At 39.2% G+C, this 57,671-nt stretch carries 48 protein-coding genes and 1 pseudogene (2 of these 49 cut by a window edge); 35 read left to right on the forward strand and 14 right to left on the reverse strand.

The features are described 5' to 3' along the window. The 8 genes and pseudogenes from B1C82_RS00970 to B1C82_RS01000 all read left to right on the forward strand — a co-directional run. A protein-coding gene (locus B1C82_RS00970) for a DUF58 domain-containing protein (protein WP_086445747.1) crosses the window boundary here: on the forward strand, positions 1–708 show its 3' portion. It extends 117 nt beyond the left edge of the window; only the last 708 of its 825 coding nucleotides appear in the window; its start codon lies off the left edge, out of view; the stop codon is at positions 706–708. Next, complete coding sequence (locus tag B1C82_RS00975) at positions 705–1,607, forward strand: LB_053 family protein (protein ID WP_086445748.1); 903 nt, start codon at positions 705–707, stop codon at positions 1,605–1,607. The genes B1C82_RS00970 and B1C82_RS00975 overlap by 4 nt, the downstream gene beginning before the upstream one ends. Beyond that, a complete protein-coding gene (gene batA, locus B1C82_RS00980; RefSeq protein WP_086445749.1) occupies positions 1,604–2,548 on the forward strand; it encodes a VWA domain-containing protein BatA in 945 nt (314 codons plus the stop codon). The genes B1C82_RS00975 and batA overlap by 4 nt, the downstream gene beginning before the upstream one ends. After that, positions 2,545–3,543, forward strand: a pseudogene (gene batB, locus B1C82_RS20890) (VWA domain-containing protein BatB); the annotation flags it as partial. The gene batA and the pseudogene batB, both read left to right, overlap by 4 nt. Positions 3,544–3,588: 45 nt before the next feature. Further along, positions 3,589–4,254 (forward strand): TPR repeat-containing protein BatC, encoded by a 666-nt coding sequence (batC, locus tag B1C82_RS20895; RefSeq protein WP_335900640.1) that lies wholly within the window; start codon positions 3,589–3,591, stop codon positions 4,252–4,254. Then, positions 4,251–5,846, forward strand: coding sequence for a BatD family protein (locus B1C82_RS00990; protein ID WP_086445751.1), 1,596 nt, complete (start codon positions 4,251–4,253; stop codon positions 5,844–5,846). The genes batC and B1C82_RS00990 overlap by 4 nt, the downstream gene beginning before the upstream one ends. Beyond that, positions 5,843–7,672: a molecular chaperone HtpG gene (htpG, locus tag B1C82_RS00995; RefSeq protein ID WP_086445752.1), complete on the forward strand. Its 1,830-nt coding sequence runs from the start codon at positions 5,843–5,845 to the stop codon at positions 7,670–7,672. The genes B1C82_RS00990 and htpG overlap by 4 nt, the downstream gene beginning before the upstream one ends. A gap of 57 nt (positions 7,673–7,729) precedes the next feature. Beyond that, entirely contained in the window at positions 7,730–8,257 is a 528-nt protein-coding gene (locus B1C82_RS01000) for a hypothetical protein (RefSeq protein WP_086445753.1), read from the forward strand. On the opposite strand, the gene B1C82_RS01005 is transcribed toward B1C82_RS01000, so the two are convergent. Then, complete coding sequence (locus B1C82_RS01005) at positions 8,238–8,732, reverse strand: hypothetical protein (RefSeq protein ID WP_086445754.1); 495 nt, start codon at positions 8,730–8,732, stop codon at positions 8,238–8,240. The two genes, B1C82_RS01000 and B1C82_RS01005, sit on opposite strands and share 20 nt — an antisense overlap. A 109-nt stretch (positions 8,733–8,841) precedes the next feature. On the opposite strand from B1C82_RS01005, the gene B1C82_RS01010 reads away from it, so the two are divergent. Then, positions 8,842–10,512: a PhoX family protein gene (locus B1C82_RS01010; protein ID WP_086445755.1), complete on the forward strand. Its 1,671-nt coding sequence runs from the start codon at positions 8,842–8,844 to the stop codon at positions 10,510–10,512. A gap of 43 nt (positions 10,513–10,555) precedes the next feature. Here the strand turns inward: B1C82_RS01010 and B1C82_RS01015 are convergent, their stop codons facing one another. From B1C82_RS01015 to B1C82_RS01030, 4 genes are all read right to left on the reverse strand, one after another. Then, positions 10,556–11,515: a GDSL-type esterase/lipase family protein gene (locus tag B1C82_RS01015; RefSeq protein WP_086445756.1), complete on the reverse strand. Its 960-nt coding sequence runs from the start codon at positions 11,513–11,515 to the stop codon at positions 10,556–10,558. Positions 11,516–11,700: 185 nt separating this feature from the next. Next, on the reverse strand, positions 11,701–12,048 hold the full coding sequence (locus B1C82_RS01020; protein WP_086445757.1) for an STAS domain-containing protein: 348 nt from the start codon (positions 12,046–12,048) through the stop codon (positions 11,701–11,703). Then, the gene (locus tag B1C82_RS01025; protein ID WP_086445758.1) at positions 12,041–12,943 is read right to left on the reverse strand and encodes a diacylglycerol kinase catalytic domain-containing protein; all 903 of its coding nucleotides are present in this window, start codon (positions 12,941–12,943) and stop codon (positions 12,041–12,043) included. The genes B1C82_RS01020 and B1C82_RS01025 overlap by 8 nt, the downstream gene beginning before the upstream one ends. 47 nt (positions 12,944–12,990) lie before the next feature. Beyond that, a complete protein-coding gene (locus tag B1C82_RS01030; protein WP_086445947.1) occupies positions 12,991–15,372 on the reverse strand; it encodes a SpoIIE family protein phosphatase in 2,382 nt (793 codons plus the stop codon). Positions 15,373–15,732: 360 nt separating this feature from the next. Between B1C82_RS01030 and B1C82_RS01035 the strand changes: the two genes are divergently transcribed. Beyond that, entirely contained in the window at positions 15,733–16,212 is a 480-nt protein-coding gene (locus tag B1C82_RS01035; RefSeq protein WP_086445759.1) for a hypothetical protein, read from the forward strand. Between the two features lie 53 nt (positions 16,213–16,265). On the opposite strand, the gene B1C82_RS01040 is transcribed toward B1C82_RS01035, so the two are convergent. The 4 genes from B1C82_RS01040 to B1C82_RS01055 form a co-directional block, all read right to left on the reverse strand. Then, on the reverse strand, positions 16,266–17,072 hold the full coding sequence (locus B1C82_RS01040) for an acyl-CoA desaturase (RefSeq protein WP_086445760.1): 807 nt from the start codon (positions 17,070–17,072) through the stop codon (positions 16,266–16,268). A gap of 262 nt (positions 17,073–17,334) precedes the next feature. Then, positions 17,335–18,564: an ankyrin repeat domain-containing protein gene (locus B1C82_RS01045; protein ID WP_086445948.1), complete on the reverse strand. Its 1,230-nt coding sequence runs from the start codon at positions 18,562–18,564 to the stop codon at positions 17,335–17,337. Between the two features lie 42 nt (positions 18,565–18,606). After that, the gene (locus B1C82_RS01050) at positions 18,607–19,560 is read right to left on the reverse strand and encodes a P-loop NTPase family protein (protein WP_086445761.1); all 954 of its coding nucleotides are present in this window, start codon (positions 19,558–19,560) and stop codon (positions 18,607–18,609) included. A gap of 3 nt (positions 19,561–19,563) precedes the next feature. After that, entirely contained in the window at positions 19,564–21,579 is a 2,016-nt protein-coding gene (locus B1C82_RS01055) for a protein meaA (RefSeq protein ID WP_086445762.1), read from the reverse strand. A 108-nt stretch (positions 21,580–21,687) separates the two neighbouring features. Between B1C82_RS01055 and B1C82_RS01060 the strand changes: the two genes are divergently transcribed. The 5 genes from B1C82_RS01060 (at position 21,688) to B1C82_RS01080 (ending at position 26,480) form a co-directional block, all read left to right on the forward strand. Beyond that, positions 21,688–23,019, forward strand: a complete 1,332-nt coding sequence (locus tag B1C82_RS01060) for a hypothetical protein (RefSeq protein WP_086445763.1) — start codon at positions 21,688–21,690, stop codon at positions 23,017–23,019. Continuing rightward, on the forward strand, positions 23,016–23,696 hold the full coding sequence (locus tag B1C82_RS01065) for a class I SAM-dependent methyltransferase (RefSeq protein WP_086445764.1): 681 nt from the start codon (positions 23,016–23,018) through the stop codon (positions 23,694–23,696). Before B1C82_RS01060 ends, B1C82_RS01065 begins: the two co-directional genes overlap by 4 nt. Positions 23,697–23,826: 130 nt before the next feature. Further along, positions 23,827–24,354 carry a hypothetical protein gene (locus B1C82_RS01070; RefSeq protein ID WP_086445765.1) on the forward strand — a complete coding sequence of 176 codons (528 nt, stop codon included), beginning with the start codon at positions 23,827–23,829 and terminating at the stop codon, positions 24,352–24,354. 317 nt (positions 24,355–24,671) lie between these two features. Beyond that, positions 24,672–25,865 carry a sensor histidine kinase gene (locus tag B1C82_RS01075; RefSeq protein WP_086445766.1) on the forward strand — a complete coding sequence of 398 codons (1,194 nt, stop codon included), beginning with the start codon at positions 24,672–24,674 and terminating at the stop codon, positions 25,863–25,865. A 3-nt stretch (positions 25,866–25,868) separates the two neighbouring features. Next, positions 25,869–26,480 carry a LuxR C-terminal-related transcriptional regulator gene (locus tag B1C82_RS01080; protein WP_086445767.1) on the forward strand — a complete coding sequence of 204 codons (612 nt, stop codon included), beginning with the start codon at positions 25,869–25,871 and terminating at the stop codon, positions 26,478–26,480. 1 nt (position 26,481) lies between these two features. On the opposite strand, the gene B1C82_RS01085 is transcribed toward B1C82_RS01080, so the two are convergent. Next, positions 26,482–27,609: an MBL fold metallo-hydrolase gene (locus B1C82_RS01085; RefSeq protein ID WP_086445768.1), complete on the reverse strand. Its 1,128-nt coding sequence runs from the start codon at positions 27,607–27,609 to the stop codon at positions 26,482–26,484. Positions 27,610–27,770: 161 nt separating this feature from the next. Between B1C82_RS01085 and B1C82_RS01090 the strand changes: the two genes are divergently transcribed. Beyond that, positions 27,771–28,670 (forward strand): haloalkane dehalogenase, encoded by a 900-nt coding sequence (locus B1C82_RS01090; protein ID WP_086445769.1) that lies wholly within the window; start codon positions 27,771–27,773, stop codon positions 28,668–28,670. A 2-nt stretch (positions 28,671–28,672) separates the two neighbouring features. On the opposite strand, the gene B1C82_RS01095 is transcribed toward B1C82_RS01090, so the two are convergent. Then, a complete protein-coding gene (locus tag B1C82_RS01095; RefSeq protein ID WP_086445770.1) occupies positions 28,673–29,425 on the reverse strand; it encodes an enoyl-CoA hydratase/isomerase family protein in 753 nt (250 codons plus the stop codon). Between the two features lie 118 nt (positions 29,426–29,543). Between B1C82_RS01095 and B1C82_RS01100 the strand changes: the two genes are divergently transcribed. Then, positions 29,544–30,020 (forward strand): hypothetical protein, encoded by a 477-nt coding sequence (locus B1C82_RS01100; protein WP_086445771.1) that lies wholly within the window; start codon positions 29,544–29,546, stop codon positions 30,018–30,020. Here B1C82_RS01100 and B1C82_RS01105 read toward each other — a convergent pair. Continuing rightward, complete coding sequence (locus B1C82_RS01105) at positions 30,017–31,405, reverse strand: OmpP1/FadL family transporter (protein ID WP_086445772.1); 1,389 nt, start codon at positions 31,403–31,405, stop codon at positions 30,017–30,019. The genes B1C82_RS01100 and B1C82_RS01105 overlap by 4 nt on opposite strands. 98 nt (positions 31,406–31,503) lie before the next feature. Here B1C82_RS01105 and B1C82_RS01110 point away from each other — a divergent pair, with 98 nt between their 5' ends. The 4 genes from B1C82_RS01110 to B1C82_RS01125 all read left to right on the forward strand — a co-directional run bounded on the left by B1C82_RS01110 (position 31,504) and on the right by B1C82_RS01125 (position 40,154). Continuing rightward, entirely contained in the window at positions 31,504–32,628 is a 1,125-nt protein-coding gene (locus B1C82_RS01110) for an oxygenase MpaB family protein (protein ID WP_086445773.1), read from the forward strand. 3 nt (positions 32,629–32,631) lie between these two features. Beyond that, a complete protein-coding gene (locus B1C82_RS01115) occupies positions 32,632–33,312 on the forward strand; it encodes a transmembrane-type terpene cyclase (RefSeq protein ID WP_086445774.1) in 681 nt (226 codons plus the stop codon). Positions 33,313–33,370: 58 nt separating this feature from the next. Further along, entirely contained in the window at positions 33,371–38,647 is a 5,277-nt protein-coding gene (locus B1C82_RS01120) for a trifunctional serine/threonine-protein kinase/ATP-binding protein/SpoIIE family protein phosphatase (RefSeq protein ID WP_086445775.1), read from the forward strand. A gap of 82 nt (positions 38,648–38,729) precedes the next feature. Continuing rightward, a complete protein-coding gene (locus tag B1C82_RS01125; protein ID WP_086445949.1) occupies positions 38,730–40,154 on the forward strand; it encodes a high affinity choline transporter 1 in 1,425 nt (474 codons plus the stop codon). Here the strand turns inward: B1C82_RS01125 and B1C82_RS01130 are convergent. Further along, positions 40,119–41,234 carry a GGDEF domain-containing protein gene (locus tag B1C82_RS01130; RefSeq protein WP_086445776.1) on the reverse strand — a complete coding sequence of 372 codons (1,116 nt, stop codon included), beginning with the start codon at positions 41,232–41,234 and terminating at the stop codon, positions 40,119–40,121. The genes B1C82_RS01125 and B1C82_RS01130 overlap by 36 nt on opposite strands. Before the next feature lie 309 nt (positions 41,235–41,543). Here B1C82_RS01130 and B1C82_RS01135 point away from each other — a divergent pair, with 309 nt between their 5' ends. The 4 genes from B1C82_RS01135 (at position 41,544) to B1C82_RS01150 (ending at position 46,527) form a co-directional block, all read left to right on the forward strand. Further along, positions 41,544–42,764: an MFS transporter gene (locus B1C82_RS01135; RefSeq protein WP_086445777.1), complete on the forward strand. Its 1,221-nt coding sequence runs from the start codon at positions 41,544–41,546 to the stop codon at positions 42,762–42,764. A 539-nt stretch (positions 42,765–43,303) separates the two neighbouring features. Further along, positions 43,304–44,188: a patatin-like phospholipase family protein gene (locus B1C82_RS01140; protein ID WP_008589263.1), complete on the forward strand. Its 885-nt coding sequence runs from the start codon at positions 43,304–43,306 to the stop codon at positions 44,186–44,188. A gap of 6 nt (positions 44,189–44,194) precedes the next feature. Beyond that, positions 44,195–46,096 carry a glycoside hydrolase family 5 protein gene (locus B1C82_RS01145; RefSeq protein WP_086445778.1) on the forward strand — a complete coding sequence of 634 codons (1,902 nt, stop codon included), beginning with the start codon at positions 44,195–44,197 and terminating at the stop codon, positions 46,094–46,096. A gap of 152 nt (positions 46,097–46,248) precedes the next feature. Then, on the forward strand, positions 46,249–46,527 hold the full coding sequence (locus B1C82_RS01150; RefSeq protein WP_086445779.1) for a TIGR04454 family lipoprotein: 279 nt from the start codon (positions 46,249–46,251) through the stop codon (positions 46,525–46,527). A gap of 40 nt (positions 46,528–46,567) precedes the next feature. On the opposite strand, the gene B1C82_RS01155 is transcribed toward B1C82_RS01150, so the two are convergent. Then, positions 46,568–46,876 carry a hypothetical protein gene (locus B1C82_RS01155; RefSeq protein ID WP_086445780.1) on the reverse strand — a complete coding sequence of 103 codons (309 nt, stop codon included), beginning with the start codon at positions 46,874–46,876 and terminating at the stop codon, positions 46,568–46,570. A gap of 432 nt (positions 46,877–47,308) precedes the next feature. Between B1C82_RS01155 and B1C82_RS01160 the strand changes: the two genes are divergently transcribed. From B1C82_RS01160 to metH, 10 genes are all read left to right on the forward strand, one after another. After that, the gene (locus B1C82_RS01160; RefSeq protein WP_086445781.1) at positions 47,309–47,833 is read left to right on the forward strand and encodes an RNA polymerase sigma factor; all 525 of its coding nucleotides are present in this window, start codon (positions 47,309–47,311) and stop codon (positions 47,831–47,833) included. A gap of 26 nt (positions 47,834–47,859) precedes the next feature. Beyond that, on the forward strand, positions 47,860–48,888 hold the full coding sequence (locus tag B1C82_RS01165; RefSeq protein WP_199775834.1) for a FecR domain-containing protein: 1,029 nt from the start codon (positions 47,860–47,862) through the stop codon (positions 48,886–48,888). A gap of 63 nt (positions 48,889–48,951) precedes the next feature. Then, complete coding sequence (locus tag B1C82_RS01170; protein WP_086445783.1) at positions 48,952–49,515, forward strand: hypothetical protein; 564 nt, start codon at positions 48,952–48,954, stop codon at positions 49,513–49,515. Between the two features lie 102 nt (positions 49,516–49,617). Continuing rightward, a complete protein-coding gene (locus B1C82_RS01175) occupies positions 49,618–50,682 on the forward strand; it encodes a DNA-methyltransferase (RefSeq protein ID WP_086445784.1) in 1,065 nt (354 codons plus the stop codon). A 103-nt stretch (positions 50,683–50,785) separates the two neighbouring features. Further along, positions 50,786–51,520 carry a FecR family protein gene (locus B1C82_RS01180; RefSeq protein ID WP_086445785.1) on the forward strand — a complete coding sequence of 245 codons (735 nt, stop codon included), beginning with the start codon at positions 50,786–50,788 and terminating at the stop codon, positions 51,518–51,520. A gap of 74 nt (positions 51,521–51,594) precedes the next feature. Next, positions 51,595–52,125: a DUF1564 family protein gene (locus B1C82_RS01185; protein WP_086445786.1), complete on the forward strand. Its 531-nt coding sequence runs from the start codon at positions 51,595–51,597 to the stop codon at positions 52,123–52,125. A 109-nt stretch (positions 52,126–52,234) separates the two neighbouring features. Then, positions 52,235–53,272, forward strand: a complete 1,038-nt coding sequence (locus B1C82_RS01190; RefSeq protein WP_086445787.1) for an ArsR/SmtB family transcription factor — start codon at positions 52,235–52,237, stop codon at positions 53,270–53,272. Continuing rightward, positions 53,272–54,585 carry an adenosylhomocysteinase gene (ahcY, locus tag B1C82_RS01195; RefSeq protein ID WP_086445788.1) on the forward strand — a complete coding sequence of 438 codons (1,314 nt, stop codon included), beginning with the start codon at positions 53,272–53,274 and terminating at the stop codon, positions 54,583–54,585. The genes B1C82_RS01190 and ahcY overlap by 1 nt, the downstream gene beginning before the upstream one ends. Before the next feature lie 17 nt (positions 54,586–54,602). Next, a complete protein-coding gene (locus B1C82_RS01200; protein WP_086445789.1) occupies positions 54,603–54,902 on the forward strand; it encodes a DUF362 domain-containing protein in 300 nt (99 codons plus the stop codon). Further along, positions 54,899–57,671 carry the 5' portion of a methionine synthase gene (metH, locus tag B1C82_RS01205; protein ID WP_086445790.1) on the forward strand. 965 nt of this gene lie beyond the right edge of the window, so only the first 2,773 of its 3,738 coding nucleotides appear in the window; it begins with the start codon at positions 54,899–54,901; the stop codon falls past the right edge of the window. The genes B1C82_RS01200 and metH overlap by 4 nt, the downstream gene beginning before the upstream one ends.

The raw sequence follows: 57,671 nt of genomic DNA on the forward strand, positions 1-57,671 counted from the left end.
TTCAAGGATGTTCGCCCTTACGCTGTCGGTGACGATACGAGACTAATCGATTGGAATGTTACTTCTAGATTCGGAGAATTACATGTAAGAGAATTCTACGAAGAGAAAGAAAGACTTGGAGTCTTTTTTTTGGATGTTTCTGAATCTATGGATTGGAGCAGTTCAGAGTGGACCAAGGCTGAGAATGCTTTTCAGGTTTTAGCTTTATTAGTTTTACTTTATGTAAGAAAAGGAAACCTTGCGAAAATCCTACTATATTCGGATCGTTTAGAATGGGAAACGGGGTATATCCGTAATACCGAAGAAGCTCTGTCTTCTTTGGAAAAGGTTCGTACATACCCGCATCGAAAATTAAAAACAGATCCTAAACTTCCATTCGTGCTCTTAAAAAATCGGATCAGAAGATACACTGATTCTTATATACTTTCCGATTTTCATGGACTTCCTTCTTTAAAAAAACTTACTGGGCTTCGAAGATTCCATACACTTCATGCAATTCGGTTTAAGGACCGTTTGGAAGAGAATGCGCCTAGAGGCTTTTTCCAATTCTTCTTATTAAAAGATCCGGAGACAGGTGCAATCCCTTCTCCAGTGGGGGGAAGTATTAAAAAGAATCTAGAATTTCTATTCAAGTCCAGATGTTTAGAGTTAGAAGGAAATGATACGGATCCGAATAAACTTCTTGAATACTGGAGACGTATGTCATGACGACGGGGAGTTGCCGTCTAAGATCCTTGGATCATATTCAGTTTTTCTATTATACTTTCTGTTTAATTCTTCTGCTTTTTGCCGCTCCTGCCTTTGCTTGGAAAGAAGATTGGGAACCTAAGGAAGTAGGAATTGGAGATCAGGCACAATACGTGTTGGAATTCCAACAGGGAGAAATCCAGGATCCAGAGTTACCTTCTAAGGGAATACATCCCGATCCGGAATCTCCGGATCTTCCGCTATTCGAAGTGACCTCTGCTGAAATTCTAGATACAAAGATCAAATTGAGCGTGGCTTATTATGTTTCCGGGACTTTTTATTTGCCTATCACATGGAAGGACAAAGACGGAAAAGAATTCCGCTCTGAGCTAGCTTTGGCTGTTCGTTCATCTATAGGAGAGAAGGATAAAACTCCTGAAGAGATCTTGCCACCTCTGGAATTTTCAGGAAAGTACGGCTTAAAGTTGGCGGCGATTCTCGCAGCTTTCGTTGCATTGGGTTTTGGAATCTTCTATGCTTGGTATCTAAATCAAACAGCATCCAGAAGGACTATGGATGCACTTGTAGAAGCAGATCCATGGGTCCAGAAAATTCTAATATACGAAAGTAAATTAGACGAGATCATCAATACTCCTCCAGTATTTGCTAGGACCTTTTATAGGGTTCTATCTGGATATATTCGAGAGAATATGTCCAAAAAGATGAATGCGCCATTCGCACATCTTACAGAAGCAGAATTATTCAAACGTATTTATGATTCGTTTGCATTGGAAGAAGGGGATGTCAGAAATTGGGAGAACACTTTCCGTAAGGCTCAATACTCTGGCGAGGAAGTGGAAATCTCTTCTGCCGAGGCTTTGAGGGCCTGGGATTATTGGAAGGAGGCGCTTTCCAAATGACGGAATGGGAGTCTCCATATTATCTTTTCTTAATTATTCCGATCTGGATCTGGACTTTCTACTCTTATTGGAAAAATGAGCCGGCGTTGGGAATAGAACTTCGGATTCCAGGAAGAGTTCAATCCGGAACGTTTTCTTTTAAAGGGTTTTTATCTTCAGTTGCTCCATTAATTCGCCCAATCGTCTTAACATTGTTTGTGATCGCAGTTGCAGGTCCGGGAAAAAGATATAGGTTTCTTCCGGATGAGACCAAAGGGGTGGATATCATTTTGGCATTGGATGTGTCCGGTTCCATGTCTAAGAGTAGGGATTTCTTGCCTGAAACTCGCTTAGGAGTCTCTAAAAAATTACTCAGAGAGTTTATTAGAAAAAGAGAAAATGATCGTTTAGGCCTGGTTGTATTTGCAGGGGGAGCTTATCTGCAATCTCCTCTAACAAGCGACAGAGACGTATTAGAAGAAATATTAAGCCAAGCCGAAGAAGAAACAGTTCCTGAACAAGGTACTGCTATTGGTGATGCGCTGATTCTTTCTTGTTATAGATTACGTAGGTCTCCTGCAAAATCAAAGGTGATTGTACTGATCACAGATGGGGCGTCCAATACAGGTCGTATAGATCCAGTAACGGCGACTGAGATTGCAAAAGGTGTGGGGGTTAAAATTTATTCTATAGGTATTGGAAAAGAAGATCAATCTTATGAGGTGAATTTCGAAATTTTGGATATACTTTCCAAGAGAACTGGAGGAGTATTTTATAGAGCTGAAGATATTAGTGAGTTGAGAGAGGTTTTAGCTTCGATCGACTCTTTGGAAAAAGACCTTTTGATCCTTCCCCCGGAAGAGGTAAGAGAATCAGAATCCTTAATTTTTCTGACCTATGCGCTTGCCTTATTGGGCATGGATCTACTTTTCCGATCTTGGGTTTTTCGGTATTACGTATGAGCGAGACTTTTTTAGAATCCTTTTGGATCTCACTTGGGTTGATATTTTTCGCTTATTCTTTGTTTAAGCTTGTATTCTATTTTTATTGGAGTCGTTGGAAAAAATTCTATCCCGGCTTACCTAGAGAGTCCAAGGTTCCACCTTTTTATATAGTGCTCGCGAGGGTCTTGCTGCTTGCTTCTGTGTTTTGTCTTTCATATTTTGCATACCAAAGAACTGAATCTACCAAGTCTAAAGAAGAAGAAATCTCTAGGGGAGTAGACTTTTTATTCTTGGTGGATGTAAGTCTTTCTATGCAATCAGTGGATACTCGTCCTTCTCGGATCGCCCGAGCAAAAGAAACAATCCTGAGACTTCTTCCCGAGCTGAACGGAAACCGATTTGGTATGATTGTTTTCGCTGCTTCTCCATTTGTCTATTGTCCTATGACCTCAGATACACGTGCATTTTCGGAGTATGTGAGAGGTCTGGATGTGGATATAGTAGGAGATAGAGGGACCGATCTGAAATCTGCATTCACAAAAGCGGAAGAAGTTTTGAATTCTAATCAAGTATTAAGAAATCGTATTTTAGTTTTGATCTCTGACGGAGAAGATATGGATTCTCCAGGTATTGTAAAATTTCCTGCGGAGGTCTGGGTCTGGTCTGTTGGAACTCCTACAGGCGGACCAATCGGATATTCTGAAGACGGGTCTCGAGTGTATGGCTTCTTAACAAAAGATGGGTCTTTGGCACCTTATGAAAATTCTCCAGGAGTGATCGTCTCCAAATCCAATCCTAGATTTTTAAAAGAATTGGCTTCCGCAAACGAGGGCAGGTTTCTTTCTTTGGATTCGGAAAGTCCCCAGATTGGGGATGTAAAATCTTGGATAAGCTCCATGGAAAAAAACACAGGACAAAGAATTCGTAATTTAAGAAGGGCAGAAGGAGCCAAAAAGTTTTTAATACCTGCGCTTCTACTTTTGCTATTTGATTTTTTTGTATTGGAGTTCTGGGGAAAATTATTAGTAAGAATTTCAAAAAAGGTAGCTCCTGCGCTTTTGCTTCTATTCTCATTTTGGGGAAGAGAAATTTATTCATTTGAGTTAGATCCAGGCGGAAATCGTATCAAAGAAGGTAGGAATTCCTACGACCAGGGAGATTATCGAAGCTGCTTGGAAAGATATAAGGAAGCAGATCCGTATTTTCCGGAAGATCCTCGATTGGAATTCAATCGGGGAGATTGTGAATACAAGTCAGGTAATCTAGATAAGGCCATCCGCCATTTTGAAAAATCCGCAGATTCGAAAGACAAAGAACTTAATGCACAATCTCATTTTAATTTGGGAAATTCTTATCTTAAATTGGGGGATCGGAAAAAGGCAGCAGAACATTATCTTCGTTCTCTAAAAGAAAATCCTAATTTAGAATCTGCTAAGAAAAATCTAGAATGGCTTCGTAAACTTCCTCCTCCAGAAGGAAAAGAGGGCTCAGAAAACAAAGAGAGTACGGCTGAGGAAAAGGAAGATAAGTCTTCATCTGCAAAACATGGTCCTAAAGGAAAAGAGAAGGCAGAAAAACAATCCAAGTCTGGTGCCGGAAAAGATCAGAAAGATAAAAACAAATCTAAGATGGAAGATGAATTGGATCGTATCATGGAATCTATGGATTTAGATTCCGTAAAGAGAAGAAGTCCAGGTTCTCGGAACAAAGAGGTGTTCTGGTGAAACGTTTCCTTCTTCTTTTAGTTATAGGAATATTTCCTTTATTTGCGCAAGGGCCTAAGTTTTATCTCAGTCAGACCAGAGCAGATTTGGGGGATGCAGTATTTATCATTTTAGAAACAGAAGGTAGCGCTCAGGTCCGTTTAATAGAAAAGGAATTTAACGGGCAAGGGATCAAAGCAGTCTATTGGGGGACTGAAGAGAACACCACTATAGTAAACTTCAAAGTATATCGCAAAAAACTAATTAAATACAGACTTACTGTCTCAGCACCTGGGCGGTTTTCAGTTCCGGAAATAGAGATAGAAGTAGACGGACAAAAAGTAGAATCCGGAATGATGGCCTTAGAAATTTCTCCCAGAAGTTCTACTGCGAATAAGTCCTCAGGATTTTTCTCAAACCGATATTTTTTCAGCGAAGAGACGGAGGGTCCTGAAGATGGGGACTTAAAAGTACTATTTAGAACAAACAAAGATCAGGTCTGGGTAGGGGAACCTATTTTAGGATTTTTCACGTTATATTACAGAAATGCGATACGTCCTTATATAGATCGGGATTTTTCTAGTTCTATCGAATTTCCTTATTTTAGGAGCGAAGCACTTTCAGGGATCAATCTTTTAATCCCAGAACAGGTGATTTATGAAGGTTTGGAATTTGAAACTGCAGTTTATAATAAAGAAACTTTCATTCTGACACCTTTAAGAAAGGGAGAATATTCTTTGGGTTCTACTGTATTTCATTTGGAAGGAAGACAACAGTCCTTCTTTCATATGAGAAGTATTAAGACCATTCCGAGTAAAATTTTTGTAAAGGATCTACCTTCTCCTTCCCCATTGGAATTTAAGGGTGCGGTCGGTAACTTTAAGATAGATTTAGAAGAATATCCAAAAACAGCTTTTCTGGGAGAGCCTTTTCAGTTTAAGCTGACTATTTCTGGGAATGGAAATCTTTCTTCCATTAAGGATCCTTTACTAAGTGTATGTGATCCCAATTGTTCTCCTGAAATTACATATTTGCAAACAAGGCAACAAAGAGATTTTAGAGAGCTTGGTCCAGGGGAATTCGGGTTTTATCTAAATTATTCTTATCATTATTCTGTACTTCCTAAGAAAGAGGGAGTTTGGAAACCGGAAGATCTGAAATTCACTTTTTTCAATCCAGGTTCTGGAAGATATGAATCTGCTTCTCTTCGTTTTCCTGGTCTGGAAGTGGGACCGCCTAGGCCAAAACAGGAAATTGCTGCTGAAGAAATTGGAAATAAGACCGGATCTTTTCTACTAACATCAATTCTTCTTTCTTCTATTTTTATAGGAGCCGGTGTGTTTGTATTTTTAACACTGCGTAAGAAGTATCAATTTGAAACTATACTGAAACGACTTGACCTCTGGATAGGTTCCAAACGAGGTTTTGTTTTGAAACATTCTGTGATGACCAAGGGATTACCTGAGGAAGAAGCAAGTCTTCTTGCTAGCTGGAAGTCCGACACGGTTCCTTTGATCGAAACCTATAAGACTTTGGGACCTTCTTCCAAAAAAACTTTGATTAGGATCTCAAATTGGTTGTCAGATAAATTGAACGAGGAGGGGGCCGAATGAGCGAAGAAGTAAAAGGTAGGATTTCCGTAGAGACGGAGAATATTTTTCCTATTATTAAAAAATGGTTATATTCTGAAAAAGATATATTTTTGAGAGAGTTAGTCTCCAATGCATGTGACGCGATCGCTAAACTTAAAAAAATTTCCTTGAACGAAGAATTCGAAGGAGGGACCGATTATAGGATCGATCTAGATTTTGACCAAGAAACTAGGATCTTAACTGTCCAAGATAACGGGATCGGTATGACCGATGAAGAAGTGAACCGTTATATCAATCAGATTGCATTTTCAGGTGCGGAAGAATTCGTAAAAAAATACCAATCAGAAGGAGACAAAACTGAGATTATAGGACATTTCGGTTTGGGATTCTATTCCAGCTTTATGGTTTCTACTAAAGTAAAAATAGAAACTAAATCTTATAAAAAGGGGAGTGCCTCTGTTGTTTGGGAAAGTGAATCAGGCACTGAGTATTCCTTAAGACCTGGTGATAGATCTGAAAGAGGAACAAAGATCAGTTTATATCTCGATGGAGATTCAGGAGAGTATTTGGATTCCTGGAAACTGAAGGAACTTGTTCGTAAATATTGTGATTTTCTTCCTGTTCCAATTTATGTAAAAGATGAGAAGGCAAATAAACAAACTCCATTATGGAGCGAGCAGCCTTCTTCCGTTAAAAAAGAACAATATGATGAGTTCTATCAGTATCTTTTTCCTTTCGCAGGTGAGCCTTTATTCCATGTCCACTTAAATGTGGATTATCCATTTAGATTGCAGGGTATACTGTATTTCCCAAGGCTTAAACATGAGCTAGATGCAAATCGTATGGGTATCAAACTCTATTGCAATCATGTGTTTGTTTCTGAAGAAGCTAAAGAATTAGTTCCTCAATTTTTAACTGTTCTACAAGGAACTCTGGATATTCCTGATCTTCCTCTGAACGTTTCCAGATCGTACCTGCAAAATGATCCTTTGGTAAAAAAGATCTCTTCTCATATTGTCAAAAAAGTTTCAGACAAATTGCAGGAAGAATGGAGCAAAAATCCGGATGAATTCCGTAAAAACTGGGATGAGATTTCCCTTTTTGTTAAGTACGGAATGATGACTGACGAGAAATTCTATGAATCGGCAAAAGATCTGATATTCTTCCGGTCATCTAATGGTGATTTGACGAAACTCGAAGATTATGTGGAAAGAAATAAAGAAAAGAACTCAGGCAAAGTATATTATGCGGGAGAAGCTGAACTTTCTTCTGTGTATATGGACCTTCTCAAGTCCCAAGGTTTGGAAGCCTTACTTGTAGATTCCCGAATAGACAATCATTTCCTCCAATTCTTGGAAGGCAAAAATCCTGATTGGAAATTCCAAAGGGTGGATTCTGAACTTGCAGATCAGGTTTTGGATAAGGATGCAAGCCCCGATCTTGCTGACTCCGATAACAAAACTACGGAAGATCGATTGAAGGAAATTTTTACTAAAGCGATTTCCAAAGAAGGTGTGGAGATCAAAACAGAAGCATTAAAGTCTGAAGACATACCTGCAGTTATTCTTCTGCCTGAACATATAAGACGTCTGGCAGAGATGGGGCAAATGTATGGTCAGAAGGCTGGGGACTTCTTGAAGAATCATACTCTTCTCCTGAACCGCCAATCTAAGCTGGTCAAAAATATACTGGGTCTTTCCAAGAGCATTCATCCGGAGAAGGCGGAAAAATTAGCCCGTTCGGTGTACGATCTGGCCTTGTTAGGCGCTAAGCTGATCGGAGAGGACGAACTAAGTGATTTGATCCGTCGCCAAAGGGATCTGTTGGAAGATCTTTCCTCGGATTAATTCCGAAAAAAAAGGGGGGAAATCGGAGATCGTACCGATATCTTTAATGGTACCGGTATGCGGACACCGATTTTCCCGATTATAATAGCACTGATTTTATTCACTTCTGCCGGTTTACATTCTCAAGAACCGAGCAAGGGCAACCCATCCTCCGAGGAGGAAGGTGAGGTGCATAAGGATGGCAAATCCTTAGATAAGGAATATTACGAATATTACTTTAAAACTCTTCCTAATCTAGATGTTTTGGAAAAGGAGAAGTTGGAATACAACTTGATCCGTTCCTTAAAGCTTGAGTTAAGAAAAAGAGATCCGGAAAAGATGACTCCGGAAGAACTTAAAAAAATAAACGCGAATTCAGTCCGTTACGAACGTGTGTTTGAAGATTCCATTTGGATGAGAGGGATCAGAAAACAAATGCAGTATTTAAAATTTAAGGACTTTATGTTCGTGATCGTCTACGAAAAGTATTACTGTTTTATTTCGTATGAGATGAATCCTGCAAGATATATACAAGAACCATACCAGGTGCAATTGATCTTTAAAAAGGACAGCGCTTTTAATTCTACTACTCTACCTCAGCCTTAAACGTTCTGAAATAAAGGCTGACTAATACCAGGCCGACAGAGAACAAAATCCCGAATATAAGAAAGTCTTGCATAAAGCCGAAACCAGGAGGCGGGGCCGTGTTTCCTACGATCCTTCCTAGGATTTTTGGTTTTCCGAAACTATTCCAAACCAAAGTGCGGACTTGGACTGTATCTCCTACTCTCATTCTTCTGTTTGTGGTTTGGTCTACTTCTTCAGTGACCTCATGTTTTTTGCCTTGTTCGTCAGGTACCAAGTAGGTATACACATTTACGGTTCTACCTAACTTATTGAGTTTTGTATTCTCTACAAGCACTCCGAACTCTTTGTTTCCTGGAAGAGATAAGTTTTTATAGATCGATTCTAAACTTTTGTTTTCCCAATAAACTGCTACGGAAAGAGGAAGAAAGAACGCGAGCGAAATCCAGCCCATGATAAAAAGGATTTTATAGAATGGGGTAGAGTTCGTTTTCATTCTCAGTCTTAATCATCTTTTTCGACAGGGATTATTACAACCAAGTTTCCTTTTTCTGTAGGAAGAAAAAACGAATGGTCCCGAGAGTTAGGTGCATTATTCTTAGGATATGAAGGTATCTAGATCCGACTTTTTGAAATATATGGGAAAGGGGATGCTTGCTTTAACTGCGGCCCGTACCTTAGATCTACTCTCAGAACCTGCAAATAAACCTTCTATAAAAGTACATTCTCCGAATTCTTCTTCTTCAAAAAGTTCTAAGGCGGGCTCTGCCAAAATTCCAGGAAGCAATTTTAAACCTTTAAAGCCAAATACAAAAGACGATCTGATCTTAGCGGCAGGTTTTACATACGACCTGATCGCAGTATACGGAGATAAGATCAATTCTAAGGGAGATACTTTCGGTTATGCTGCCGATTTTAACTGTTTCTTCCAATTTCCGAATGATCCAAACTCTGCACTTCTTTGGACCAATCATGAGTATTTAAACGAATTAGAATATTATGTAACTGGATATGATTATAACCAGAAGGGTCCGAATAATCGAACACCTGAACAGATCGAAAAATATCTGTATTCATTAGGCGGTTCAGTGATCGGATTACGCAAATCTAATGGCTCTTGGGTATTAGATTCTGAATCTAAATACGGAAGAAGAATAAACGGAAGGTCGGAATTCCAACTGAAAGGCCCCGTTGCTGGTTCGGATGCAATCTCTGGTAAAACAAAAGTGAATGGCACATTTGCAAATTGTTCCGGTGGACAAACATTATGGAATACTGTCCTTTCTTGCGAAGAAAACTACGAAATGGTGGTAGAAGATTGTAAGTTGGGAGATTCCAAAGAATACGGATGGATCATAGAAGTGGATCCATTTGATCCTTCTTCCATTCCAGTAAAACATACTGCGCTTGGAAGATTCTCTCATGAAAATGCCGCATTAACTATTTCTCCATCCGGCAAGTTAGTTGTATATATGGGAGATGATTCCAAGGACCAATGCGTTTATAAATTTGTCTCCGAGAGAAATTTCGATCCTAAAAAAGGAAAATTAAATTCTGAACTTTTGGACGAAGGTACTTTATATGTAGGTAATTTCGAAAAATGTGTATGGGTTCCATTGGATCTGGAAAAGAATCCAAATCTAAAAAATGCAAAAGATAAAGAAGGTAATCTGAAATTCAAGACCCAGGCGGATATCTTAGTGTCTTGCAGGGATGCAGCAAAGACGGCCGGCGGAACTCCAATGGACAGACCTGAGGATCTGGAAGTTCATCCATTAGATAAATCTGTTTTTGTTTCCTTTACCAATAATGATTCTCATGGAAATTTTTACGGACAAATAGTACGTATCAAAGAAGAAAATTCAGATGCTGAATCGGTTCGTTTTGAATTCGAAGTGTTTGTTGCTGGAGGAGGGAAGAGTGGATTTTCTTCTCCTGATAATTTGGCTTTTGATTCTTCCGGAAATCTTTGGATGGTTACTGATATGACTACCCGCTTACTAGGAAAATCCATCTTCAAAAAATTCGGGAATAATGGTATGTTCTTTATTCCTACAAGCGGAGAAGATGCCGGAAAAGCTTTCCAATTTGCTTCTGCCCCCATCGGCGCGGAACTCACAGGCCCATGGTTTACACCTGACGAAGAATATTTATTCTTATCTGTGCAACATCCTGGAGAAGATACCAAGGATTATGATGTTCCTACTAGCCGTTGGCCTTATAGAACGAAAGGCGATATACCTAGGCCAGGAGTCGTCGCGATCAGAAGAGCTTAGTTTTTAGACTTCTACAATCGGAATCAAGACCGGTCAGTATTTTCTATTTCGTTCCAGACTTTCTTTTTAATAATTGCTCTAATTTTTCTTTAGGAGGAGTCATTTGTTTGATTTCTTCCTTAGTAGGAGTTAGTTGTTTTTCCGTTTTTGCGGTAGTGATACCGTTACAAGGATCTTCCTGATTTGCTGATTGCCCTTTGATTGCACGTACCCAAGAGCATGCAATTTTCAAATATCCATTTGCGCTAGGATGGATTCCGTCTGCAGAATAATCTGGTCCAGGTTGCAACGTGCTATGCATATCCACAAGAGTCATCCTAGCTCTACTAGAGGGAGGAAGATTTATCCAATTGTTTGCGATATAGTTATTGTATTTAAAGATTACCTTATTAACGGTTTCGTAACCAACCTTCGGTGGAGCTGTCTTGATGATTTGGGCTACAAATATATGTGTCTTTGGATTGCTGTTCAGCAAGGTCTGCAACATGTTGAATAAATTCTGACCAGTTGTACTGGCAAGTTGATCGATCTGCGCGTCCGTTGGATTCTGGATTTTTAATATAGGCCACATATCGTTCGTTCCGGCATGAACCAAAGTAATATCAGAAAAGCTGGCTCTATTTGCAATTGGTGTCAGATCTTCTACTGTCCATCCTGGATAGCCATCGTGGGTCTGTGTATTCACAAGCCATTGCTGGAAATAGGAACCTCCACTTTGATACCCTTCTGTAGTAAAAACAAGTCCGTCTCCATTTAGTGAGAGTAGAGTCATCCATCCACGATACCCGCCTCCTTTTAATCCTGGAGGCATACATATATATTGAAAGATTTCATACATTGGGCATTGCCAATCGTTCGTAAATCCGACTCCATAAGTAATCGAATCGCCAAAGGGGCGAATTAAAACGGGATTTGTTAGTTTGTAAGGAGCGGGCTGTGCGCTTATAATCGTGCTGAATAATAAGGAAATTGTAATAAACGTCCAAATAATAGACTTTTTCATATTTATGGGTACCTATCGAGTGGACGATAGTTTTCTCTTTGTTGGATTAGTCAATTTATTTCTATATACTATATAAATATTGTGTAATGATCCATTCGGGAAATAAAAACGGGAATATTCTTTAAAGGAAATTTAAAGTGTAAATGGAAAAATGCAATCTGGAGGTGCGGAATTTTGAATAGGGATTAGTTTTTAAGACAAGCAGCGATTGCGTCTTCTTCTTTCTCAAAATGGGCGAATGGTTTCCAAAGGCCCAATAGATTGAAGATCTGTATGACCTTCTCTCCAGCTTCTGTAAGAAGAAGTTTTTTACCTTCACTTGTAAGTCTGTTCTTTAATTCGAAAATTGCACGAATTCCGGAACTGGAAACATACTTGAGATCGGATAAGTTTAATACGGTATTGTTTGCATGACTTACATCCAATACTTTTTCCTTAAATAAAGGGAAGGTGGATTCGTCTAGTCTGCCGGAAACCAAATATACTCTGATCTCTTTACCAGCATCCTGTTCTAGAATTTTTAAACTATCCATGTTTTTGCACCACCACCCGCAATCTTTCCGGAGAAACGGAAAAGTCCGCTTTTGCCCCGGGAGGAAAATCGTAAATACGTTCCGCCAAGGAATCGATTGAGATCCCTCCGCGCATTTCGGATATTAGACGGAAAGAGCCGCGAACCGTGAAGTGATCCAGCTTGTATTGGAAACTTTCCTTCTTACGCAGCTCTCTACAGTACACTTTGAAATAGGGCTCCTGCTTGTCAAAGCTTACGTCTTTATTTTCGCAAGACATAACCCAACCAGTAGAACCCGCTCCGGTATATACAAGAAGGCCCGAACATTTCTGTTCTTCTGAGACCTGTTCATGAGAGATTAGAAATCGGCTCGTTAAATCAGGACTATTATTACGGATAGAAATTTCGCTAATCCCTTGGAAGGTCTCGATCGCTTGGCCGTTAGGATATTCGATCCTAACATTGATCCGAGGCCATTCTTCTATGATTATATTTTCCCAATTTTTGGAAACCGCCTTTGAGATATCGGAGGTATGAAAGGATAGAAGGGCCCCTACAGAAGTTTCGGGGTCCGAATTACATCCCAGAACTAAATTGTCTAAGGCGTGATGTGCCACATAAGTGAAATGATTGTCCCCGCCTAATGCGATCACCAGATCAAAGACAGCTATATTTATATTTTCTAATTCTTCTCTAAAGATAAACTTTCCATTCGGGAAGGTGTGTTTTAATTCTTCTCTACTTTGGAGCTGTCTTAAATGAGAATTATAAATCCTAGAGAAGGAATCATTTTGGATCTCTGCTACTCTTTTGAATTCATCTAGAGAACCGTAGTTCTCCAGATCCAATTCATACTTTGTTCTTTTGATAACTACCAGAACAGATTCGATCTTTTTTCGCTTTTCCGCCGACATGGATTACCAATTTGGACAGATCTAGGTCTCCTAGAAAACGAAAAAAATCAAACCAATGCGGGTTCTGAAGAATTATTTGCCCTAGGATCCGAGTCTGCCAGGATCAATTTTAGAACAGACATGGTTGCTCTGAACTTCATTCGATTTCCTGTAAGTCTGTATAGAGCCACCAAATGTTTTAGATTTCTAATATTTTCAGGTTCTCTGGATCTGAGTTTTTCTGCGAATTCCAATGACTTCCAATAATCCTTGGTCTTTCTTAGACAATAGGAAAGGTAGAAGATATACTCGTTGTCGAATGGGATCTTGGAAAGATAAGCCTCTGTATATTTTGCACCTTCTTCGAATTCTTTTGCGTTGATGCAGATCCTAGCCATTTGTTTATAAAGGGCAGGGTCTGAATCATCTATCTCTAATGCTTGTGCAAAAACTTCCTTAGTCTTTTCGGTATTTCCTTTTTTATATTCTTTAATACCGATCTGTAGAAGCTTATTGTATTCTTCGGAGATCGCTTTTGTGCGAGAAGGGGAAACTTCTACTTCTTTATAAACTATGCTCAAAAGACTTAGATCATCCGAAATTTCTCCAGCTGCACTGATTAATCTTTCTAGATCTTCTAAGTTCCCACCTGCAAGTTCTACAAATCTTAAGAATAAAAACTCATCTTCGTTCATCACTGGCTCTGAAGAATTTGGATCATAGAGTAGAATATCATCTCTTCCGTCGGATCCTAAGAATATCCTGTCGCCGGCTTCCAATTTATCCACTCTCACTAAAGGTTCTGTTGTGTTTTCGGAGAAACCTAATTTTCGAATCGGGAAGTCGGAATCTAAGAAGCCAGCTTTTGCATCCCTATACAGTACCATATTCGGATGTTCTGCATTAATAGAATATAATGCTCCTGTTTCTTCATCTAAAAGACAAAGCAAAGCGGAAACGAGCATCGTACCGTCGAAGGTTACGAATACATTTTGTAATTCAGTATAACAATCTTTAAGCCATTTCTCAGGAGTTTTCTTTTGGTTACTTCTGGAGAGTTGGGTCCTTGTTACAATCGCTTTGAATACTGTCCCCATTACAAGAGCACCGCCCGCGCCTTGGATAGATTTCCCCATTGCATCGGAGTTCATAATACTCAGATATTTTTTACCGTATAAAGTGATCTCACTGATGGAAACTAGATCTCCTCCTATATCTGCTTCTCTCTTTCTGAATACGAACGTTTTCTTTTGTCTTAAGATACCGCTGATCTTAGTATTAGTACTTTCGTATTTAGTAGTAGCAAGTGGACGAAGAAGTAGGGAAGTCAGATAATAATCCCCGTCTTGCTTTTCTTTCAAGGCTCTAAGATCATCCAGGGTTTCCTGTAATTCTTTTGTCTTCTCTTCCACCTTCTTTTCTAAGAACATTTGGTGGTCTAAAAGATCCTTCTTCATTTCTATGAAAACTTCTGCCATTTCTCCCAATTCGTCGGAACGATTTAAGTCCACAATTTTGGATTCGTCCTCATTCGGATTTTGCATTGCGAAGTTGAGAGCCTTTACAGCATGTATAATGTCTCTGGAAAATCTATAAGATGCGAATAAGATCCCGCCGAAAACGGCAAGAGCAATGAGTCCGCAGTAAAACCAAAGATTTCGAGTGGATTCATAAAGTTCGGTTTCATCAATCAAAAGAACGAAATCTAGTTTAAGATTACTTAATCCTTGGTTTTCGTAAGGTACTTGAGTAAGATAATAATGTCTTCCTTCTAGGGTGAATCTGGAAATTCCTGCAAGATCCTTAGGTTTTCTATCTCCTAAATATTTGGAGATGGTAGAATCCGAAAAAGAGATCAGCTTTTCTTTCTCATAAATTGCAAGATGAACATCTTCAGAACCAGTGATGGTTTGGATAAACTTATCATCTACCACCTGGCCCACCATCATGATCCCACCGTTTTTAAGCGGAGCAGTGACTCTAAGACCAAGACCACTATGACCGATCTCTAGGGTAGAAGCAATTCTGCCTTGTAGAGCTTCTTGTACGATCTTCTGTCCAGACTTATCGTCTCCATAATCGGCTGGTCTATGAAATCTAAAATAAACATGCCCTGTCTTGTCATGGATCTCGAAAATAGAAAGACCATACTGAGTCATGATCCCTTTGATATATTCAAGGTTACTTTGAAGTATACCTCTGTTTCCCAAACCGTTCTCTAAAATAGAAAGAGTCTTTTGGTTTCTTTCTATTTCTTTGAGAAGAAGTCGGATCACTTCTTCCTTATGTTTGAGTTCCTTCCTGAACTCCAGGGAACGGTCTAATGCTCTTTTGTCCTGTGGTTCATTTTTAACTTGATCGATCATCTGGATGAATGTGATCGCAAGAATAAGTACTAATAGAAGCTGACTTGCTCCCAGAATGAGAAAAATTTTTTGTCTAAAACTCATAAATTGTTCCGGAAATGGAATCTCCCTAGATCGGGAAGGCGCGCTTTGTATTTTTAGCCTTTTCTCTTCTTTGAAAAAGAGACCCAAACCTTACACTGGGAAGATCCCATTCGTACTAAGGTTTCGTGAAATTCAGGTTACAAAAATATTCCGCCTAATGAGATGTTAGTCGATGTTGGAGACGCAGAGATTTAATAAAGCCGCAGCGTTTGATCTCACGCAGAGCCACAAAGTTTTAGACCGTCGACTTAAAAATCCCTCTGCGTCTTGGCGCCTCTGCGTGCCACTTTCCTGTGTCTCTTTTAAACTCCGCGCCTCCTAACACTTGACCGCAGACCAAGCACTCTGGACCCTAACAAGATGGAAGATCAGGAACCTAAAAAGCAGGGATTTCCGTTTCACCCTCTAGAAGATTTTGTACTAGGCGAGGTTTTAGGAAGGACCCTAATCAAATTAGGGCATTCTAAAGAAGAAATAAATAAGGCAATTCTATCTCATCTGCCTCCGGGACAGCCAGAATTCCTTTTTACCCCGAACGCAAAAAAACAATTACTATTACAAAGTATGCCTGTGGAGCTTAGAAGTTTTCTGGAAGCAGGAAATGAAAAAGAGGTCTTAAACATCTTCCGTAAAACAATCCAGCTAGAAGCTAGATTAGATCTCGCATTGGAACTTCTGGAATGGATTTGCACAGGATTTGAAAAAGAAGAATTGGTTCGTGCATTATTCCAATTAGTATTAAACGGAAAAATAGAATTAAGCCCGGAATTTTATCCTCTCTTGATGGAAGAATACGACAAAGAGATGAGAGGAGACTTGGACAAGCTCCGAGAAGAATAAAAAAAGCCGCTTGTTCCCAAGCGGCTTCCGAAAACTCACTAAATCAAAAAATCTTAAGCTACATCAGCTAAAGGAGAAGGTGCTGTACCAGAAAGTTCTTTTCTTCCTTTTTCAGTCCACACTGCTCTTTGGATTGTGATGATTCCCATAAAATGTAGTACCTTCATCACTTGGTAAGTAAGATCCAACTCGAACCAACGGAATGCGAAGTTTGGAGAGTTTGGGTGAGCGTGGTGGTTGTTTTGGTATAATTCTCCCATGATCAAGAAGTCAACTGGAAGGGTGTTTTTAGAATTATCCGGATTTTTCGCATGGTTGCGGTAACCATACATATGTCCACACCAGTTTACAATTGCGCCATGAGTTGGTCCCATTAGATAATGGATTGGTAATAAAGCGTATAACCAAACTGCGTCTGCAGGAACGAAAGCCATATAGAATAGAGTGTAACCGGTTCCGAAGAACAAACGAACATACCAAGAATCAGCAAAACGATCAAACAAAGGGATCTCTGGATAATTTCCTCTGAACTCCTTTTCCACTTCTTCTTTACGATCTAGAATGTTTTCGTAAACTACTGCGGTGGTCCACATCATATCTAGAAATCCTTTAGAAGCTACAGGAGAGTGAGGATCTTTAGCTGTGTCACTGTAGGCATGGTGTCTTCTGTGAAGAATTGCATAGGCTCTCGGATTTAGGAAAGAAGAACCTTGCACAACAAAAGTAAAGAAATAGAAGAACTTTTCCCAGAAACGGTTCAGTTTGAACATCTGGTGAGCAGAATAACGATGTAAATAGAACGATTGAACGAAAGCGGCTAAAATCCAGTGTGCCGCAAAAAAACTCAGAATGATTGCCATGGAGGGCTCCCTTTTTTTCTAAATGATATGAGTCAATTTGGGAGGGTAGGTTGCAAAAAATGTGAGGGGAGAATTTGAGATTTATAGGCAATTATGGTCTCATTAGAATAATTCCACTCAAAATGGCAGATTTTGGCGACTTCTCGCTATCGCTCGAATCGGGCTACTTCGGGCTCGCTCGCGCTCGTCCGGCAAGCCGGACAAAGCCCTACGTATCCCTGTCGCGGGGACAGCAGATGTTCCATTTAACAATTAGATCTTTCTATTTCTTTAAATTCGGGATATTCGGTTTTTTAAAAGCAGCTCTACTTCTTGTTCCGCCTTCTTTTTCCAAAAACTTGGCAATCTCTTTTCGTTCATAAGCAAGGGCCATGGACAGAGGAGTATAACCTTCTGCCTGAGCATTGATGGAAGCTTTTTTACGAACGAGTTCCCTCACTACATTAGGAAGATCGAATACGATTGCAAGATGGATAGGTTTCCAGCCCATATAATCCGCATTCGGGTCAGCACCTTTTTCCAAAGATTCCAAGGATTTGTTCTCATTCTTGTCGTATAGGCTGGAAATTAAGATACGATTCTGTTTTAGTCTTTCCTCTTCTGTAATCTTAGTTTCTGTATCAGAAATAGAATTTTCAGATCGTATCACACTGGAAGGATCTCCTGCAAACGCATAATCATAAACAGGTTTAGAAGCTGGAGGTTTAGTGTGATAATATAAGGAAGATTTAGAAGAATTAGGATGAGAAATTTTAGTCACTTCCTGAGGATTTGTTTGGCTGAAATAAACATCTCCATAATTTTTGTTAGTAAATAGTAATGCTAGAATTGTCTGAGCTGTCCAAGGGGCCCAGGTAGCATAATACCCTTTGAATCCAGTCTCCAAAAAAGGAGATGAATACATGGAGATCCTTTTTTTAGTTTCTTCGTCTCGGATCACTCCCATATCGTATGCCATATTTCCTGCAGTAAAACAGGCACCTAAGAATAGAACGATCGCGCCAGGCGCAGGTTTCATTCCTGAAGAAATTTGCTCGTTGGAAACAAACTCTTTTCCCAGATAAAATCCACCTACTGATCTTTGGTCATAAGGTGGTTGGTCCAGATTGGTTCCAACACCATGTCCTGCATATAAAACTATATTCGCATTTTCTGATGCTTCTTTGATTCCTGACCAAGGGTTATTCGGAGGATAAAATTCAAATACAGAAACTCCTCTGTCTTTTAAAATTTTCACGAGTCCTTTGATATTATTTATATATTCTCGGGTTTTAGGACCTTCGTTACCATCCACTTCTCCAACTATGGCAACTGCTTTTAAGCCAGCACCGGAAATAGTAGGGGAGGGCAGCTCTGCTCTTTTTTTGATCCCGGAGAATGTTCCGCCGACTGCATTACTAGGATGAACAAATTTGATTTCTTCGGAGAAAGAAGAACCGAACGCGAATAAAAGTAAGAGGATTAATAAAAGGGAACTGAACGAAAATTTCATCCAAAGATTGGACAAAAAAATCCGTCTTTATCAATCAATAATTTATTTTAATTTGGAACGGATTTCCGAATTAAAGAAACTTTCCCATTCCTCGTAATTCTTTTGCGGAATATTTCCTAAATTCTCAGAGAAAGAAAGCCCAAAATTCCCATATTCTGTCTTGATCCATTTTTCGATCTGGACTTTAGTTTCAGAGGATCTTTTAGTATGAGGTTTACTTTTTAGAATAAAATCTAAAAGTTCTTGGATCCCTTTTTTAGTTTTTACGCTGGTTAGAAAAATAGGAGGTATACTTCCTCCTGGGACAATATCTCTCAGGAATTCGAGAGTAGTGGAAAGAGTATGATAACTTGCTCTAGCAAGATTTTCTTCATCACATTTATTTAATATGAATGCATCTGGGACTTCCATGATCCCACTTTTCATGAATTGGATCTGGTCTCCGCCCAAAGGGACCATGACCAAAAAGGAAAGATCCGCCAATTTGGAGACTTCTATCTCATTTTGGCCGATCCCCACTGTTTCCACGAATATAAAATCGAAAAAACAACGAAGCAATCGGATCACATGATAGGTATAAGGATTTAGGCCTCCCAGTTCCAATTGGCTGGGTTGGGATCTGAAAAAAATCCTCTTTTCTCTTACTGGTAAAGAAAGCCTAGTTCTATCTCCGAGTAATGATCCTCCACTAATATGACTAGAAGGATCTATGGCAACTACTGCCATTTTTTTGTCTGGGACAGTTTGTAAGAAATTTGTGGAGATCTCTCCTAGAAGCGAAGATTTTCCCGCACCGGGAGTTCCTGTAAATCCTATGGTGACGGATTTGTCCCCATGAAAGCCAGAGTTTTCCAACTCTTTGAATAGAACTTTACGAAATTCGAATGAATCCGGTTTTTCCAGTTCACTGATCAGCTTCGCAAGAGGATATTTTTCCCCTTGAGAAGCTTCTTGGATCAGTTCTTTGAGTTCCTTCTCTGCAAACCGTACGGTCATGCCTTATACGGAAGCTGGAATTTTCTCAGATACGATGTCTATGATACGATCCATTACATCCATCAGATCATAATCTTTAGGTGTGAAGATTGCTTTCACTCCGATGGAATGTAATTTTTCGAAATCAGGCTGAGGAATGATTCCTCCGAAGACCACAGGTATATCCGCTTTATAATGTTTTAACTCTGCGAATATTTGCTCTGCAAGTTCTACGTGAGATCCGGAAAGTATGGACACTCCGATCACATTTGCGTTTTCTTCTACAGCGGATTGTACGATCTCTTCTGGAGTTAATCTAATTCCCGAATAGATTACGTCGAATCCCGCATGTTTTGCGGACACTGCGATCATTTCTGCACCGTTAGAATGGCCGTCTAACCCAGGTTTTCCTACAACGATCTTAGGTCTTGCGCCTGTTGCTTTTTGGAATTTCTCTACTTTGGTTCTGACATTAGAAACTTTGTCAGATTCCAGATTGAGTTTTTGTCCTTCTACTCCGGTGGATGGGCGATATTCTCCGAATATTTTTCTGAGTGTATCTGCCCATTCTCCTGTAGTCACAAGCGCCTTAGCACATTCTACGGAAGCGAACATGAGGTTCTTTCCGTTTTTAGCGTCGTCTTCTAATCTTGCTAGAGATTCCGCGACCTTCTTCGCATCTCTTCTTGCTTTTACATCGGAGAGTACTTTTAAGGTTTGTTCCGCGGATTTAGGATCTACTTTGAAAATCCCTCCATCAGGATCGTTGGTAAGAGGGGAAGGGATCCCTTCTTTCCATTTGTTTTTTCCTACGATAATAAGTTCGTCGTTATTGATCTTAGCGAGTCTTTCTGCTTGGGATTTTACGAGTTGGGCTTTCATGTAACCGTTTTCGATTGCTTTGATGGCTCCACCCATTTCTTTGATCTTTTGGATCTCTTTGTTTGCGTTCTCGATAAGATCTTTTACTTTACTTTCTACAACTCTAGAACCTTCGAATAGGTCAGGGTATTCAAGAAGATCCGTTTCGTATGCGAGTACTTGTTGTAAACGAAGTGACCATTGTTGGTCCCAAGGACGAGGAAGCGAAAGTGCTTCGTTCCAAGCCGGAAGTTGAAGTGCGCGGCATCTTGCATCTCTACTTAAGGTAACTCCTAAAGATTCGATCAAAATTCTCCAAGCGTTGTTTTCAGGTTGTTCTTCTGTTAATCCGAGTGAGTTTACTTGGACTCCGTAACGGAAGCGGCGGTATTTTTCGTTTTTGACCTGATAGATCCCTACTGTGATCTCTTCCCACATATCTGAGAAGGCCCGCATTTTACACATTTCTTCGATGAAACGAATTCCTGCATTTACGAAGAAGGAGATCCTACCAACACATTGTTCAAATTCTTCGTGAGTGAAACAGTTTCTTTCTTTCACTGCATCTAAGATTGCCATTCCGGTAGCAAGCGCGAATGCCAACTCTTGCACAGGAGTTGCTCCTGCTTCTTGTAAATGGTAAGAACAAATATTGGATGGGTTCCATTTTGGAATTCTTTTCAAACAATATTCGTACATATCCACGATGATTCGGATTGAATGTTCCGGAGGGAAAATATAAGTCCCGCGAGCTAGATATTCTTTAATTATGTCGTTTTGAGTCGTTCCTTGGAGTTTGGAAACGTCTTCTCCTCTTTCTTCGGCTAACGCCACATATAGAGAAAGTAACCACATGGAAGTACCATTGATGGTCATGGAAGTGTTCATTTCTTCGATCGGGATCTGATCGAATAGGATTCGGAAGTCTTCCAACGTGTTGATTGGAACTCCTACTTTTCCGATTTCCGGCCTAGCGATTGCGTGATCTGAGCTATAACCGCATTGTGTGGGAAGATCAAAGGCGATGGAAAGGCCGGTTTGACCCTTTGCCAGGTTTTTTCTAAAGAGTTCGTTGGACTCCTTCGCGTTTGTATGACCCGCGTAAGTTCTGAAAATCCAAGCCGGCTCTTTGCTAGGATTTCCGGTCTTATCGTAAAGGATATGGTCTTTTTTTTCCATCTTCTTGCCCTCGGAATATGCCTCTTAGTTTAGTTCAAAATGTGTTGGTATAATTTCACCTAAATTTTTAACGTAGCTCCGAAATCCGTAGGAGAAGAATTCCGCCGCATGGACTTGGAAAGAAACAGAAAAGCAAACCCCGCGCTCATTTCACTCTCGACGCTGTTTCTCACCGGTCTTCTGACCCTTCTCTATTCCTGGCACGGTGACCCGTCCAACGGAGAAAGTTTCCGAACATTGGCAGAATTACGTTCTCTTTCGGAAGATGGAAAATTTTTCTCCTTCCGCGAACCTCTTCCATTTTTGCTTTTATCCTTTTGGAAATCGATCTTTGGTTTGAATTATATACCGGCTTATCTCTCTTTCGGTGCATTTTTCCTGAGTTTAGGAATTCATCTTTGCGCTTATGTGATGGAAAAAGAGAGTTGGAAGCTAAATCATTATCTTTTCTGTTATTTAGCAGCGATCAATCCGTTCTCTTATCTTGTTCCTTTGAATATGCTGGGAGAATTAGTAGCCTTTTCGTTTCTTCTCGTATTATTTCTTTCGTTTCGAATGGAAACAGTGGTGGATCTTCTGATCTTAGTTTCCTTTACTGTGCTCGGGTTTTTCTCTCATTTCACTTTCTTTTTGATAGGATTTACTATTTTTGTGATCAAAGCGGGAACAGTAGGCATAAGAGAGAAGAAGAAACAACAATCTGTATTTTTCAAAAGAAGAAACCTTCCTAAACTTTTCTTATTCGGCTATCTTTCGGTTCTCGTACTTGGGATTATTCTATTAGGAAATCTTAATTTTTATGGGGCTCACTCTTTTCGATTTATGGGCCAAGCCGTTTGGAACTACCTTTTAGGTTTCGGTTCTTTTATTCTAATTCTGTTTATTGGCGTTTTCTTGCTTCGTTCCGAGAAAGAATTGAATTCGCTCCCTGCTTCTATTGGGATCTTTGCGCTGATTGCAGTTTCCGGCTATTTTACGATCCGTCCTATTTTAGGTGTGGATAAGATAAAGTTAAACACACTTGCTAAAGATGTGACATCCTTAAAAGGAAGATTGATCGTAGACCAGGACGAAAGGATCTATGTTTCTCCTGAAACTTCTGCTTATCTATATTTCGTTTCTAAACAAAGGACTCATTTTACTTCTTATCCTGAAATAAGAGAAAAAGATTATATTCTTTTATCTGAAGTTTGGGCGGTAGACAGAAAACTTTTACAAAGAGAAGTAAAGGCGAAGAATACTCCATATCTGTTTTTATCCGGAGAAAGAGTGCTGATCAATGGGTTCTTATGGAAGAGAATACAAACTGATCCTAGTTTAAAAACTTTAAAAACCAGATCTATCGAGGCTAAATCGGAACTTTCCGACCAAAAAGGTTACGATGAACTGAAAGCATTCTTCATTTCTTGGCTTTCTGCTTCTAAGGCTCCTGATGTATGAGTAAAAAACCGCAAGACTCCGATTATATCGCTTACGGAGCTAACGGTCTACCATTCGAAACTTCTTATTGGAATGAGATTTATGGAAGCGGGAAGGACGTAGATGCTTCTTTTAACGCTAAAGAACATGCAAAATACATAAAATCCGTTTTCGATTTGATGCAAGTCCATCCCAGGAGTATTGCAGACTTTGGTTTTGGTAAAGCGTTACTCCTTAAAGAATTCGTAAAAATATTCCAACCGAATCGTGTGTTCGCAGTAGATCCTTCTGAAGACATGATAGACGCGATCGCAAAACAAAAATGGATCCGCTCTTATAATCTTTCTTTTCTGCATTCTACCATCCAAGATCTGGATCTGAAACATATTCATCTTCCTCCATTCACTCTTGGGATCTGTAACTCGGTAGTCCAGTATATAGAAGATAAACATCTGCCTAAGGTTTTTGAAAAACTACATAAGATCACGAATTATCTCTATTTTACTGTTCCTACTAAAAACGATTATACAAGAATGAAAAAGGAGATTTACTTTACAGATCCTTATGCGCACCAAAGATCTAAAAAGTATTATGAAAAATTAATACGTCCTTATTTTAGAAGAGTGGCATTTAATCTTTTGGAAAGCAGGATCACGAAAGACAGCCCGTTTTGTGACGAACTGTTCGTGGACGAATAGGGCTATTCTCTATGACTATATATGCATGTTTTATATGTCTGACATTATGCTCGGGTCTTTTTCTCATTTAAATCATTTTTCATTAAAAAAGAGTTTTCCGAGGAAGTAAAATACAGTAGCTTGCTCGCGTATGAAATCAAAAGTCTATGATTATAGATTGATCTATAGTTTTTTTATCGTTATTTCTTTTTCAGTTTTATTTTCCTGCAAAACAGCGGAGACTAAACAAGGTCACTTTAAAAATCTCCCTCCTGACGTAAGCCCTGATAGCCCTGTAAGTTTACAATATAATGAAGAACTGGAATCAGATGGTCAGTTCCGTTATGTTACAGTTAAAGGCAAAACGTATATGGTCGGTACCCGGATCCCAACGAATCTGGATGGAGTGAAATATATATGTCCAAAATATGATATGGTTATTCCCTATATACCGGAACTAAACGATCTATTTGAGGCGGGGGAATTTAAGGAGGATCATTACAAACTTCCAAATTCACAAGTATGGACTGCTCATAAGCCTACAAAAGGGACTGCTTATTTTCATTTTATTACCTCCACTGGAGGAATTAGCCAATTGGATACCCCGTTAGCGCGAGTTTATTTCGTCTGTGTAAAAGCTGATCCTAAGGATCCTTCGAATAAAAATAGGCTTAAATAAAATTTGGCTACTGTCTCTTTCGCTTGATACTAAGAATAATACGCAGCACCAGAATTTCTGGTGCTCTATTCGCAGTTTTGTAAACTCCATTGTGATTGTATTTTCCGAACTTGCTTCTAAGTATACGCTCACTAAAAAATTATTTCCGTCTAAACACACTGCTCCAAAGAAGTTAAACCGATCAGATTGATTTCTAAAAAACAAAAATTAGATTCTATGTCACTAAAAGGCTATAAGAGATAAATATTCGAATAGAGTTTTATCTTCCGATAGCTAGCATGTGCTAAACGATGTCTGTCGGATAGCCTGAAGCGAATATGGAAAGTGTGAAAGAAAAGGAAATAGCTAGATTTGCAAGGGAAGAATTCTATTCCCAAAATTATAGAATAGCCTCATACTTTTTCGGGATTGTATGTGCGATCACCGTCTGGGGAGCGGTCTTAGAATACTTCCGCTCCAATTACCTTTTACTATATCTGGATTTAATCTCTGCTTTTATCTGTTTGTTCAGCCTAGGAGTGATCCAATTTTATTACAAAAATTATTTTAGAAAGAACCTGATCATATTTGGGGGACTTTTTATCTTGTTGGTCTTGGAAGTAGAGACACAATTCCATGACAACGAATATTATTTTTACGATAATAATATGTGGATCACCAACCAAGTGATCCTTTTATTAGTGAGCTTATTCTTCAATGGAAGACCAATCTTCTATACAATCTATTCTTTTTCCGTAGTAGCATTTTATATCTTAAGGATCTTTCCAGAAGGAATCGGATATTTTTCTGATAGGACCTTATGGGTGCAGATCAGTAATATGAGCGCACTTCAATTATTTATCTGCTTATGTAATACTTGGTGGTACGGATTTAGAATAGAACATCTTAAGAAGACTAAAAAACTTCAGGAAAGATTGTATGATGAGAGAGAAGCTATAACTAGAGATCTTCACGATTATTTAGGGGCGAAAGTTACCGATTTAAATCTATTGGTACGTTCTATTCAGGGTTATAAAAGCGGAGATACGGATTCACTTCTGAAACTAGAGAAATTGTCGGAAGATATTTTTAAAGGAATCAGAGAAATCACTGCGAGTATGGCTGATGTTAAACTAATCTCAGAAGATATCTGGAGTGGGATCAGAGTATTACTATTGAGAAGATACGGTAACGCAGGACGAAAAGTTAGATTCACAAGAGAAGGTGAAGAAGACTTTAATATAGATACAGAAAAGGCAGAGCAAATTTTAGGAATAGTAACAGAGATCTGCTCAAACGATCTAAAATATGGATCTGGAACTTCTCATTGGACGTTCTCTCCTAAAAAAGATTTCATAGAGATATCTATTCGGACCCGCACAAATTTTCAAGAGATGAGAATTGGTTCCAAGGGAAATAAGACAATCCAATTCAGAACATCCGTCATTAATGGAGAATGGAAAGAAAATTTAGAAAATCGGGATTTTAAAGGATTTTTGGCGATCCCGATCCGCCAATTGCGGAGAATTTGATTCGTGAAATTATATAAAATAGCGATCCTAGAAGATGATCCTGTATTTGCGAGTCAGTGCAAAGAAAGATTAAAAAAAATGAATAGAGTTACCAAGGTAGAAGTTTATAACTCTGCCGAAGAATTCCCTAAAGAAAAAGAAATCACTTATGACCTAGTATTCGTGGATATAGATTTACCTGGAAAAAGTGGTTTGGATTTTATTCTAGAAGAATATTTGGCCCATTCCAAAACAAATTACGCTATCTTATCTGCATTTGAATCAGAAGAGGCTTTATTCAAAGCTCTAAAGGCGGGAGCGAGCGGATATATTCTTAAAAAAGATGTAGGGGATATTCAAGAAAAAGCGGAGATACTTTTAGAAGGGGGAGGGATACTTTCTCCAGGACTGGCCGCAAGGGTTATCCAATCTTTCCGTAAAACTACTCAAAAGGAAGTGGAAGTGTTATCCAATCGAGAGAAGAAGGTATTGGATATGATCGTGGACGGCAAGAGAACTAAAGAAATTGCAGCTTTCTTAGGCACAAAAGAAGGGACAGTAAGGGTCCAAATTAAAAGTATATTCAGAAAGTTGCATGTGAATTCTAGACTGGAATTGGTACGGAAATTTTCCTAACCTATTTTACTTTCTCCCACCAGGCTTCAGAAATCAGGTCCTTTTGTAAATCTAACCATTCTCCAGGTTTAGGCGTTGCTAGACGAACCCCATTCTGATCCGCTCCTTGTTTTGTTCTTAGAATTGGTTCATCCCAAGAATGGATCGCAAGATTGAAAGTTGCCCAATGTACTGGAAGCATTGTTTTACCTTTCAGATCTAAATGAGCCTGGACAGCATATTCAGGATTCATGTGAATTCCTTCCCAGGTCCAATCGTAAGCTCCCACTTTGATGGAGGTCAGATCGAAAGGTCCTAACTTTTTACCTATCTCTGAAAAGTGAGAAGAATAACCTGTATCTCCGCTATGGAAAAATTTATGTTTAGGCCCAATCAGGCTCCAAGAAGACCAAAGAGTTGATTTTCCATTAAATAGACCTCTTCCAGAATAATGAACTGCAGGTGTGCAGACGATTTCAATATTCTTAATATTCCCTTTTTCCCACCAATCCAATTCTATAATCTGGTTTTCTGGGATTCCCCAGGATTCCAAATGAGCTCCGATTCCGAGTGGCACAAAATATTTTGTACCCTTCTTCGCTAAAAACTGAGCAGTAACCATATCCAGATGATCATAATGGTCATGCGAGATAACAACTGCGTCTATATTAGGAAGTTCTGATAATTCCAAGGGCAAAGGAAAAAGTCTTCCTGGACCTATACTTTCGAATGGGGAAACCTTTTGAGAGAAAACTGGATCAGTGAAGATACGAATTCCATCTATTTCTACAAGAACAGAAGAATGTCCAAACCAGATCGCTCTTAAACCCGGAGTTATCGGATTTGAAAAAGTTTTTAGGTCTGGTTTTTGAATAGGGATTGGGGAGGGAGGAGTTCTTACTTCGGAGCCAAAAAATTGTCTTTTCATAACTCCAAGATAAGATCCGGCGCTAAGCATCGGAACAAAAGGATCATTCTCAAACTTTCCTTCGTGGAACATCTTAGAAGTTTTCATTTTTTCTAATCGTGTTCCGCTTGGGGTTCCTCCGAAAGAACTCAAACAAGCTGTTTGGAATAAAACTAATAGGAATAAACCGAATAGAAGGAAAGAAGTGCAAATTGTGACTTTCTGTGCTTTTTTTCCGAACATAAAACTCCCTTCGTAGGAGGTCCTACAGGATCTCATTTTCTAAGTTTTTAAAATCAGAAAACATGAGTTAATTCTTTTTTTGGGAAGAAGTTTGACAAGAATTCTTAAGGACCTACGATCAGGGCCCTTACACGGAATACATCCGTTCTGGTAGATTTGGTATGCAAACTTTTCTTGAAACTCCTTCCGAATGTTTTTCTAATCTAAAGGATTATCCTTTTTCTCCTCACTATATTTCTGTTGGAGAATTCAAAATGCATTATGTGGACGAGGGTCCTAAAAATGCAAAAGAAACAGTTTTATTATTACATGGAGAACCAAGTTGGTCCTATCTTTACAGGAAGATGATCCCTCCTTTATCAGAAAAAGGTTATAGAGTGATCGCTCCCGACTTGATCGGTTTCGGAAAATCAGATAAACCAACGGATCTAAAAACTTATACGTATAAGAATCATGTAGATTGGCTGAAAAATCTAATTATTGCTCTAGATTTACAAAATATTACTCTTTTCTGTCAAGACTGGGGAGGTTTATTAGGTTTAAGAGCGGTAGCAGAATTGGATTCTCGTTTTGCTAGAGTATGCGCCGCGAATACTTTTTTACCTACAGGAGATATTCCTCCCAAGGAAGATTTTTTGAAATGGCTTCGCTTTTCCCAGGAAGTAAGCAAACTTCCAGTAGGAAAGATCATCCAAAATGGATGCGTAAATAAATTAAGTCCCGATATAATTCATGCTTATGATTCTCCCTATCCGGATGAATCTTATAAAGCAGGAGCAAGAAAATTTCCTACTCTTGTACCAATCTCTCCTGATAATCCAGAATCGGAAAGGAATCGTCAGGCTTGGATGTTCTATAAAAATTTTAAAAAACCTTTTATAACTATGTTTAGTGATTCAGATCCGATCACAAAAGGTGGAGATATTTTCTTTAGGAGGACTATACCGGGAGCAAAAGGACAGAAACATACAGTGATCCAAGGAGCAGGGCATTTTCTTCAAGAAGAAAAGGGCGAGTTACTTGCGGAACTTCTTTCTGAATTTATCCAGAGCAATCCGTAGATTCAAATTTTCTGTTTAATTGATTTTGCATATTCTGTAACTATTTTCAGAAAGTTCGGATTTTCTAAAAATTCTTTGAATAGATCGAATTCCTTTTTCAAGTTCTCATACAGGTTTCCGTGGAAAAAATTATTTGAGATTTCTTTTTCTGCTTTGATGAGTTTTGGATCCCATTGAGAAAGTTTCTCTAAAACTTTTAAACCTTTTGTGATAGGATCACCTTCTGTAACGATTTCATCTATAATCCCTAATTCTAACGCGTCTTTGGAGCGAAGTGGGTCTCCTAATAGTGTCAAAGATAATGCCTTTGTAGGACCGACTTTTCGGGCTAAAGTGGTGATTAGGGGAGGTCCACCGAAACGAATTTCTGGTCGGAATAAAAATGTTTTCTTTTCTGCGAGAATATAATCACCTGAAAGTGCCAGATCGAATCCTCCCGCAGAACAAAAACCTTTTAGTACACAGACTAAAGGTTTTGGAAAAGAATAAAGTTCATAATGATATTCTAAAATACGATGCCTGAATGATCCTAGTTTTGTTTCGACTACTTCTTCTAAATCGTAACCGCTACAGAAGTTTTTGCCGTTTGCTCCCAAAAGTATTCCTCTGATCTTAGGATCATTTTTGGATTCTGAAAAAACAGATTCTAATTCGTCTCTAATCCTTATATTTAAAGCATTATTGGATTCTGGACGGTTTAGAAGAACAATTAGTAGCCCGTCTCGGTTTTCTATACTGAGATGATTGTAATCCATGCAGGTTTTAATAAGGTTTCTTTTTGAAAATTCAAATGAAAATGAATTCTTTTTTTGAAGAAATTCGGTAACCTTTTTAGTTCTGAATAGAAGCTAAAGGAAATGAAAGGAGCCTATCATGTTATCTAAGGTCCGATTTTTTGCTTTAATTTTAGCCGCATTAACTCTTGGAATGAGATTTGCGCATGTGATGGAAGCGGAGCCTAAATTGCATTGGGAAGCAGAACTATACTTTCAAGTTCAAACTAGTTTGTATAAATATTTTGCTATCATAGGGCCTATTGTGCAGGTAGGTTCTATTCTTCTTATTTTTACGATCGCTTATCTTTCTAAAGGTGCAAAATCATTTCGTTATTCGATTTTGAGCGCCTTCTCCTTTGTTTTCTCTCTCGGAGTTTGGTTTTTTTTCGTGGCCCCAGCTTCTTCTCAAATCAAAGAATGGACTGTCACTCATACAATTCCGGAACATTGGAATAGCATAAGATCTGCATGGCAGTTCGGACAAGTAGGAGCATTCAGTTTTGATTTCCTAGCATTTTGCCTTTTGACTGCAGCGGTGATTATATCTTCTAATGAATCTATTCAAAAATCTTAATCAAAAGAATAGCTGGCTCCTAATAATATTGCAGGGATATCCGATCGTAAGGAGTGTTTGAATTCTGCGACTCTTACATCGTCTTTGGAGAATACTGCATGATTGAAGTTCCAATCTGCAGAACCTCCATTATAAACTCTTACCGGAAGATAATATAGAAGAGTAAAATCAAATTTCCATTTTCCGGTTGAATATCCGAATCCACCGGAAACCAAATCTTGGACCATGATTCCTGCCTGGAGTGCATTGGTTCCTTCTGATCTTAGGACTCCTGAGTTATGCCTTGCGCCTAATCTCCAAGTCCAATCGTTTAAGATCCATTCTCCTCCTATTCCGAGCGCCCAAGAATCATGATAAGCTAAATTTTGCGGGATCACATTCGTTTGTCCGAATGCAGTTGGAAATACAGGAGCAGCCAATGTTTGTTTATAGGTAGAAGTATAAGAAGAATAATTATAATATAATGCGTCTACTCCGATCTTGAATGTATCCGTTCCATAAGAAAAACCTAAACCATGTCTTTCTGGAACTGCAAATGTTGCGGAAACTCCTGTGCGGCTTGGGTATGAGCCTACTTGCATACTTCCATCTAAAGGAATTTTTGCAGAAGTTTGATAAGAATAAGCAATTTTTAATGTATCAGTGATCTGGTAAGTTGTCCCGAAGATTCCGCCGAGAGCATATGCATTTTTACTTTTATAGTCAAAACCTTGGCCGGGAACTTCGATATTTCCTGTAATATCATAAAACTTTTGGTAAGCGATCTGTCTGGAATAAATTCCTTCTATTCCTAAAGCTATAGAAAGTCCGCCGATCTTATAAGAAAGTGCATGAGTGGACTTGACAAGATAAAATGTAGAAGAATAACTTTCCTGTATTCTTCTAGAATCTCCTATTGGACTTGGGAGTTTCATCCCTGACCAATCGTTCAAACTTTGGCCGTTAGGTGTGATCCTTGTGAGTCCGGAAACTTCTCCATTTCCGCCGCCTGGTATATAAATTCCTCCTCCGTAAGTCCATTTTTCGCTGATTGGAATTCGGATCGCAAAATAGGGAAGGGGAGCGAGCACGTTATAGGATTCAGAGTTTTCGTAGGAATAATTTGGGTCTGGATCTGAAAATTTGTCTTTGTATACTGTACGGATATACGGTAAAGAAATTCCGAACTCCAGCTCTTTTCGATTTTTGAGACTTAAGTTAGCTGGATTGGTCCCTATGTCCATAGGAGATCCCCCGATTGCTAAATTTACTCCGCCCATACCACCGTATCTCGCATTATGAGAAGGTTGAAAAAGCCCTACAGCTTCTAACTTGGGAGCCAGGAAAGAAATTATAGCTAAGAAAAATAGGTAGAATTTTTTACGAACTCTAGATCCAAAAAGCATGCTTCAAGGAATTCGTTACGGTTTTTTTTACAAGTGCTTTCTTTTTAAAATTCAAAATATAAAACTGGCGCATTCCTGAAGCGAGGTTGGGTTTTAGAATGAATTCGAGTGAGTTACGCGCATTACGAAAAGAAACTGATCCATTGGCGGATGAAATAGTCACAAAATATTTTACTGAATCCGCTTTTGATAGAGAGAAAACTATGCTCTTTTTCGATGCGCTTTCCAGGAACTCGGATCCTATTCCTTCCGGCTTACCCGACTATCTTGAAAAATATTTTTATGAGACGGAAGATCTTCCTTCTTGGGCAGATAAAAATAAGATCACAAAAGGAGAGCAATTATTCTCCACTTATGGACCTCAGATCTTAATGATGCTATGTGTTAAGTCTCTTCCCATGGCATACTCTTGCGGAGATGGAGCACAGGTACTTTACAAAACTGGAAGATTAATAGAACAGAATGGAGTCATAGACGGAGTTAATCGAAGGCTCATGGAAACAACCCAGTTTGTGATCTCTGTTGCTCAACAGAATGGATTGGGACCTCAAGGAAAAGGAATACGCACAGCGCAAAAAGTGAGGCTTATGCATGCATCCATACGTTATTTCCTTGGGAAAGGAAAAGATTGGGACCCAGCTTGGGGACAACCAATCAACCAAGAAGACATGGCTGGCACTCTACAATCTTTTTCGAGCTTAGTGGTAGAAGGTCTTGGTCAATCTTCTTTAAAACTCAGCCAGGACGAAAAAGACGCATACATTCACTTATGGAGAGTGGTTGGACATTTTATAGGAGTAAAACCTGAACTTTGTCCAGAAGGATACGATAACGCACATTCTTTAGGTGAGTCTATCTTTAGTGACCAACAAAAACCTTCGGATGCAGGTAAGATACTTGCAAAATCTCTGTTGGACTTTATGGAATATATGCTTCCTGGAAATTTATTCGATAATCTTCCATTATTTTTTCTGCAAACATATATGGGACAAAAAACAAGCGAAGTGCTTGGATTGGGATGGCCTCCAAAAAATCCTCTGGGGTATTTTATGGAAAGGATCTTTAAGGATATAGACTCTCATGTAGATGATGATGAGGGGTTCGGAAAGTTAGTCGCTTATTTTGCTTCCAAACTTCTTTTTTCTATGGATCATTTTTATTACGGTGGAAAAAAAGCAAGATTCTGGATCCCGCCTTCATTAAGAGAGAATTGGAGACTATAAAGGATGAGTTTTTGGCAGAGTTTAGCAACGGATCCGGAGTATTTCGGACGTTATACGCTTATTGAGAATATTTTCCTGTTATTAGGTGTAGTTTTTTGGGCCTATATGTATGCAGTTCTCCTAATAGAACCGTTCAAGAAAAAATTTGTAGAGATGCCCGTTTTTATCGCCTGCGGGAACATTATCTGGGAATTATTATGGGGTTTCTGCTTTAAAGAACCAATGGGTGCAATATTACTTTGGGGCTATAGGCTCGGATTCGTATTGGACATAGTCATTTTCTATCAAGTGATCCGATTTGGTAAAAAACAAATTTCCTTGCCAATGACGGACAAAGGATATAGATTTCTTTTGGGCATTTTGGTAGTGTCTTGGGGATTATTGATCTATACTTTCTATAAGGGAGGTTATGATCTTTTTACCGGTTCTAATTCGGCTTATATTTTGAGTCTGATCATTTCGGTAATGTATCCGATCCTTTTCTTGAAAACAGGAGATCCGAACATGTTCTCCTATCCTGTTTCTTGGGCAAAGTTTTTAGGCAACGGATTCTTTACGATCTTCATCTTTCTATACTTTCCGGATAAATACTTTGTTCAAGTATTGAGCGGGCTCGGAACGATAGCTGACATTTACTATGTCTGGATCTTTACACGCCAAAAGTATTCGCCCTCAAAAGTGTGAGCTCTAAAATTTAGTTCGGGTGAGGGTTCGGGATCGTATTGGTCTCGAAAATATAAAATTGGAAACTACTCAGGATTTGTCTACAGACAGAGTTCCTTATGAATTGGGGGAATTGCTGTACGAGGACAGTTTTTCCCAAACGTATAGGGGAAAATTCGGCAGGACTAGAGAACCAAAGATCATTCGAGTGCAAAGACCGGAGGGGAGGGAAACCTCTTCGGTGTATTTTCTAAATGAATTCGAATTGGGTAAACTAGTCAGCGATCCTGGTATTCTCAAACCAGAAGATATGTTCGAAAATTCGGACGGTATATGTTTGGTGTATGAAAATATTCCTTCTAAACTTCTTCACCAAAGTTTGGCAGGATCTATTTCTTTGGAAACTTTTTTAGAAATAGCATTAGCGATCACAGAAAACCTTGCTAAGTTGCATTCTTTTGGGATCGTTCATAATCAAATTTCTCCGCGTGCTTTTTTTTATAATCCGGATACTGGAGAGACAAAACTTGCCTGGTTGGGAGGAGCCTCTCTTCTTCTTTCTGAAAAAGGAAGTTATGCGCCTCTTAGATACACATTTGATATTTTACCATATTGTTCTCCTGAAAACACGGGGAGACTAAATCGTCCTGTAGATTTCAGGTCAGATGCATATTCTTTAGGTGCATTGTTCTACAAGATGATCTCCGGAACTCCTCCGTTTGAAACTGAAGACCCTTTGGAGATGGTGCATTATCATATCGCAAGATCCCCAGTTTCTTTAGCGAAGAAGAGAGAAGATGTTCCAACTGCGATCTCCACCTTGGTGGACAAGCTACTTTCTAAGATGCCGGAGGAGCGATATTTCTCTCTGGAAAATTTGATACATGACCTAAAGAGTATTAAAGATTCCTTAAAGTCCAAGCGAAAACTCTCTGAATTTGTTCCAGGTGTATATGAAAGAAAGGTAGGTTTTAGAGATTCCCCTCGTATCTATGATAGAGATAAAGAAAGAAAAGAGATCGAAGCCGGTATAGTCAATGTAACTAACGGCAAAAGATCCGCTGTTTTTATCGGGGGTAAGTCCGGTACAGGGAAAACGGCTTTAGTAGAAGATGCGATCACGTATCTGGACATTTATTCCGTAGTTCTTTTGCGAGGAAAATTCGAAGAAGATAAGAAAGAGATCCCATATTACGCATTTCGTCAGATCATGGATGATCTTCTTAGAAGGATGCTTCAGAAAAAAGAAGAAGAGATCATATTATTAAAAAATTATATTAAAGAAACTTTAGGGGATAATGTAGAGATCCTGACCCAGTTCTTGCCTGATCTTGGAAAAACATTGGGGATAGAGATCCCGATCAAAACGAATAAGAGGCAGAAGGACGAAAAGATCCTGTTTGCAGTAGCTCTTAGATTTTTAACTCTTTGTTTTGATCGAAAAAATCCTGCAATTATACTTGTAGATGATCTGCAATGGGCTGATTCCGCTTCACTTGCGTTACTCGAATTCATTTTGAACAGCGAAGACTGGGAGGGACTATTATTCGTTCTTACGAGTCGTTCAGAAGATGCAGATTTCTTCCCGAATGTAAATATAAAACAAGGTTCTTCAGGTTTAGATCTGAGAGAAATACGACTCGCTCCTCTGAATGAACATAGTGTTTTTAAATATGTATCTGATAGTATTCATGTTTCTGCAGAGGATGCTAATAGGCTCGCGGAAGTTCTTGTTTCTAAAACAGGAGGGAATCCTCTATTTTTGCATCAGTTCCTTAGATCATTATATGAAGAAGGCTGCCTAAGTTTTGATCATAAAACGGCGTATCATATAGTTGATTGGGATAGGCTTTTACAAAGAGAAGTAACAGATAACGTTTTAGATCTATTTTTGGATAAGGTAGGAAAACTCCCGGACGAAACCTTGGAAGTTTTAAGAGTCGGAGCCTGCATCGGAGCAAAATTCGATTTGAAAGATATGTACGATTTTTTCAAGACAAGACCTGGGGTTTTGTCTAGGGGGATCCGAGAAGCAATCAGAGAAGGAATCGTATTTTACAGAGAATCTGGAAATATGCTGTTCCCAGCTTTACAGTATATTTCTCAAAAGAAGATAGAAGAATCCGGAATGTATTCTTCTCTTTCGAATGTTCAGTTCCATTTTTCTCATGATAGGATGATTCAGAGTATTTTGGACGCAACAGGTTCCGCTGAAAAAGCAAAGATCCATAATACACTTGCGAAATTACTAATAGAGCGAGAAAAAATTTCAGGCGGAGCTGAACAAGTTTTAGGCATTGCAAATCATCTTTTACGTTCCAGAGAATTGTATACAAACGGACAGGAGAACGAAGACTTTTTTCATTATACGATACTCGCAGGAAATTCTGCAAAATCTGGTGCGGCTTATGAATCCTCTTATTCTTTTTTTAGTCTGCTTGCTTCTCAACTCAAAGACTCTTATTGGCAGAAGGATAGAAAAAATGCGATCCATATCTTAAAGTCTCTTGCAGAATCCGCATATTATTTATCCAAAAGAGAAGAAGCGGAGAAGATAGTATCCGGCTTACTTTCTAAACTCAATAGCCCATCTGAAAAAGCGGACATCTATCTAATGCAATTAGAAGTGATGAATGTGTTTAATGATCTGGATTCTGCATCCAAAATAGGGATCAAAGCATTGCAGTCGCTTGGAATAGGTTTCAAGGAAAAGCCAGGATTTTTAGCTGTCTTTGGCGAAGTCCTGAAGATGGTATTCTACAGCAGAGGAAGGTCCCCTGAAAAATTAGTACATGCAAAAGATAGTAAAGATCCATATAAAACGGAAGCATTAAACATTCTAGTCAACCTTCTGAACTATGGAAAACATATGGATATGAAGGTGATGGCTTATATTTATCTCAAGCTTATCAACCTCACATTAAAAGAAGGAAATGCTCCATTCAGCTTTTTTGGGTACGCTGGATTTGGTTCCATTCTACTTTCTATCAATGGAAATTTTCAGCAGTCCATGAGATATTGGACCCTGGCAGAGAAGATATTAAAAAAGTTTAAATCAGATGAATTATATGGAAGGTTCGTGTTCGGCAGGACAATCCTTCTTGATTATTTCATGTATCCTTTCCGTTCCATAGTGGATTATACGGAAGAAGCATTTCATAAATGTATGCAGTATGGGGATTATCTATGGGCTGCATTTGCTCTTTTTTCCCAAAATACGAACCAATTATACTCAGCTGAAAATTCGATTTCCTACAGAGAAAAGATCAGAGAAAATTTGGAGAGAGGTTCTAAGCTAAATTACGATATTCTGATGATCATGTTGCATTCTTCTGATTCTTATTTGGATCGCCTAGAAGGAAAATCAACTGAAACGGTTCGATATAAAGATAATTTGTACACAGATCAAGAATTTGAGTCCAAGGTTTTAGAGTTTGCAGGGAATGGGACTGCTAACTCTTGGTATGCAACTTTGTTCGGGTCTCTCGCATACCTGTCCGGTTATTATTTAGAAGCAGAAAGAATATTCAAAAAATATCATCCAGACCTGGAAAAATCTAGGATCATGTTTATCTATTCTGAATACAGGTTCTATAGATCTTTAGGACTTTTGAAGTTACGTAAGAAGAAGTTAAAGCTCTCAGAAAAACTATTTTTTAGATATTCATTATATTTATTTAAACTTTGGTCAAGGATCTATCCGCCTAGTTTCCAATTATTCTATTTTGTATTGGCTGGGCTTTACGAAGACTGCTCCGGAAGAAAAGAAAATGCATCTAAATATTTCGATATGGCGATGCAGCAGGTGGAGTCAGAGCCGAACGATTTTAGAAAGGCCGTTGTATACCAGCATGTCGCAGAATGGAGTATAGGGCAGGGTCGGACCTCCTACGGCAAGTTTTTGATGCAGAATGCAGTAAGGCTTTATGGTTCTTGGGGAGCAAAGTCTATTGTGAATTTGCTTCGAGATGAATACGGAGAATTACTTCGCCCGCAAGGGACTCCAAAACGTTCTGTGGAAAAGATTCTCGCGGATTCTATGCTTTCCACGTCTTTCAGTTTGGATCTAAGAACTGTGCTCAAGGCTTCTCAAAGTATTTCCGGAGTTATCGAATTAGGAGAATTACTTAGACAACTTATTCGAACCATAATGGAGAATGCGGCCGCGACCAGAGGTTTTTTAATTCTCCCTCAAAACAAAGAACTGTTTTTGATGGCAGGTTCGGATATAGAAGAGCCCGGATTTTTACCTAAACCTATCTCACTTGATGAGGCAGGACACCTCCTTCCATTAGAAGTGGTATATTTCTGTTTTCGCTCTGGACAGAAGGTTTTGATTTCAGATGCGGCTAAGGATTCTTTTTACTCTGTGAATCCTTACATTAAAAGAAGTAAACCAAAGTCTTTATTATGTATGCCGATTACTAAGCAGGGAAGAACATTATGCGTTCTTTATTTGGAAAATCGACTTACGGCTGGCATTTTTGATGAACATAGATTAGAAATTCTAGAAATACTTTCCGCTCAGGCAGCAATTTCGTTGGAGAATGCGAAATTGTACGAGGATATTACTCGTATGAACTCGGAATTGGAAAGAAAAGTAAACGAAAGAACAGAAGAATTGGCAAGATCTCTTTCTATCATTCGGAAAGATATGTTATACTCTCAGAAGATCCAGAGAAGTATTCTTCCGGAACTTAAAAATATTCCTGGGCTCAGATATTCGGTAAATTATTTACCGATGGATGAAGTAGGTGGAGACTTCTACGATATCTGTAAATTAAGTAATGGAAGGTTTAGATTTTTCTTGGCGGATGCTACCGGTCACGGGGTCCAGGCCGCGCTTGTTACGATGGCTATTAAGGGCGAATACGAAAGTTTCAAATCATCTTTGGAAAAACCGGGAGACATACTTTCCGGATTAAATAATTCTATTTTAAATAAATATAAAACACTCTATTTTACCGGAGCGATCTGCGATGTGGATCTTTCGGAGAAGAAAGTATATTTTGCATCTGCAGGTCATATCTCTCAATTTTTAGTAAGTTCTTACCAAATAGAAGAAATGCCTAAGACGGGTGCAATATTAGGTTTTGTAAAAGATTATCCGTATAGAACCGAAGAATATAAAATAGAATCTGGAGATAGGATCTTTCTTTTTTCGGACGGGATCTACGAACAATTTGACGAGGACAAATCTGAATACGGAGAAGAAAGATTTGTGCGTTCCATCCGTGCGAATGCTCAATTCGAACCTCAGATCCAAGCAGAAAGAATACTCTCTGATCTACAAAGCTTCATTTCTAAAAGTTCGATCCAGGATGATATCACTCTTTTGATTTTGGATATTGATTAAACATCTTTCCTATTATCGCTTGCGTTTTGATTCTCTAAATTTCAAATTCACAATTAAGAAGTTTTCTAGTAGGACACCTGAGTTGCTCGGCCTTTTCGTTATTTTATATATTATTATTACCATTCTGATCGGAGCATTTGCCTCAAGATATGTCAATAGTTCCCAAGACTATGTATTAGCAGGAAGAAGGCTTCCTCTTGTTCTTGCATCTTCGGCTTTATTTGCCACTTGGTTTGGATCGGAAACTCTTATGGGTGCTTCTTCCAAGTTTGTGGATGGAGGGATCTTGGCTGTGATCGAGGATCCGTTTGGGGCAGCACTTTGTCTTTTTTTAGTAGGTATATTCTTTGCTAGGCCACTATATAGGATGAATATTCTCACCTTCGGTGATTTATACAAAAATCGTTTCGGTCGAAAGGTAGAATTTCTTTCTGCACTATTTATGATTCCTTCTTATTTCGGTTGGATAGCTGCCCAGTTAGTTGCGATGGGAATAGTCATACATTCATTATTCGGGTTCGATATGTATGTCGGAATACTTTTAGCTTCTGTTGTAGTATTAATCTATACGTATATTGGAGGGATGTGGGCAATCTCCATTACAGATTTCTTACAGACTATATTGATCATAGTAGGACTTTTAGTATTGGTTTGGGATTTGCAAGGTAAAGCAGGTGGATTTCAAACTGTAATTGCAACAGCTAAGCCAGGATTTTTCTCCTTCTTCCCTCCATTGGAAACGGAAGCGGTTCTTGCATATATTGCAGCATGGATGACGATAGGGCTCGGGTCTATTCCTCAGCAGGATATTTTTCAACGGGTGATGTCTTCTAAATCTGAAAAAGTTGCTGTGTATTCTTCCTTTTTAGGAGGAGGAATGTATCTAACTATTGCATTTCTTCCACTGCTTGCAGGGTATTTTGCGAGAAGGGTCTATCCAGAGATCGCGGCTGGAGACAATCAGATGATACTTCCTCATGTAGTATTAGCACATTCTACTTTATTTATACAGATTTTATTTTTTGGAGCATTACTTTCTGCGATCTTAAGTACAGCTTCTGGGGCGATTTTGGCACCGGCTTCTGTTTTAGGAGAGAATTTGATCCGTCCCACTTTGAAAAATCCCTCTGAGAGACTATTACTGAGAGTAATGCGTTTTTCTGTATTAATTGTGACAGTTGTATCTACCGGAATGGCTTTAAGTGAGACAAATATTTATCAGTTGGTTGCGGATTCCTCTTCCATTAGTTTAGTTTCTCTTTTTGTTCCTTTGGTAGCCGCCATTTTTTGGAAAGAAGCGAATGCAACTGGCGCAGTTTATGCCATGTTCTCCGGGATGATTGTTTGGTTAGGTTTGAAATATTTCGGGCCAGAATGGTTACCTCCTACGATTCCTGCTTTGGGTATCAGCTTTTTAGGGCAATATTTAGGAAAATACATTAAGATTTCTTTATTTGAATCGGAGCAGAAATTAAGCGGAGACTCGGTTCCTTCCGGCGGCCTTTGATTCGTATAATTTTTTATCTGCTGCTTTTAGAAAGTCTTCCGGACTGTGGTCATTTTCTCTGGCAGCAACGCCTATACTTACTGTAATTGTCCAAGGAATTTCTTCAAAGGTTTCTGTTTCGATCCTAGCTCGGATCCTTTCAGCAACGAATTTGGCTCCTTCTACATTTGTATTAGAAAGTACTACACAAAATTCTTCACCACCGTAACGTGCCGCTACATCACAATCTCTCACAAGCCCGGATAATAATCTGCCGATTGTTGCAAGTAATTTATCTCCTACTTGGTGTCCTAAGGAATCGTTTGCCTTTTTGAAATGGTCTAGGTCGAGCAGAAGGACCGATAAAGGAAAATCATATCTTTTAGAAGCGGCCAAGAGGGTACTTAAAGATTCCATTAAGTGTCTTCTATTGAAAAGTCCTGTTAAGGAGTCTTTGTGAGATAACTCTTTGAGATTTTTATTCGATTCTTCTAATTGTAATTGTAGTAGATTACTTTTTAAACGGGTCCCTTCTACATTTATTGCAGCTCCCATGCTCGCAATAGAGAATGCTATGATAGGTGTTAGGACAGAAGAGCTGAGCTCTTTTTCTATCAAATAATAATAACCTAATGAAAAGAAGAGAACGTTTATAGAAATGATGGCCAGATAAGTCGCAAAACTTGCCCTTAGAAAGAGAGGGAGTAGAAGTAATCCAAAACAAAAAGCGGAATAGTCCGAGGTATGATACTGATCCACTAACGTAGCAAAAGTAGTAGTGAATGTTAAAATCCCTACGTAGCCGATCATCGCGAAGTAAGAAAGTTTTTTACCTTTTATGTCTTTTAATGCAAGGACTGCGAGCATCAACCCTGAAAATAAAGCGGAACTTCCGAAACTTAAGCCGTATAAAAATTGCAACTGTCCTCCGCTTGGAGTTCCAGGAGAAAATATATTCTGAGCGAAAAGAATCGCAGAGATAAAGAGCGAAAAAACACTTAAAATTCTGACGGACTTGTCATTATCTAGGGTTCGAAGTTTACGGATTTCTCCTGATTTCGAATAAGAAAAGTCTTCCGAAAGAAATCTTGTAAGTTTCATAGCGATACTCAGATAGACGGAAGAAGATTTAGGTTTATACGCTTCAAAGGAAGGAAGTGGAAAATCAGAGGTATAAAAATCGGAAAATTATTTACCTAGTGTGGAAATAAACTCGGGTGTCGATTCGTCATCCAATCCCTATTAAAATTTGATTTCTATAATTTTGAAAATTTCTTGAACTAAGTTCTAGACGATCAGTCTGGATCTATTTAGTCTCCAAACATTGTAAGAGCAAATTTATATGAGTAAAATACTTAACTTCTAAAAATTTATCTCTTTCTAACTCGCATAAAAAAATCTGGTAAGTATATGCAAACCGTAGCATCGCTTCCTAAAACAAAAATAGTTCGTCATGAATTGTTCCTGATACTGCTTCTTGCGAGCATTCAATTCACGAATATCATGGATTTTATGATCATGTTCCCGCTTCAGGATTATTTTTTGAAGCAGTTTCAGATCGATACTGCGATGTTTTCCTTAGTTCTTTCTTCTTATTCTTTTGCAGCTGCAATTGCTGCTTTGATCGGCGCTAACTTTATTGATCGTTTCAATCGTAAGTCTGCTGCTATCTTTCTATATGTGGGATTTTTGGTAGGAACTGCCCTTTGTGCGGTTGCTAATACATATTCCTTTCTTCTGATCGCAAGGGTGATTGCAGGGATTTTCGGAGGAATGGTCAGTGGGGTCATCCTTTCTATCATAGGTGATGTTTTCCCTATTGAAAAGAGAGGGAAGGCTATGGGTGGAGTGATGGGTGCATTCTCAGCTGCTTCCGTTTTGGGAGTTCCTTCAGGTATCCGAATTGCGATGAGTTCGGGTTGGAATTATACATTCGCATTTATCGTGGTTCTTGGCCTTCCGATCCTTGTTCTTGCCATTTTATATTTGCCTAGTCTTCCTTCTAAAATGGAAAAGCAGAAGATGGCGGATTTCAGTCAGCTAATTAACGTGCTTTCTAAGAGAGATCACTTGGTCGCTTTGGCTTTTTTTATGAGCGTAATCTTGGGTGGATTTACTGTCGTAACTTCGATAGCTGTTTTTATGGAAAGGAATATGGGTTTCTCCAAGACTCAGGTCAGCCATATCTACGAGATTGGAGGGATTTGCACTTTCGTTTCTTCCTGGATCGTTGGGTTCTTGTCTGATAAATTCGGAAAGCATAAGGTTTTTCTGATTTTGGTTCTTCTTGCCTTGTTACCGATTATAGCGATTACCCATTTGCCAAAGGACCTGCCAGTGTACATGGCCCTCGGAGTTACGACAGTTTTTATGGTCCTAGTATCCGGTCGGGTCATCCCGTCGATGGCGATGTTAACTTCTGCAATTCGACCTGAGGTCAGGGGAAGTTTTATGTCGGTGAATTCCAGCTTACAGAGCGTTGCTACAGGTGTTGGAGCTCTTCTTGCTGGAGCGGTCCTGATCCAACTACCAAATGGAACTTTCGAAAGATTTGATGTAGTAGGTTATTTCGCGGTGGGTTTCAATCTTCTCGCTCTCTATCTATCCAGAAAGGTGAAAATAGTTTCCTAAGTTACGTTTAGGAAACTTGTTTCTGAAATCCGTAAAAAAATACGGACATTTCTTGACTTTTTAATGCGACAGAATATCGTCTGGCCACACGTTAAAGGAGGTGGTTTAGTTGAGTAGCGACAGTTGCAGCAAGAAAATGACCTGTGAGGTGGCTGAGCAATAGCCCAGGCCCCTGCAAAATGGCCCTCTTGGACCTATTGCAATACCATCAGACCACTGGCCTTTCTGAGTTCCGAGAATTGGTCACTTTCGGGCATTTAGCATAGCTAGACGCAGACACTCAGAAGGTTTTAATTTCTTCCTTTTAAGATATAATCGAGGTTCGGGGAATTTCCTAATTCGAATCTGTAGTAACTTCGACACTAATTACCGAGTTTCCTCCCTTCTTCCTAATCCAAAGTTCATACTAGCTAACTATTTCTGAGCTAAGGCGAACTCCTGCGTAAATCGTCGAAGATACTACAAACTTCCAAATCAATATTCCGTCTTGAAATTTACCTAAGGAACCTAAGACTGACTCCGGCAGGATCTTATTTGGAATGAAGCGGGCTTTGGTATTATCCGGTGGAGGCGCTCGAGGCGCATATCATGCCGGGGTCCTAAAATATTTAGAAGAAATCGGATTCAAACCTGATGTAGTCTGCGGAACTTCCGTGGGCGCTATTACTGCTTCCGCCTTAGGTTGCGGGATGGATGCGGCAAGGATCATAGATCTTTGGAAATCTATTGAGATCCAAAAGGTTATGAAATATTCCATCTGGAACGATTTTTTGGACCTTATCTTCCGCAGATTTTCTCCGCTTGCGGACACTACGCCTTTAAAATATTTACTCTATTCTCAATTAGATTTTCGTAATATGCGGAAGAACCCTATGGAAATCATCATCACTGCAGTGAATATATTGACTGCTGAGTTGGTTTTTTTCGGAAACAAGGACATAGATATAGAACATGTGATGGCTTCTTCTGCCATACCTTTAATTTTCCCTTGGCAGTATGTGGATGGAAAACCTCATTGGGATGGGGGAGTGATGGCGAATGTTCCAATTCTTCCTGCAGTAGAAAGAGGCGCAAAAGAGATAGTAGTAGTTTTGTTGTCTCCTGTGGGAGGAGTGAATATGGGACTTCCGCGGAACAGAAGGGATGGACTCGAGAGAGTTTTTGAACTTTCTTTGATCGGATCCTTTCAGACTATCATGGCAAATCTACAGTATCAAAAAAAACAAAAGGATAATAAGAAGAAGGGATTCACCAAATCATTATTATCCTTCTCTGAGCCTGAAAAAACGGATTATAAAATCAGAGTGATCGGCCCTAGAACCTCTCTCGGTTTCGGGAGTATATTAAATTTCTCTCAAGTACAAGCGGACTATTTGATTAGCCGCGGATATGAAGACGCCAAAATCCAATTCGGGGAAGATTAAGATCCAATGCTGGAAATCAAGGTAGAAGACGGCAATTTTATAGATTCAGAAGGATATATTCTCCAGTTAAGAGGAGTCAATCTTTCAGGTAGCACTAAACTTCCTTTTAAGCCGGATGGGACCACACATTTCGATCAATCATTAAGTTTTCATGATCATAGAAAAGTCTCCTTTGTCGGGAGACCTTTAGAAGAGAAAGAAGCTGCAGAACATTTGGATCGATTGAAGAAATGGGGATTTAACTTTCTTCGTTTTCTTGTCACTTGGGAAGCTGTAGAACATTTAGGTCCAGGTAAGTATGACCAAGCATATTTGGATTATATCGAAAGAATGGTGGCACTTGCCGATAAAAAAGGGTTCTACGTTTTTATAGATCCTCATCAGGACGTTTGGTCTAGATTTACTGGCGGAGATGGAGCTCCAGGTTGGACTTTGGAAGAAGTCGGAATGAATATCGAGAATATTAAAGATTCCGATACTGCAATCGTTCATCATTTTCAAGGCAGGAATTATAAAAGAATGTCCTGGCCTCTCAACTATCAGAAGTATGCATGTGCTACGATGTTCACTCTTTTTTTTGGAGGAAAAACATTTGCACCTAAACTTTCTATACACGGCAAGAATGTAGAAACCTTCTTACAAGACCATTATATAGAAGCGATGTGTAGGATCGCGAAGAAGGTTGCTAAATACAAAAATGTCTTAGGATTCGATTCTTTGAATGAACCTTCTCCTGGATGGATCGGTAAAAAGAATATTGGTGAATTTTCAGGACTTGGTTTTGGAAAACTTCTAACGACTTCGCCATTCCAGGAGATGTTCTTATCCGAAGGAAGAACCGTAAGGGCAAACAATGCTTACATGTTAGGTTTTACTGGATTCAATTTAGGAAAAACTAAGATAAATACTAAGTCAGTTCCATTATGGCAGGAAGGAAAACATTGTATTTGGAGAGAACATGGAGTTTGGGATTATGATCCGAACGGCGCTCCAATGTTACTTCGTCCTGATTATTTTAATAAATACAGAGGAAGAAAAATAGAATTCTATCCTGAGTTCATGCTTCCTTTTATCAAAAGATTTAAAACCAGAATACAAACCGTTCAGAAAAAATTCTCCATCTTTGTAGAATCTGACCCAGGAAGTTTAGAACTGGACTGGAATGAAAAGCCGAAAAAGGGAGAAGGTACAGTAATCAATGCGACTCATTGGTACGATGTTTCTGTTTTGATGTTCAAACGTTTTATCCCTTGGTTCGGAGTTCATATCTTTAAGCAAATTCCAATATTCGGAAAGAAGAATGTGGAGAAGGCTTATGAAGATACGATCAGAATGATCAAAGAAGTTTCTATCAAAAAGATGAATAATTGCCCTACAGTGATCGGAGAAACGGGAATCCCAATGGACATGAACGGGCGTTTGGCTTTCCGAACAAAAAACTATTCTCATTTAGAAGCTTCTCTAGATCGTATCATAACTTCGATCGAGAAAAATTTCGTACATTATACACTTTGGAATTATACTCCTGATAATACTCATAGTTTAGGAGATAGATGGAATGAAGAAGATCTTTCACTCTACTCTTTGGATACTCCAAAAAGTATAGATGAAGATGGGGGAAGGGCAGTTAGAGCATTCTCTAGGCCTTATCCTATCCGAACTAAAGGTAATCCGGAAGCGATTAGTTTTGATATGGAAAAATCCATGTTTAAATATTCTTTCCGAAAAGAAGGAGATGAGATTCCAGTAGCAGAGATTTTTCTCCCCGAAATACATTATAGAAATGGATTCGATGTGCTAGTGAATGCAGGAAGTTGGAAGTATGATCCTAAAAAGAGAATACTTACTTTCAAGGGAGAAAAGTCCGTTTCTTATTATGGCATAACTATTTTCCCGACTAAAAAATAACTTTTCTATAGAATGGGAATCATTAGAATGGCCTTCGTCGTTAAACTGTCGGAATTCTCCAAGGTTTTGGAAATTTTCGACCTTATCTAGTTAGAGATTTGACTCGGGCTAATATTAGCGACATAGAATTAAAAATTCGCAGAGGTCTTTGCATGAAAAACACGTTTTTTTCGATCCTTACAATTCTAATTTTTGCAGGTCTTATTTCTTGCGGCGGAGCGAAAGTGAGCCAAGCAGAATGTGATCCAGTTGTAAACGAATTGATTTCCAACCTTGCTGTTGGCCAAACTCCTGAGCAAGCAGATAAACTCAAAGCTATGCAAGGTCAAATTTCGGCTCATCTACTCAAAGAGTGTATGACTGGGAAATATGATCTTACATGTTTAAAATCTTCTAAATCACTTGCAGCTCTTGCTACTTGTAAGAAGTAATTTTTAATCACAAAGGGCCGGGTTCTTCCGGCTCTTCTGCTTAATCTTCTTTTATCAAAAAGAAGCCTTTCTCCTCAGAATAACATCCATGCTCCCGATATAGTCCAGAAGGATAAAAATGTATCCTTTGAGCATACCTATATCTACTGGAAATGCACCTAAGGCAAACATCCCAGCGAACGGCCCAATCACATTCTTCTTTCCTGAACGCGGGAAGTACTCTTAAGAGTGGCTTCGATTCAGGAGTTTCATTTGGGAAGGAAGCTTCTGGAGATGGATGGAGGAGAGGGGGGTGTAGAATGGTCGAAGTTACTACAACAAAGGCTAAGATTTGAAGGGCAGGATTCATTCTAACTGGATTCGCAGATGCAGATACGAATTCTATCGGTTCGATTGAGAAGGATCTGGAGCGTTTGAGGATTAAAAATTATGTCTCATATGAGTCGAGTGGATTCGCTGAAATGTAGTATCTTCGACAGGCAATGAAAATACCTCTTTATAGTCGAAGTTACTACAAAATTCCCATCTAACTCCGCTTCTATAATTCACCATGTGGAACTCTCGTTCGATCCACTTTCACAATATCCCTTCTTCTATTTTTTAAAATGGAAGCTTCAAAAAATGTAAACCTTCCTACAAATTTTTCTCCTTCTTGTAAAAAAGACCGACCCGATATGTTAATTCTATCAAAGCCCATTCGCGAAGAGGAGAAAAGGGTATAGTTTAGAACAGCCGCCGGAAATTACTTGAATTAAGCGTTTCGAGTTGGAATCTTTGTGTAATGGCATCCCGAAAAGATTTTATGGAAACCCTGTATCGGGAATCCAACGGGAGAATTTTTGATTTCTTGTATAAGTATACCGGAAATCCAGAAACTGCCTCTGACCTAATGCAGGATACATTTCTTAATTTTTTTAAGAAGTATTCTAATTCCGACTTAAACAAAGAGCAAGCCCTAAAGCTGTTATACACGATCGCAAGAAATCGATCGATTAACTATGCCAAGAAGTTCTCCACGGTGAAAGAATCCGGAACGGACGACATGGGAACTTATAGAGAAGAAGGGCAAAGTTTCGAAAGAAAAACGGAACTTTCCGACTTGGAATCCAGATTGATGGATTGTTTGGGCGACTTAGAAGAAGGAGAAAGATACGCTTTAGTATTAAAGAATATAGAAAAATACACGTTGGCTGATATTGCAGATATCATGGGGATCTCGATTGCGACTGCATCTAGATTGGTTGTGAAGGCGACTGGAAAACTCGTAGAGATTGCAAAAAACAAACAAATTCTGCCGATGGAATAATACTGAAAAGACTGTTGAAGGGAAGAATGGACGAAAATTTCGAACATAAAATTAGGAAGGCAATCGAAGGTGAGAAGAATGAATTCAGTTCTTCTATCGATAAATTGTCAGATATGCTTTCCAAATCTTGGGTTTCTCCTCCTTCAAATATTTCATTCGAAGAAATCTATGAAAAAGCCCAAGCCTCTAAGGTTATCAGTTTTAAAAAACCGTTATTATATACTATTGCTTCTGCTGCTGCGATCTTGATCGGAGCATTCAGCTTTTTTATTTTACAAAACCCTAAAGCTCCTCCCTTAAAGAACGAACTCGGAATATCTGTGACTAAAATTATTGGAAAAGGGTATTTATTCTCCTCTGATTCCGAAAAACTTTTAGCCTTAAACGAAGGTGAATCCGTAGGTTTCGGGCAAATTTTAAAGACCGAGCCAGGATCTAAACTTTTCCTAAGCATTGCAAAAGGAGAAGGTATGGTCTTGGAGGAATCTACAGAACTCGAGATCATGAAAGAAGGAAAACAATCTTTCAGACTTCGGAATGGAAGCATCTTAGTTCATCTACACAAGAATTTGAAAAAGGACGAATTTAAGATCATAACCGAAACAGGTTTGGTAGAAGTTAGAGGAACAAAATTTGAAGTCAGGGAAAGTCTTAAAGAAGGGACGATAGTCTCCGTTTTAGAAGGAAGGGTGGCTGCAAAGAGTAGCAGTGAGCCGAATCGGGGAGAGCAAGTTTTGGAGCCAGGCCAAAAGATCCGATTGGAGGCAAAAGGATTCCAGAGAACTTTTCTATCTTCTGCGGAGCAAAAAGACTTAGGGTTTAAATTTTCAGAACTTCATGTGGATGAGATCCCGCGAAATTCCGAGAAATCTTTTTCCAACAAAGATGATCTATTTAACGAATACCAAAGATTGGAGAGGGTCTTACTTTCCAATGGTGAGACGTTGGAAGGTGTGATTGTCGACATGGACGAAAATTTTATGTATTTGCAAACTCTTGAGAAGGAAATAAAAATCCAAAGAGATTCAGTTATGGAGGTGATTCAACTTCGTTAAAATTGAAATATTTTTGACATGTGGAGAATTTTAAAGAAATTCTACCAAAGAAGGCTAATTCCCATGTCTGAAGAAACTGCAAACCCCTCCGCAAAAACCCCTCGATATAAAAGACATCTTGCCAATTATTTGATCGATAAGGACTTTCAATTACGGTTCTTCTTAAATTTTTCTTTATTGTTTATCTTCGGGTTACTTCTTACTCTCGGGTTTTTATTTTGGATCCATTCTACTAAATACGACAAAGGTGTTGTTTTCAGGCTTCGCCAAGACACTGTTAAGGTATATCAAAAGGGATTTGAGATAGTTAATGGAGAAGAGAAGGACAAGTTCGTTGAGAAGGAGCTTGCTCTTCCTGATTACGATCATGGCCTGGATCTTTTTTCCATTCAATTTAAGGGAATTCTTCTATTCTCTATGTTGTATCTTCTACTTTCTGCGATCTTTGTTTTGGTCTATTCTCATAAGATGGCCGGGCCGATCTATAATATTAAGAAGAATCTAAAATTGCTGCTGGATGGTAAAGACGTAGACAAGATCCGGATTCGAAGCGGCGACGAGTTTCAAGATCTTGCTGATCTTCTCAATGAGTTGATCGATAAAAAGATTCACGGCAAAAAGAATTAAGAGAGGGGACTTTGTAGTATCTTCGACATAGGTTTCTTCATATCTTCGTTTTCTAAATTTGAATAGCCAATTTAGGGTGGTCTTGAAACATGCGGAACGTGTATGAAGGAAATACTCGTTCCGGAAACTTCTCATTTATTATATAATTCCGATTCGAGAAAAATGGATAGGCTTTCTGCTGAAAGCGTTAACCTCGTATTAACTTCACCTCCTTATCCCATGGTTGAAATGTGGGATGATCTCTTCAAAAGCTGGGACAAAAATACCAAAAGCGCGCTTGCCAAAAACTTGGGAAATAAAGCCTTCGAAGCAATGCATTTGCAACTTGATAAGGTTTGGAGCGAATGTTTTCGAGTTTTGAAAGAGGGTGGCATCCTACTTGTAAATATAGGGGATGCCACTCGGAGCATTGGAGGGGAGTTCAGTTTATTTTCGAATCATTCTAGGATTTTACAGGCCTGTCGTAACTTCGGCTTTGGTTCTTTACCCGATATCCTTTGGAGAAAGCAGACTAATTCCCCAACTAAGTTCATGGGTTCCGGAATGTATCCGGTAGGTGCATACGTTACTTATGAGCATGAGTATATTCTAATCCTTCGGAAAGGTGGCTTAAGAAAGTATTCTAAATCTGAGACGGAGATCCGACGTAATAGTGCCTTTTTCTGGGAAGAAAGGAATGTTTGGTTCTCCGATGTCTGGGACCTAAAGGGGGAAAGGCAGATTTTTAAGGATGTAGGAGCTTCGCGGGAACGGACTGCAGCATTTCCTTTAGATTTTGCCTATCGATTGGTAAACATGTTCTCAATAAAGGGTGATACTATTTTAGATCCTTTTTTGGGAACAGGAACCACCTCGTTAGCAGCTCTTCTTTCTTCGAGAAATAGCATCGGCTACGACGTAGATGAAGGAATTCTCGAAATTGCGAGGAAGAAACTTCTTGGTGGGACAAATATTTCGTCGAAGTTACTACAAAATAGATTACAAAGTCATCTTGATTTCATTTTAGATCGGAAGAAGCAAAAGAAGGAGACTTCCCATAAGAATAAGTATTATGGATTTCCTGTAATCACTTCTCAAGAGACAGAATTGACCCTCGAATTAGTCGATTCCTTGATCGAGAATGAACATTTCTCCTTGAAGGCTAGTTATTCCCGGTTTAATCTATAAAATTCTTCCAAAAACTAAGTTTCAAATTGTTGCTATTATAATGGATATAGTAGACCCTACTACAGTTTCATTGAATAAAATAGTCTTATAGGAAAACCCGCGTATGAAATACCGAGCACTTTTATCTGCATTTATCATTTCTTCTATTTTGATTGTTTTACCTTCTTCCTTGTTTGCTGATGAAGAGATTGCCATTGTGCTGTTCGTTGTGGGAGACGCTTCTGCTACCCAGGATGGGAAAAAAGTTAACCTCAAAAAGAATTCAATTTTAAAAAAGCAGGACGAACTCGAAACAAAAGAGGGAAAAGTGGATCTGCAAATTGGGCCTTCCGTGGTCATTCGTATTGCAGCTTTCACAAAAATTAAGATCGCGGAATTGAGTTCTGACAAAAAGGCGAATAAGTCAAAATTAGAACTTGTTTCCGGTAAAGTATTCGCTCGAGTAGATAAAGGATCTAAGAAAGAAGATTTTACGATAACTGCACCTTCTTACAATGCGGGCGTTCGCGGAACACAATTTGTAGTATCCGAAGAAAGTGAAGCTCAACGCAAAGAAAATCCTGATAATGAAGATTCCGATGTGCCAAATGGGATTTTTGTGAAAGAAGGGGAAGTCGGAGTTACTACAGAAAATGGAAAAAGTTTTCCGTTAAAACGAGATGAAGAAGCAGTACTATCCCCTCAGGGACTTCTCAAACAGCCGCTGGAAGAATTCATGCGAGAGAAAATGAAGATTTTAGATGGTTTCAAGAAGATCATGGAAGAAAATTATAAGATTCTTCGAGATCAAAAGCTCCAGAATCAGGAATTATTAAATCAAACTAAGCAGGATATATAATGTATCTTACTGTAGTAACTACGACAATTTAAAAATTCTCACGCGTTAAATCGAATTTTGGAAACGAGAAGAGTATGAACTCTATCGTTTTCCAAAATGAGAAGCTTAAACGAAAGGCAAGGATTGTTCAGAATCCATATCCATCGACGGCATTGGTTCCAGAAAGGCTGTGGAGAAAAGTCTCTGCAGATAGCAAACGAAACTTTTCAAGATATTTGAGGAGTTTGCAAGCTAAGTACGGTTTATTGCTTCAGTCACAGAGGTATATGGGAAGAAATCCACTCCGAACTTCCTTTCAGGCAAAAGGCCAAAACTTGATCCGCCATAGTTATCGTCCGAAAGAAGAAAATTATCAGGAACTGAGAAATGTCGCTCTCGCGCATGGAGTTTCGATGAACTACATAATTGTATTAATGATATCTTGGGACTTGCTTGAAGTTGATGAAAGAATTCTTTCCCATTTTTGGCGAAATCGAAAAGCGCCAACTTCGAGGATTTTAGAGATTCGTCGCGTTCTGAATTTAGAAACACGAGAAGTTAGGATTATTTTATTGGGATGGCCTCATAAATTCATTTTGGAGAGAGGATCTCCAAATTGGCGTTAATATTCACATCCCAACGTTTTCATTATACGACATAATTGTCCTTTAAAAGTTGGTAATTTTTGCTTGAAGAAATCAAGATATCTTGATATCTTGTGAGAAGGTCCTGAAAATGTCGTTAAAGGATACATCTTTAGAAAGAGAATCTGTCGGAACTTACTCAGATTCAGTGGTTACGCCTTCCGTAACAAACGGAACTTTTCAAGACCGAGACATTTTACTCGCAATAAAGGCGTTATCAGATGAGACCCGCATTCGAGTTCTTCGGATACTTTCTATTGCTCCTCTCAATGTTCAGGAAATCACTGAAGTTCTAGAGATGGGGCAATCTAGGATCTCTAGACACCTAAAGATACTAGCTGATGCAGGATTTCTGACATTCCAACGGGAAGGTTCGTGGGTATATTATAGCCCTAAAGTTTCAAATGACGATTCGCAGGATTTTTCTGCAAGATTTCATACACTTCTTCTGGATTTCGAAAAGAGTCTTCCGTATTCGGAACAAGATTTAGTTAAGACAAAGGATATTCTTAAACAGAGAGATCTGAAAAGATCAAAATATTTTGACGATGTTGCTCAGAATTGGGAGAGCATTCAGAGTGATGTTCTTGATCCGGTTTTATATAGGAATAAGATCCTGGATTTACTTCCGGAACATTCTAGTCGGATCTTAGACCTTGGATGTGGCCCTGGAGGTTTAATTCCTTACTTATTAATGAAGAGTCAGGAAGTTATCGGCATCGATTCCTCTGAAAAGATGATTAAAGAGGCGAGAAGTTCCTTCTTGAATAATTCTCAAGTTCAATTGTTTACATCTGAGATTGAAACTTTGCCTGAAAATCTGATGCAGTCGGCAGATTCTGTCGTAGCTTCGATGGTCTTACACCACTTATCCAATCCACCTCGGGCTATGAAAGAAATACATAAAGTACTCAAGGACAACGGCACTTTCATCATAGTAGATCTAAAGAAACACAATCAAGAAATCATGCGCGATAATTTCGCCGACTTATGGCTCGGATTCGAGTCGGAACTTCTCACAGATTGGCTGAACCACACAGGCTTCAGCCTTGAATCCATCGAAGAAGTAGAATCTCAGAAATACTTCAAAGTATTAATAATTAAAGCTAAGAAAAGAGGAGGACTTTAATGTCCGCTACAATACAAGAAAAAGGTTTAAAATATAAGGTTAAAGACATTTCTCTCGCGGACTGGGGTCGCGAAGAAATCATTCTGGCTGAAAAAGAAATGCCAGGTCTAATGTCCTTGCGTAAAGAGTATAAGGGAAAACAACCTCTGAAAGGTGCGCGTATCGCAGGTTCCCTTCACATGACAATCCAAACTGCAGTTCTGATTGAAACTCTAACTGAGCTTGGAGCGGAAGTTCGTTGGTCTTCTTGCAATATCTTCTCCACTCAAGACCATGCAGCGGCGGCTATTGCAAAAACTGGGGTTCCTGTGTTCGCTTGGAAAGGTGAAACGGAAGAAGAATACTGGTGGTGTGTAGAGCAAACCATCTTCTTCGATGGTGGAAAAGGCCCGAACATGATCCTGGACGACGGCGGTGACCTTACCATGTATATTCATGAGAAATACCCTCAACTTCTTGCTGAGATCAAAGGGGTTTCTGAAGAAACTACTACAGGAGTGAAAGGTCTCGAAAAACTTCTGAAAAAAGGAGAGTTGAAACTTCCTGCGATCAACGTGAACGATTCCGTTACCAAGTCTAAATTCGACAACTTATACGGTTGCAGAGAATCTTTAGCAGATGGTATCAAACGTGCAACTGACGTTATGCTTGCTGGAAAAGTAGCTCTTGTTTGTGGATATGGAGACGTTGGAAAGGGTTCTGCCGCATCTTTACGCAATTTTGGTGCAAGGGTGATCGTTACTGAGATCGATCCTATCTGCGCTCTTCAGGCAGTAATGGAAGGATACCAAGTTCTAAGGGTAGAAGACGCAATCGAATTCGTGGATATTGTAGTAACAGCGACCGGAAACGACGACATTATTTCCCTTGAACACATGAAAGCAATGAAAGATGGCGCGATTCTTTGTAATATTGGACACTTCGATACAGAGATTCAAATGTCCAGATTGAATGCTGAAAAGGGTGTGGTTAAGAAGGAAATTAAACCTCAAGTAGACAAATACACTTTCGAGAATGGTAGATCCATCATCGTTCTTGCAGAAGGTCGTTTAGTAAACTTAGGTTGTGCGACGGGTCACCCATCTTTCGTAATGTCCTGTTCTTTCACGAACCAAGTATTGGCTCAGATCGAACTTTGGAACAATAAATACGAAATCGGCGTCTATAGATTACCTAAAAAATTAGATGAGAAAGTTGCAGCGTTGCATTTGGAACAATTAGGAGTTCGCCTAACCACATTAAACGCTAAACAAGCTGAGTATATCGGAGTGCCGGTAGAAGGTCCGTTCAAACCGGAACATTACCGCTATTAATCGATAAGGAGAGGTCGGTGGCATACGTAGTAACCGAGCCCTGCGTAGGGTGTAAAATTACTTACTGTGCTGCTGCCTGTCCTGTTGAAGCTTTCCGAGAAGGAAATGATTACTTAGTTATAGATCCGGACATTTGCATCAATTGTAATGATTGTTTGAGAGAATGTCCGGTGAATGCCATTTTCCCGGAGGATGAGGTGCCGGTGATATGGGAAGATTGGATCGTTCTGAACGCAAAAGAATCGAAAACGTTGCCGATGATCAACGATCTTAAAAAACCTCTTTTAAATAAGAACTGCAATATTAAAGAATTATGAAACATAAATTTCCCACATACACAAATTCCAAAGCACAGGAACTCTTAAAATTATTAGAAGAGAGGATACTGGTTCTTGACGGAGCAATGGGAACCATGATCCAGCGATATGGTCTAGGGGAAGAGGATTTTCGAGATGAAAGACTCAAAGATCATCCGTCTGCCTTAAAAGGGAACAATGATCTACTTGTGATCACCAAGCCTGAAGTGATCGAAGAAATACATTATAAATTTTTGGAAGCAGGGGCGAATATTTTAGAAACGAATACGTTCAGCTCTAATAGAATTTCCCAAGCAGATTATAATGCAGAAGCGTATGTTGATGAACTGAACAGAAAAGCGGTGAAGGTTGCTCGTGCTGCAATGGAAAAGTTTGCCAAAACTCATCCTGATCAGCCACTATTCCTTGCGGGATCGATTGGACCTACGACAAGGACCGCTTCTCTTTCTCCTGATGTGAATAACCCGGCATATCGTGCAGTGACCTTTGACGAATTAGTAGAAACATTTTATGAGCAAGTAAGAGCACTAGTGGAAGAAGGAGTCGATATTCTTCTTTCTGAAACGAACATAGACACTTTAAATCTAAAAGCTATTATCGTTGCAATTGAGAACGTCTTCAAAGATTTGAATGTGCGAATTCCCGTTTCTCTTTCAGTTACGATAACTGATGCTTCCGGGAGAACTTTGTCGGGACAGACAATTGAAGCATTCTACAATTCCATTTATCATGCAAATCCACTTTCTGTCGGAATTAACTGCGCCTTAGGTGCAGGAGAGATGAGACCCTATATAGAAGAATTATCCAGGATCTCGGGTTGTTATATTAGTTGTTATCCGAATGCCGGCTTGCCTAACGCATTCGGAGGATACGATCAGACTCCCGAAGAATTTGGAAAATTTTTGGAAGATTTTTCCAACCAAGGTTGGTTGAATATTGCTGGGGGATGTTGCGGAACTACTCCTGCTCATATCAAAGAAGGCGCCAAAGCTGTCCAAGGTAAAAAACCTAGACTTATACCTGAGATAGTAGGAAAGACCAGATTATCCGGATTAGAACCTTTGACTATAGATGAAACAACTGGTTTCGTCTTAATTGGAGAAAGAACTAACGTAACCGGTTCTCCTAAATTCAAAAAATTGATCTTAGAAGGAAACTTCGAAGAAGCAGTATCCGTTGCTTTGCAACAGGTGGAAGCAGGCGCTAACGTTATCGATATAAACTTCGATGAGGCTCTCTTAGACGGAGAAGCCTCCATGAAAGAATTTTTGAACCTGATCGCGGTAGAACCTGATATTGCAAAAGTTCCTTTCATGGTGGATAGTTCTAAGTGGTCTGTTTTAGAGACTGGATTAAAATGTATCCAAGGAAAACCGATCGTAAACTCCATCTCCTTGAAAGAAGGAGAAGAGAAGTTTTTGCAACAGGCAAAAACAATCAAGATGTACGGCGCTTCTGTCATCGTGATGGCATTTGATGAACAAGGTCAGGCTGCCACTAAAGATGATAAGGTTCGTATTTGTAAAAGAGCTTACGATTTATTAGTGGAGAAGGCGGACTTCTCTCCGTTCGATATCATTTTCGACCCGAACATACTAACTGTAGGAACAGGGATCGAAGAACATAATAATTATGCGGTAGATTTTATAGAAGCGATCAAAGAGATCAAAGTTGTTTGCCCAGGTGCGAAGATCAGCGGTGGTTTAAGTAATATTTCCTTCTCTTTCCGTGGAAATAATCCAGTGAGAGAAGCAATGCACTCAGCATTCTTATTCTATGCGATCAAAGCTGGGATGGACATGGCGATCGTAAACGCAGGTATGCTTGCAGTTTATGAAGAAATTCCTAAGGATCTTTTAGAAAGAGTAGAGGACGTTCTCCTGAACAGAAGACCGGATGCTACCGAAAGATTAATCGACTTTGCTGAATCAGTTAAGTCAGGTGAGAAGGCTGAGAAAAAAGAAGAAGCCTGGAGAGAAGGAACAGTCGAGCAAAGATTAGAATATTCTTTAGTAAAAGGAATTGTAGAATTCATAGACCAAGATACTGAAGAAGCAAGACTCAAATACGATCAACCATTGCAAGTGATCGAAGGTCCTTTAATGGATGGAATGAGAGTAGTTGGCGATCTGTTCGGAGCCGGAAAAATGTTCCTTCCTCAGGTTGTTAAGAGTGCAAGGGTGATGAAAAAATCGGTGGCATACCTTCTGCCTTTTATGGAAGAAGAGAACCGCAAGCAGGCTCAAGCTTCTAAAAAGCAAAAATTCCTGATCGCTACAGTGAAAGGAGATGTTCACGATATCGGAAAGAATATCGTAGCAGTAGTTCTTGCGTGTAATAACTACGAAGTGATTGACCTCGGCGTAATGGTTCCTTGTGAGAAAATTTTGGAAGAAGCAAAAAAGGAAAATGTAGACATCATCGGTTTATCCGGGCTTATTACTCCTTCTTTGGATGAGATGGTTCACGTTGCTTCTGAAATGAAGAGAACCGGTTTCGATATTCCTCTATTGATTGGAGGAGCTACTACAAGTTCTGCTCATACTTCTGTAAAAATTTCAGAGAAATATGACCAACCTGTGGTCCACGTAATTGATGCTTCCAGGGTCGTGAACGTAGTTGCAAAACTTTTGAATCCTTCTTTAAAACCTGATTATATAAAGCAGATTAAAGAAGAGCAAAAGGTCCAAAGAGAAATTTATTTTAACACAAGAAGCGATCGTAAACTTGTTTCTATCGAAGATGCTCGAGATAATAAATATGTTACCG

Source organism: Leptospira venezuelensis (genome assembly GCF_002150035.1).
GTDB classification, from domain to species: Bacteria; Spirochaetota; Leptospiria; order Leptospirales; family Leptospiraceae; genus Leptospira_B; species Leptospira_B venezuelensis.

What these genes read in the sequence shown, in the direction of transcription:
- B1C82_RS00975 (WP_086445748.1), top strand. Translation starts at nt 705, where the DNA reads ATGACGACGGGGAGTTGCCGTCTAAGATCCTTGGATCATATTCAGTTT.
- batA (WP_086445749.1), top strand. Translation starts at nt 1,604, where the DNA reads ATGACGGAATGGGAGTCTCCATATTATCTTTTCTTAATTATTCCGATC.
- htpG (WP_086445752.1), top strand. Translation starts at nt 5,843, where the DNA reads ATGAGCGAAGAAGTAAAAGGTAGGATTTCCGTAGAGACGGAGAATATT.
- B1C82_RS01000 (WP_086445753.1), top strand. Translation starts at nt 7,730, where the DNA reads ATGCGGACACCGATTTTCCCGATTATAATAGCACTGATTTTATTCACT.
- B1C82_RS01005 (WP_086445754.1), bottom strand. Translation starts at nt 8,732, where the DNA reads ATGAAAACGAACTCTACCCCATTCTATAAAATCCTTTTTATCATGGGC.
- B1C82_RS01010 (WP_086445755.1), top strand. Translation starts at nt 8,842, where the DNA reads ATGAAGGTATCTAGATCCGACTTTTTGAAATATATGGGAAAGGGGATG.
- B1C82_RS01015 (WP_086445756.1), bottom strand. Translation starts at nt 11,515, where the DNA reads ATGAAAAAGTCTATTATTTGGACGTTTATTACAATTTCCTTATTATTC.
- B1C82_RS01020 (WP_086445757.1), bottom strand. Translation starts at nt 12,048, where the DNA reads ATGGATAGTTTAAAAATTCTAGAACAGGATGCTGGTAAAGAGATCAGA.
- B1C82_RS01025 (WP_086445758.1), bottom strand. Translation starts at nt 12,943, where the DNA reads ATGTCGGCGGAAAAGCGAAAAAAGATCGAATCTGTTCTGGTAGTTATC.
- B1C82_RS01030 (WP_086445947.1), bottom strand. Translation starts at nt 15,372, where the DNA reads ATGAGTTTTAGACAAAAAATTTTTCTCATTCTGGGAGCAAGTCAGCTT.
- B1C82_RS01035 (WP_086445759.1), top strand. Translation starts at nt 15,733, where the DNA reads ATGGAAGATCAGGAACCTAAAAAGCAGGGATTTCCGTTTCACCCTCTA.
- B1C82_RS01040 (WP_086445760.1), bottom strand. Translation starts at nt 17,072, where the DNA reads ATGGCAATCATTCTGAGTTTTTTTGCGGCACACTGGATTTTAGCCGCT.
- B1C82_RS01045 (WP_086445948.1), bottom strand. Translation starts at nt 18,564, where the DNA reads ATGAAATTTTCGTTCAGTTCCCTTTTATTAATCCTCTTACTTTTATTC.
- B1C82_RS01050 (WP_086445761.1), bottom strand. Translation starts at nt 19,560, where the DNA reads ATGACCGTACGGTTTGCAGAGAAGGAACTCAAAGAACTGATCCAAGAA.
- B1C82_RS01055 (WP_086445762.1), bottom strand. Translation starts at nt 21,579, where the DNA reads ATGGAAAAAAAAGACCATATCCTTTACGATAAGACCGGAAATCCTAGC.
- B1C82_RS01060 (WP_086445763.1), top strand. Translation starts at nt 21,688, where the DNA reads ATGGACTTGGAAAGAAACAGAAAAGCAAACCCCGCGCTCATTTCACTC.
- B1C82_RS01065 (WP_086445764.1), top strand. Translation starts at nt 23,016, where the DNA reads ATGAGTAAAAAACCGCAAGACTCCGATTATATCGCTTACGGAGCTAAC.
- B1C82_RS01070 (WP_086445765.1), top strand. Translation starts at nt 23,827, where the DNA reads ATGAAATCAAAAGTCTATGATTATAGATTGATCTATAGTTTTTTTATC.
- B1C82_RS01075 (WP_086445766.1), top strand. Translation starts at nt 24,672, where the DNA reads ATGGAAAGTGTGAAAGAAAAGGAAATAGCTAGATTTGCAAGGGAAGAA.
- B1C82_RS01085 (WP_086445768.1), bottom strand. Translation starts at nt 27,609, where the DNA reads ATGTTCGGAAAAAAAGCACAGAAAGTCACAATTTGCACTTCTTTCCTT.
- B1C82_RS01090 (WP_086445769.1), top strand. Translation starts at nt 27,771, where the DNA reads ATGCAAACTTTTCTTGAAACTCCTTCCGAATGTTTTTCTAATCTAAAG.
- B1C82_RS01095 (WP_086445770.1), bottom strand. Translation starts at nt 29,425, where the DNA reads ATGGATTACAATCATCTCAGTATAGAAAACCGAGACGGGCTACTAATT.
- B1C82_RS01100 (WP_086445771.1), top strand. Translation starts at nt 29,544, where the DNA reads ATGTTATCTAAGGTCCGATTTTTTGCTTTAATTTTAGCCGCATTAACT.
- B1C82_RS01105 (WP_086445772.1), bottom strand. Translation starts at nt 31,405, where the DNA reads ATGCTTTTTGGATCTAGAGTTCGTAAAAAATTCTACCTATTTTTCTTA.
- B1C82_RS01110 (WP_086445773.1), top strand. Translation starts at nt 31,504, where the DNA reads ATGAATTCGAGTGAGTTACGCGCATTACGAAAAGAAACTGATCCATTG.
- B1C82_RS01115 (WP_086445774.1), top strand. Translation starts at nt 32,632, where the DNA reads ATGAGTTTTTGGCAGAGTTTAGCAACGGATCCGGAGTATTTCGGACGT.
- B1C82_RS01130 (WP_086445776.1), bottom strand. Translation starts at nt 41,234, where the DNA reads ATGAAACTTACAAGATTTCTTTCGGAAGACTTTTCTTATTCGAAATCA.
- B1C82_RS01135 (WP_086445777.1), top strand. Translation starts at nt 41,544, where the DNA reads ATGCAAACCGTAGCATCGCTTCCTAAAACAAAAATAGTTCGTCATGAA.
- B1C82_RS01140 (WP_008589263.1), top strand. Translation starts at nt 43,304, where the DNA reads ATGAAGCGGGCTTTGGTATTATCCGGTGGAGGCGCTCGAGGCGCATAT.
- B1C82_RS01145 (WP_086445778.1), top strand. Translation starts at nt 44,195, where the DNA reads ATGCTGGAAATCAAGGTAGAAGACGGCAATTTTATAGATTCAGAAGGA.
- B1C82_RS01150 (WP_086445779.1), top strand. Translation starts at nt 46,249, where the DNA reads ATGAAAAACACGTTTTTTTCGATCCTTACAATTCTAATTTTTGCAGGT.
- B1C82_RS01155 (WP_086445780.1), bottom strand. Translation starts at nt 46,876, where the DNA reads ATGAATCCTGCCCTTCAAATCTTAGCCTTTGTTGTAGTAACTTCGACC.
- B1C82_RS01160 (WP_086445781.1), top strand. Translation starts at nt 47,309, where the DNA reads ATGGCATCCCGAAAAGATTTTATGGAAACCCTGTATCGGGAATCCAAC.
- B1C82_RS01165 (WP_199775834.1), top strand. Translation starts at nt 47,860, where the DNA reads ATGGACGAAAATTTCGAACATAAAATTAGGAAGGCAATCGAAGGTGAG.
- B1C82_RS01170 (WP_086445783.1), top strand. Translation starts at nt 48,952, where the DNA reads ATGTCTGAAGAAACTGCAAACCCCTCCGCAAAAACCCCTCGATATAAA.
- B1C82_RS01175 (WP_086445784.1), top strand. Translation starts at nt 49,618, where the DNA reads ATGAAGGAAATACTCGTTCCGGAAACTTCTCATTTATTATATAATTCC.
- B1C82_RS01180 (WP_086445785.1), top strand. Translation starts at nt 50,786, where the DNA reads ATGAAATACCGAGCACTTTTATCTGCATTTATCATTTCTTCTATTTTG.
- B1C82_RS01185 (WP_086445786.1), top strand. Translation starts at nt 51,595, where the DNA reads ATGAACTCTATCGTTTTCCAAAATGAGAAGCTTAAACGAAAGGCAAGG.
- B1C82_RS01190 (WP_086445787.1), top strand. Translation starts at nt 52,235, where the DNA reads ATGTCGTTAAAGGATACATCTTTAGAAAGAGAATCTGTCGGAACTTAC.
- ahcY (WP_086445788.1), top strand. Translation starts at nt 53,272, where the DNA reads ATGTCCGCTACAATACAAGAAAAAGGTTTAAAATATAAGGTTAAAGAC.